This window comes from Pseudomonas sp. CC11G (assembly GCF_056174845.1).
This window is the reverse complement of the sequence record NZ_JBWBZC010000003.1, coordinates 170,606-228,276: the sequence shown is the minus strand read 5'-3', so window position 1 is coordinate 228,276 and position 57,671 is coordinate 170,606. Positions and strand designations below refer to the sequence as shown.

The 57,671-nt window shown below is 62.4% G+C and carries 32 protein-coding genes (2 of these 32 running past the window's edge); 18 read left to right on the top strand and 14 right to left on the bottom strand.

All coding sequences use genetic code 11. The annotated features are described in order from the left end of the window. The 5 genes from AC0V2S_RS05645 to gcvH all read left to right on the top strand — a co-directional run. Positions 1-644: the 3' portion of a 2-octaprenyl-3-methyl-6-methoxy-1,4-benzoquinol hydroxylase gene (locus AC0V2S_RS05645; RefSeq protein WP_475508993.1), read on the top strand. The gene continues 577 nt to the left of window position 1, outside the view; 644 of the gene's 1,221 nt are visible here — the last part of the coding sequence; its start codon lies beyond the left edge, outside the window; the stop codon is at positions 642-644. 126 nt (positions 645-770) lie between these two features. Continuing rightward, complete coding sequence (locus AC0V2S_RS05640; RefSeq protein ID WP_475508992.1) at positions 771-1,730, top strand: extracellular solute-binding protein; 960 nt, start codon at positions 771-773, stop codon at positions 1,728-1,730. 103 nt (positions 1,731-1,833) lie between these two features. Further along, on the top strand, positions 1,834-3,447 hold the full coding sequence (locus tag AC0V2S_RS05635; protein ID WP_475508875.1) for an ABC transporter permease: 1,614 nt from the start codon (positions 1,834-1,836) through the stop codon (positions 3,445-3,447). Between the two features lie 179 nt (positions 3,448-3,626). Continuing rightward, complete coding sequence (gene gcvT, locus AC0V2S_RS05630) at positions 3,627-4,709, top strand: glycine cleavage system aminomethyltransferase GcvT (protein WP_475508874.1); 1,083 nt, start codon at positions 3,627-3,629, stop codon at positions 4,707-4,709. Positions 4,710-4,806: 97 nt separating this feature from the next. Beyond that, positions 4,807-5,196: a glycine cleavage system protein GcvH gene (gcvH, locus tag AC0V2S_RS05625; RefSeq protein WP_475508873.1), complete on the top strand. Its 390-nt coding sequence runs from the start codon at positions 4,807-4,809 to the stop codon at positions 5,194-5,196. Positions 5,197-5,370: 174 nt separating this feature from the next. Here gcvH and AC0V2S_RS05620 read toward each other — a convergent pair whose 3' ends face one another. The 6 genes from AC0V2S_RS05620 to AC0V2S_RS05595 form a co-directional block, all read right to left on the bottom strand. After that, positions 5,371-5,595: a hypothetical protein gene (locus tag AC0V2S_RS05620; RefSeq protein WP_475508872.1), complete on the bottom strand. Its 225-nt coding sequence runs from the start codon at positions 5,593-5,595 to the stop codon at positions 5,371-5,373. A 92-nt stretch (positions 5,596-5,687) separates the two neighbouring features. Next, on the bottom strand, positions 5,688-6,005 hold the full coding sequence (locus AC0V2S_RS05615; protein ID WP_475508871.1) for a DUF2388 domain-containing protein: 318 nt from the start codon (positions 6,003-6,005) through the stop codon (positions 5,688-5,690). Positions 6,006-6,093: 88 nt separating this feature from the next. After that, on the bottom strand, positions 6,094-6,543 hold the full coding sequence (locus AC0V2S_RS05610) for an NfeD family protein (RefSeq protein WP_475508869.1): 450 nt from the start codon (positions 6,541-6,543) through the stop codon (positions 6,094-6,096). Between the two features lie 13 nt (positions 6,544-6,556). Further along, complete coding sequence (locus AC0V2S_RS05605; RefSeq protein WP_475508868.1) at positions 6,557-7,480, bottom strand: SPFH domain-containing protein; 924 nt, start codon at positions 7,478-7,480, stop codon at positions 6,557-6,559. A 53-nt stretch (positions 7,481-7,533) separates the two neighbouring features. After that, complete coding sequence (gene tfpB, locus AC0V2S_RS05600; RefSeq protein ID WP_475508867.1) at positions 7,534-9,318, bottom strand: type IV pilus assembly ATPase TfpB; 1,785 nt, start codon at positions 9,316-9,318, stop codon at positions 7,534-7,536. Between the two features lie 286 nt (positions 9,319-9,604). Then, entirely contained in the window at positions 9,605-10,975 is a 1,371-nt protein-coding gene (locus AC0V2S_RS05595; RefSeq protein WP_475508866.1) for a CYTH domain-containing protein, read from the bottom strand. 253 nt (positions 10,976-11,228) lie between these two features. Between AC0V2S_RS05595 and argE the strand changes: the two genes are divergently transcribed. Further along, on the top strand, positions 11,229-12,386 hold the full coding sequence (gene argE / locus AC0V2S_RS05590; protein ID WP_475508865.1) for an acetylornithine deacetylase: 1,158 nt from the start codon (positions 11,229-11,231) through the stop codon (positions 12,384-12,386). A 117-nt stretch (positions 12,387-12,503) separates the two neighbouring features. After that, positions 12,504-13,802 carry an amino-acid N-acetyltransferase gene (gene argA / locus AC0V2S_RS05585; RefSeq protein WP_475508864.1) on the top strand — a complete coding sequence of 433 codons (1,299 nt, stop codon included), beginning with the start codon at positions 12,504-12,506 and terminating at the stop codon, positions 13,800-13,802. A 99-nt stretch (positions 13,803-13,901) separates the two neighbouring features. On the opposite strand, the gene rmf is transcribed toward argA, so the two are convergent. From rmf to AC0V2S_RS05565, 4 genes are all read right to left on the bottom strand, one after another. Continuing rightward, positions 13,902-14,114: a ribosome modulation factor gene (rmf, locus tag AC0V2S_RS05580; RefSeq protein ID WP_475508863.1), complete on the bottom strand. Its 213-nt coding sequence runs from the start codon at positions 14,112-14,114 to the stop codon at positions 13,902-13,904. 109 nt (positions 14,115-14,223) lie between these two features. After that, positions 14,224-15,807: a glutamate--cysteine ligase gene (gene gshA / locus AC0V2S_RS05575; RefSeq protein WP_475508862.1), complete on the bottom strand. Its 1,584-nt coding sequence runs from the start codon at positions 15,805-15,807 to the stop codon at positions 14,224-14,226. A gap of 160 nt (positions 15,808-15,967) precedes the next feature. Then, complete coding sequence (locus tag AC0V2S_RS05570; protein ID WP_475508861.1) at positions 15,968-16,354, bottom strand: PaaI family thioesterase; 387 nt, start codon at positions 16,352-16,354, stop codon at positions 15,968-15,970. 3 nt (positions 16,355-16,357) lie between these two features. Beyond that, positions 16,358-18,670, bottom strand: a complete 2,313-nt coding sequence (locus AC0V2S_RS05565; protein ID WP_475508860.1) for a Tex family protein — start codon at positions 18,668-18,670, stop codon at positions 16,358-16,360. Positions 18,671-18,832: 162 nt separating this feature from the next. Between AC0V2S_RS05565 and ompR the strand changes: the two genes are divergently transcribed. From ompR to AC0V2S_RS05550, 3 genes are all read left to right on the top strand, one after another. Next, positions 18,833-19,564 carry an osmolarity response regulator transcription factor OmpR gene (gene ompR, locus AC0V2S_RS05560; RefSeq protein WP_271193862.1) on the top strand — a complete coding sequence of 244 codons (732 nt, stop codon included), beginning with the start codon at positions 18,833-18,835 and terminating at the stop codon, positions 19,562-19,564. Between the two features lie 186 nt (positions 19,565-19,750). Next, positions 19,751-21,064, top strand: a complete 1,314-nt coding sequence (locus AC0V2S_RS05555; protein ID WP_475508859.1) for an ATP-binding protein — start codon at positions 19,751-19,753, stop codon at positions 21,062-21,064. 185 nt (positions 21,065-21,249) lie between these two features. After that, positions 21,250-25,014 carry a bifunctional diguanylate cyclase/phosphodiesterase gene (locus AC0V2S_RS05550; protein ID WP_475508858.1) on the top strand — a complete coding sequence of 1,255 codons (3,765 nt, stop codon included), beginning with the start codon at positions 21,250-21,252 and terminating at the stop codon, positions 25,012-25,014. A gap of 319 nt (positions 25,015-25,333) precedes the next feature. Here AC0V2S_RS05550 and AC0V2S_RS05545 read toward each other — a convergent pair whose 3' ends face one another. Beyond that, entirely contained in the window at positions 25,334-25,816 is a 483-nt protein-coding gene (locus AC0V2S_RS05545) for a hypothetical protein (RefSeq protein ID WP_475508857.1), read from the bottom strand. A gap of 210 nt (positions 25,817-26,026) precedes the next feature. On the opposite strand from AC0V2S_RS05545, the gene AC0V2S_RS05540 reads away from it, so the two are divergent. The 5 genes from AC0V2S_RS05540 to AC0V2S_RS05520 all read left to right on the top strand — a co-directional run bounded on the left by AC0V2S_RS05540 (position 26,027) and on the right by AC0V2S_RS05520 (position 51,845). Next, on the top strand, positions 26,027-29,452 hold the full coding sequence (locus AC0V2S_RS05540; protein WP_475508855.1) for an ATP-binding protein: 3,426 nt from the start codon (positions 26,027-26,029) through the stop codon (positions 29,450-29,452). Positions 29,453-30,377: 925 nt separating this feature from the next. Next, complete coding sequence (locus AC0V2S_RS05535) at positions 30,378-31,085, top strand: response regulator transcription factor (RefSeq protein WP_475508854.1); 708 nt, start codon at positions 30,378-30,380, stop codon at positions 31,083-31,085. Positions 31,086-31,267: 182 nt separating this feature from the next. Beyond that, on the top strand, positions 31,268-49,435 hold the full coding sequence (locus tag AC0V2S_RS05530) for a leukotoxin LktA family filamentous adhesin (protein WP_475508853.1): 18,168 nt from the start codon (positions 31,268-31,270) through the stop codon (positions 49,433-49,435). Next, positions 49,423-51,081, top strand: coding sequence for a ShlB/FhaC/HecB family hemolysin secretion/activation protein (locus AC0V2S_RS05525; protein ID WP_475508852.1), 1,659 nt, complete (start codon positions 49,423-49,425; stop codon positions 51,079-51,081). The genes AC0V2S_RS05530 and AC0V2S_RS05525 overlap by 13 nt, the downstream gene beginning before the upstream one ends. Positions 51,082-51,104: 23 nt before the next feature. Then, entirely contained in the window at positions 51,105-51,845 is a 741-nt protein-coding gene (locus tag AC0V2S_RS05520) for a SapC family protein (protein WP_475508851.1), read from the top strand. Between the two features lie 116 nt (positions 51,846-51,961). Here the strand turns inward: AC0V2S_RS05520 and gpmI are convergent, their stop codons facing one another. Further along, positions 51,962-53,497, bottom strand: a complete 1,536-nt coding sequence (gene gpmI, locus AC0V2S_RS05515; RefSeq protein WP_475508850.1) for a 2,3-bisphosphoglycerate-independent phosphoglycerate mutase — start codon at positions 53,495-53,497, stop codon at positions 51,962-51,964. Positions 53,498-53,706: 209 nt separating this feature from the next. Here gpmI and AC0V2S_RS05510 point away from each other — a divergent pair, with 209 nt between their 5' ends. The 3 genes from AC0V2S_RS05510 to secB are packed head-to-tail and all read left to right on the top strand — an operon-like array spanning position 53,707 to position 54,917. Beyond that, positions 53,707-54,120 carry a rhodanese-like domain-containing protein gene (locus tag AC0V2S_RS05510; RefSeq protein ID WP_475508849.1) on the top strand — a complete coding sequence of 138 codons (414 nt, stop codon included), beginning with the start codon at positions 53,707-53,709 and terminating at the stop codon, positions 54,118-54,120. Position 54,121: 1 nt separating this feature from the next. After that, entirely contained in the window at positions 54,122-54,376 is a 255-nt protein-coding gene (gene grxC / locus AC0V2S_RS05505) for a glutaredoxin 3 (RefSeq protein WP_475508848.1), read from the top strand. A gap of 52 nt (positions 54,377-54,428) precedes the next feature. After that, entirely contained in the window at positions 54,429-54,917 is a 489-nt protein-coding gene (gene secB, locus AC0V2S_RS05500; protein ID WP_475508847.1) for a protein-export chaperone SecB, read from the top strand. Positions 54,918-54,978: 61 nt separating this feature from the next. On the opposite strand, the gene AC0V2S_RS05495 is transcribed toward secB, so the two are convergent. Together AC0V2S_RS05495 and AC0V2S_RS05490 are read right to left on the bottom strand one after the other, a co-directional pair. Then, complete coding sequence (locus tag AC0V2S_RS05495) at positions 54,979-57,048, bottom strand: EAL domain-containing protein (RefSeq protein ID WP_475508846.1); 2,070 nt, start codon at positions 57,046-57,048, stop codon at positions 54,979-54,981. Positions 57,049-57,112: 64 nt separating this feature from the next. Further along, positions 57,113-57,671, bottom strand: the final stretch of a protein-coding gene (locus AC0V2S_RS05490) for a molecular chaperone (protein ID WP_475508845.1). 1,256 nt of this gene lie beyond the right edge of the window; the window shows 559 of its 1,815 coding nt (coding positions 1,257-1,815); its start codon lies beyond the right edge, outside the window; the stop codon is at positions 57,113-57,115.

Genomic DNA, 57,671 nt, shown 5'->3' with positions numbered 1-57,671 from the left:
GCTGCAGCAAGCCGCACCAACTGACCGCCTGGCAGCGCTTTACCGACGATGGCCCGCTGGCGTTCCTGCCGCTGGCCCGTGATGGCGATGGCCAGGACTGGTGCTCGATTGTCTGGTCCACCACGCCCACTCAAGCCGAACGCCTGATGGCCCTGGACGACGCCGAGTTCTGCCGTGAACTGGGCAAGGCCTTCGAGTGGCGTTTGGGGGACGTGCTGGAGGCCGATCCGCGTCTGTGTATTCCGCTGCGCCAACGCCACGCCAAGCGTTATGTCGAACCGGGGCTGGCCCTGATCGGCGACGCCGCGCACACCATTCACCCGTTGGCAGGGCAAGGTGTAAACCTCGGCTTTCTCGACGCCGCCGTGCTCGCCGAAGTGCTGCTGCATGCCGTTGAGCGTGGCGAAAATATTGCCGATGAGCGCGTGCTTAGCCGATTCGAACGCAGGCGCATGCCGCACAACCTGGCGATGATGGCGGCGATGGAAGGCTTTCAGCGTCTGTTCCAGGCCGATCCGTTGCCGGTGCGGTGGTTGCGCAATAGCGGGCTGAATCTGGTGGATGGGTTGGCGGAAGGGAAGGCCCTGTTCGTGCGGCAGGCGCTGGGGTTGTCTGGCGATTTGCCGGCATTGGCCAAGGCCTGACGCAACATTCCGTCACACCTCGATTGCCGCTGGCCAAGTGAGGTTCACTATCATTTGCGGCCTTCTGGCTTTTACGAGGACCTGCCCGTGCAGATTCGCCGCACACTCCTTTCTCTCTTTGTGCTGATGGGCGCAACCACTGTGCAGGCCGCCGATGAGGTGGTGGTGTATTCCTCGCGCATCGACGAGCTGATCAAGCCGGTGTTCGACGCCTACACCGCCAAGACCGGCGTAAAGGTCAAGTTCATCACCGACAAGGAAGCGCCGCTGATGCAGCGCATCAAGGCTGAAGGCACCAATGCCACCGCCGACCTGCTGCTGACCGTAGACGCCGGCAACCTCTGGCAAGCCGAGAACATGGGCATTCTGCAGCCCTTCGACTCACCCGTGATCGACGCCAATATCCCCAGCCAATACCGTTCTTCCACAGACAGTTGGACCGGCCTGTCGCTGCGCGCGCGCACCATTGCCTATTCCACCGACCGGGTGAAACCGGAGGAGCTGTCGACCTACGAAGCATTGGCCGGCAAGGAGTGGGAAGGGCGCCTGTGCCTGCGTACGGCGAAGAAGGTCTACAACCAGTCGCTGACCGCTACGCTGATCGAAACCCACGGCGCCGAGAAAACGGAAGAAATCCTCAAGGGCTGGGTTAACAACCTGTCCACCGATGTGTTCTCCGACGATATCGCTGTGTTGCAGGCCATTAATGCCGGGCAATGCGATGTGGGCATCGTCAACACCTACTACTACGGTCGGTTGCACAAGCAGGAGCCGAGTCTGGCGGTGAAGTTGTTCTGGCCGAACCAGGCTGACCGTGGCGTGCATGTAAACCTGTCGGGTATCGGCCTGACCAAACATGCACCGCACCCGGAGGCCGCCAAGGCTCTGGTGGAGTGGATGACCGGGCCGGATGCGCAGGCGATTTTCTCCGGGGTGAATCAGGAGTACCCGGCGAATCCGAGCGTGAAGCCTTCGGAGGAAGTGGCGAGTTGGGGGACGTTTAAGGCCGACACCATTTCGGTCGAGGTTGCAGGGAAGCGCCAGGCCGAAGCGATTAAATTGATGGATAGAGCGGGTTGGTATTGATGTAGGTTGGGTTGAGCCGGAGGCGAAGCCCAACATTTGCCGCTCTACCGAAACGTTGGGCTTCGCTACGCTCAACCCAACCTACCTCCTGAACGGATAATCCGTGGTTCACCAACGTCGCTGGTATTTCCTCTCCTTTGCCATCGCCGCGCTGGTGCTGCTTCCGCTCACGGTGCTGGCGCTGTCCTGGCAAACCATCGACCACGAGATCTGGGCCCATCTGTGGGATACCCAGATGCCGCGCCTGCTTGGCAACACCCTGACCCTGCTGATCGGCGTCGGCCTCGGCGTCACCCTGTTGGGCGTCAGCCTGGCCTGGCTCACCAGCCTGTGTGAATTCCCCGGCCGTCGCTGGCTGGACTGGGCGCTGATGCTGCCGTTCGCCATTCCCGCCTATGTATTGGCCTTCGTGTTTGTCGGCTTGCTGGACTTCGCCGGCCCTGTGCAAAGCCTGCTGCGGGAATGGTTCGGCATGGGCCTGCGTCTGCCCCGCGTTCGCTCCACCGGCGGGGTGATCATCGTGCTGGTGCTGGTCTTCTACCCCTACGTCTACCTGCTCGCGCGCAGTGCGTTTCTGGCGCAGGGCAAGGGCTTGATGGAAGCGGCGCGCATTCTTGGGCAATCGCCCTGGCAAGCCTTCTGGCGCGTGGCGATGCCGATGGCGCGCCCGGCAATCGGTGCCGGGGTGGCCTTGGCCCTGATGGAAACCCTGGCCGATTTTGGCGCCGTGTCGGTGTTCAATTTCGACACCTTCACCACCGCCATCTACAAAACCTGGTACGGCTTCTACAGCCTCTCCAGCGCCACCCAACTGGCCAGCCTGTTGCTGTTGGCGGTGATGCTGGTGCTGTACGGCGAGCGCCGCGCCCGCGGTGCTACCCGGCCGACCAGCGAGCGGCCGCGCGGTCAGGCGCTGTACAACCTGCACGGCTGGAAAGCCCTGGCGGCCAGTAGCTGGTGCGGTCTGGTGTTCGCCTGCGCGTTTCTCGTGCCCCTGCTGCAACTGGTGGTGTGGTGCTGGCAGCGCGGACGGTTTGATCTGGACGAGCGCTATGTCGGCCTGATCCTGCACACGCTGTACCTCGGCGTTATCGCTGCCGTCGTCACCGTCGCGGTGGCGTTGGTGTTGGTATTTGCCCGCCGGCTGGTGCCGACCCGGCGGATTCGCAGCGCCGTCAGCCTGGCCAACCTCGGGTATGCGTTGCCGGGCTCGGTGCTTGCGGTGTCGATCATGCTGGTGTTCAGCTACCTCGACCGCGAGCTGGTGGTGCCGCTCTCGCAGTGGCTGGGCGGCGCTGGTAAGCCGTTGTTGCTTGGCAGTTTGCTGGCGCTGGTGCTGGCTTACCTGATCCGCTTTATCACCGTGGCCTACGGCCCGCTGGAAGGCGCCCTGGCGCGAATCCGTCCGTCGTTGCCGGAAGCCTCACGCAGCCTCGGCGTGGCCGGTTATGGCCTGTTCTTCCGTGTGTACCTTCCGCTGTTGGTGCCGGGCGCGTTGAGCGCCGGTTTGCTGGTGTTCGTCGATGTGCTCAAGGAAATGCCCGCCACGTTGCTGATGCGCCCGTTCGGCTGGGACACCCTGGCCGTGCGCATTTTCGAGATGACCAGTGAGGGCGAGTGGGCCCGCGCTGCGCTGCCAGCCCTGACCCTGGTGCTGGTAGGCCTGCTGCCAGTAGTCGGCCTGATCCGACGCTCGGCACGCCGTTACGGGCGCTGACCAAGTGGTCGGTAAGGCGTGTGTGCAGGCGCCAGTCTTGCGGCTACAATGCGCGCCATTCGGTGTAGGACGTCATCCAGACCGGTGTATTGAAACCTCGTGCAAGTGCCCGATATTCCTGGGCGCAGCCGGGCTTCAAGCACTGCCCGCACCTTCGCCAAGCCCGGAAGGAGAAACCCATGGGACAGCGCACGCCCCTCTATGATCAGCACCTTGCATTGGGTGCCAAGATGGTCGATTTCGGCGGTTGGGACATGCCCTTGCATTACGGCTCGCAAGTTGAGGAGCACCATCAGGTGCGCCGCGATTGCGGGGTGTTCGATGTGTCGCACATGACCGTCGTCGACGTCAGCGGGCCCCAGGCCAAGGCCTACCTGCAGCACCTGCTGGCCAACGACATCGAGCGCCTGCAAGAGCTGGGCAAAGCGCTGTACAGCGGCATGCTCAATGCCGAGGGTGGGGTGATCGACGACCTGATCGTCTACCTCACCGCCGAGGGTTACCGCGTGGTGGTCAACGCCGCCACCCGTGACAAAGACCTGGCCTGGATGCAGGCGCAAACCGCCGGCTTCGACGTGCAGCTCAACGAGCGCAGCGAACTGGCGATGCTGGCCATTCAAGGCCCCCATGCGCGGGCCAAAACCGCCGAGCTGGTATCGGCCAGCCGCGCCGCGCTGATTACCGACCTCAAACCTTTCCAGGGCTTCGCCGACGGCGACTGGTTTATTGCCCGCACCGGCTACACCGGTGAAGACGGCCTGGAAATCGTGCTGCCCCGTGATGAGGCCTCACATTTCTTCAATGAGCTGGTGGGCGCCGGTATCGCCCCCATCGGCCTTGGTGCGCGTGACACCCTGCGCCTGGAAGCCGGCATGAACCTGTACGGCCAGGACATGGATGAAAGCGTTTCCCCACTGGCCGCCAATATGGCCTGGACCATCGCCTGGGAACCCGCTGCCCGCAGCTTCGTTGGCCGTAACGCCCTGGAAGCACAACGCAGTGCCGGGGCCCAACCGAAACTGGTCGGCCTGGTGCTGGAAGAGCGCGGCGTGCTGCGCGCCCATCAGGTGGTGCGCGTGGAAGGCATTGGCGAAGGTGAAATCACCAGCGGCAGCTTTTCACCTACGCTGGGTAAATCCATCGCCTTGGCGCGTGTTCCTGCCAACACCGGGGAACGGGCCGAGGTAGAAATTCGAGGCAAGTGGTATCCGGTGCGGGTAGTACGGCCTAATTTTGTGCGACACGGCAAAGCATTGATCTGATCGGCCGGGCGGCGTCACGGAAAAACCGGGCCGCCCGCCACAACCTGCTAAATTTTCCAGGCGGACATTCCGCCTCCCCGACTCCGAGGACCAAGACATGAGCAATATCCCCAGCGAACTGCGTTACGCCGCCAGCCACGAATGGGCCCGCCTTGAAGCCGATGGCAGCGTGACCGTGGGCATTTCCGACCACGCGCAGGAAGCGCTGGGCGATGTGGTATTTGTTGAGTTGCCGGAAGTCGGCAAACAACTGGCCGCCGGGCAGGAAGCCGGCGTGGTTGAATCGGTAAAAGCTGCTTCCGATATCTACTCGCCGGTGAGCGGTGTGGTGACGGCGATTAACGATGCGCTGGCCGATGCGCCGGAAAGCGTGAACGGCGACCCGTATGGCAGCTGGTTCTACAAGCTGCAGCCGAGTGATGTGAGTGAGTTGGATAAGTTGTTGGATGCGGGCGCTTATCAAGCCGTGGCTGACGCCGACGCATAACATAGTCAAAGGCTCTGCACCCCTCTCCCGCTTGCGGGAGAGGGGTCGGGGGTGAGGGTAGGGGCAAACGAAGTTCTGCTGAAGTGGCCAGCGAAGATCTAAAGATCTACAGCAACAGCCCCTCTCCCGCCCTTCGGGCACCCTCTCCCGCAAGCGGGCGAGGGGATACTTGCCTTACTCGGGCTTCAGCTGCAACTTCGGCAACAACCCCAATAGCAGCACGTTGAAAATAATCAGCAAACCGCTGCCAAACGCGCTCAGCAGTTGCCACACCGTGCTCGGCAATAGCCCGAGCAAATCCATGCCCACCAGCGACAGCAACCGATCGGTGAACCACACGGCGTTCACCGCGATCATCAGGATGAGCACGACTTTCAGGGTAGGGATGGGATTGCCCATGGCAACGGTCCTTGTCGATGGAGAGAAAGGGCGATGCTCGCACATCGCCCTTTACGGTAACCGGAAGCGGTCGGCAATCCTGCCAGCCAGGCTTACTGAGCGGGAGCGGGCTCGGCGGTCAGAATCGCTTGTGCCAGCTGGTCATCGGAGGCTTGCAGATCGGGGTGTTCGGCGCGCACTTTCTGCAGCGCGGCTTCCAGATACGGGCCACGGATGGCGCCGTTACTGGCGATAAAGCTGCCGGCATCTTCCTGGGCATTCACGATTACTTTGTGGTCGTGACGCGAGGTGAGATAGAACGAACCGGTGGTGGCGCCAGACGACAACACGTTGCGCCAGAAATCGTCGGCCGAGGCCGAGGCAACCGGGATAATGACCAACAAGGACGCAATAACGAGTTTACGATGCATGGTGTTTCTCCTGCGTGGCTCGCGCAAAGGGCGTGAAAGTAGGACTTCAAGCCCAGCGCCCGAGTTCAAGTTGCTTTGCAGGAGAGCCTTAAGCGCAGGCTTTGATTTTTAGCACCACGCCGTCCTGACCCACCACCTCCACCGGCGTACCAGCGGGCATATCCGGACCGCTGACCAGCCACAGGCTGTCGCCGGCCTTGATCTTGCCGCGCCCACCGACAATGGCTTCATGCAGGGCAAAGGTGCGCCCCAGAAACTCCTGGCCGCGCTGATTCAGCCCAGGCTGCTGCGAGGTTTTGCCGGCCGTGCGCAGGCGCTGCCACCAGAGCACGGCGGTCAGTACCGAGAGCACGGCGAACAGCAGAAACTGCCACGGCCACGGCAATGCAGGAAACAGGTAACTAAGCACGCCCACCGCGGCGGCGGCCATGCCGGTCCACAGCAGATAACCGCCGGCGCCGAACACTTCCAGAATCAGCAGCAGGGTGCCGAGGGCCAACCAGTCCCAGAAGGACAGGTGTTGCAGAAAATCCATCATCGGTAACGCGTCCTTACGCTTTCTTGTTGGTGTCGAACGTGGCTTTGACGATCTCGCCAATCCCGCCGACCGCGCCGATCACCTGGCTGGCTTCCAGCGGCATTAGAATCACTTTGCTGTTGTTGGCCGAGGCCAGTTTGCCCAGTGCGTCGATGTATTTCTGCGCCACGAAATAGTTGATCGCCTGCACGTTACCGCTGGCGATGGCTTCCGATACCACCTGGGTCGCGCGGGCTTCAGCTTCGGCCTGACGCTCACGGGCTTCGGACTCCAGAAACGCCGCTTGCCGTTCACCTTCGGCTTCGAGAATCTGCGCCTGCTTCTTGCCTTCGGCAGTCAGAATGGCGGCCGCACGCAGGCCCTCGGCTTCGAGGATTTGCGCACGTTTTACCCGCTCGGCTTTCATCTGCCCGGACATGGCCGCCATCAGGTCGGCGGGTGGGCTGATGTCCTTGATTTCGATCCGGGTGATCTTGATGCCCCACGGCGCGGTGGCTTCATCGACGGTGCGCAGCAGGCGCTCGTTGATCACATCGCGTTGGCCAAGCATGGCGTCCAGCTCCATGGAGCCGAGCACGGTACGGATATTGGTTTGCAGCAGGTTGCGGATGGCGTGTTCGAGGTTGTTTACCTCATAGGCCGCCTGAGCGGTGTTCACCACCTGGAAGAAGCACACGGCGTCGATCTGCACGGTGGCGTTGTCCGAGGTAATGACTTCCTGCGGCGGAATATCCAACACGTTTTCCATCACGTTGATGCGCCGGCCGATGCGGTCCATCACCGGCACGATGATGTTCAGGCCTGGGCGCAAAGTGTTGGTGTAGCGGCCAAAGCGCTCCACGGTCCACTCGAAGCCTTGCGGCACGACCTTGAAGCCCATAAAGAGAATGGCGACCGCGAGGCCGACGAAGAGAAACAGCACACTGCCGATTTGCATAACGGATCCTTGTTGTGGGGTGTTCAGGTGAAGCGTTTGGTTGGAGCGAAACCTTACTTCTGTTCACTCTGCGGTGTCACCCGCAGCACTTCCTCAATCGTGGTGAGACCGGCCGCAACCTTCTGCGCGCCGGACAGCCGCAGGCTGCGCATACCTTCCTTGAACGCCTGGCGGCGCAGGGACAGCAGGTCGGTGTCGGCGCTGATATAGGGCTTCAGGCTGTCGCTGAGCTGCATGATTTCATACACCCCGGCGCGACCACGGTAACCCGTGTCGCGGCATTCCAGACAGCCCACGGCCTTGTGCGCGCCGGTAGGCAGCGGGGCGCTCCAGGGGCGGGTCAGCGACTGCCAGTCTTCTTCGGTAATCTCAACCGGCTCTTTGCAGTGCGGGCACAGGGTGCGCACTAACCGCTGGGCCATTACCCCGAGCAAGGTGGCCTTGAGCAGGTAGTACGGTACGCCCAGTTCCAGCAGACGGGTGATGGCGCTGGGGGCGTCGTTGGTGTGCAGGGTGGAGAGCACCAGGTGGCCGGTGAGCGCCGCCTGAATCGCCATCTCGGCGGTTTCCAGGTCGCGGATCTCGCCGACCATGATGATGTCCGGGTCTTGCCGCATCAGGGCGCGCACGCCACTGGCGAAGTTCAGGTCGATGTTGTGCTGCACCTGCATTTGGTTGAAGGCCGGCTCGATCATCTCGATGGGGTCTTCGATCGTGCACAGGTTGACCTCGGAGGTCGCCAGCTTTTTCAGCGAGGTGTACAGCGTGGTGGTCTTGCCCGAACCGGTAGGGCCGGTCACCAGAATGATGCCGTTGGGTTGGCTGGTCATTTCCAGCCAGCGCTTCAAGTCATCCGGCGAAAAACCCAGCTGGTCGAAGTTTTTCAGCAGCACTTCCGGGTCGAAAATCCGCATCACCATCTTTTCGCCAAAGGCGGTGGGCAGGGTGGACAAGCGCAGCTCCACTTCGCCGCCATCCGGGGTTTTGGTTTTTACCCGGCCGTCCTGCGGTTTGCGTTTTTCCGCCACGTTCATCCGCCCCAGGGTTTTCAGGCGGCTGACAATCGCCATGGTTACCTGCGGCGGGAATTGGTAGACGTTGTGCAACACGCCGTCGATGCGAAAGCGCACCGTGCCCTGTTCGCGACGCGGCTCGATATGGATATCGCTGGCGCGCTGCTGGTAGGCGTACTGGAACAGCCAGTCGACGATATTGACGATGTGCGAGTCGTTGGCGTCCGGCTCCTGGTCGCTGGCGCCGAGGTTCAGCAATTGCTCGAAGTTGCCGATGCTGGTGCTCTTGGTGTCCACCGCCGAAGCGCCGCTAACCGATTTGGCCAGGCGGAAGAACTCCACGGTAAAGCGCTGGATATCCGCCGGGTTGGCCACCACGCGTTTGATCGGGCGCTTGAGCACGTGGGTGAGGTTGGCTTCCCAGCTGCTGACAAATGGCTGGGCGCTGGCGATGGTCACCGCTTCGTTGTCTGCCGCCACGGCGAGAATCTTGTGGCGTTGGGCGAAGGCGTAGGACATCAGCGGGGTGACGGCGGCGACGTTGATTTTCAGCGGGTCGATGCGCAAGTACGGCTGACCGGCCAGGTTGGCCAACCAGATGGTCAGGGTTTCCAGGTCGAGTTTCTTGCCGGGGCGGCTGAGGTCATCCACCTGCTGCGCGGCGATAAATTCCAGCGGATGCTGTTGGATGTTGCTGGAGCTGCGGCGGATCGCCATCAGTTGTTCAGCGGTGTCCTGTGCCACACGGCCTTGGCTGACCAACTCGCGCAACAGGTCATTGAGATCCAGCGTGCGATCTTGGCCCTGGGTAGCGAAGGCAGACATGCGAACTCCTGATTAACGCGGTATTGCGAGACGAATTGAACGCTGCGCGGTTGGCGGCAGAGGTTCAAGAATAGTCGCAAGCATGCCCGATTGCGTGGTTCGGCGCCAAACCGAGTCGACAGCTTTGCACCCGAACAAACTCAACTGCTCTGCACCCCTCGCCCGCTTGCGGGAGAGGGGCCGGGGGAGAGGGCCGGTGCCAACGAAGATCTACGCCGAGAGCCCCTCTCCCGCCCTTCGGGCACCCTCTCCCGCAAGCGGGCGAGGGGAAATGCCCGCGACCGAGTTAGCCGCGCAGAAGAGTTTTCCACGCCTTGGTCGTCAACACCGTCTGCGCCTGCTGACTGCGGGCATCCAGGCAATCATCTTCAATCGCCCGGTGCGCCAGATCGCGCAGTTTGTTCAGCTCGCCATACAGGCGGTCCACTTCCGGCACCTCCACCAGCACCTGACGGGCCAAGCGCAGCCACACCTGAATGCGCTCGATGCGCGGCAGTTGCTCGGCCAGATCTTCCGGTTGCTGCTGGTAGCGGCCCAGTTGCAGGCTGCGGGCTTCTTCGGCCAGCAGGGTCGGCAGCCAGTTGCCCAGCGGCGCGGCGCCTTGGCGGTTGCCGCGATTGTTGCGCTCGGTGGTCCAGGCGTTGGTCAGCAACCACAGCGAGGTATTGAGCGAGAACTGGCCCCAACGGGTGCCTTGCAGCTCTTCCTGAAACAACGCCGGCGCCGCTTGGCGGGCTTCGTCATCGGTTAGACCCGCGACTACCCGTGGGCGCCAGTCGTTCAGAAGGGCGTCGAGGCGTTCGCGCAGATCATGGCTGCTGGCACGCGGCGCCGCCTGGCCCAGGCTGCTAAGCAGGGCACGCAGGTCGACCAGCTGTTCCAGCCATTCCACCAGCAACCGCCAGTGGCCATTGAAACGGTATTGCTCGGCCAGGCGCTGGCTGCTGCCGAGCAGGTTCCAGGCCAGGGCGCTGAAGGCCGAGTCGAGCGGCTGCTCAACGGTCAGCTCCGGGTGCGGCAGGCTCAGGGAGTAGCTATTGGCATCGAACAGACGGTAACCGCGTTCGGCCTTGCTGATATCGCACGGCATCAGCGACAGGTCGGCGGCCAGTTCGGCAGCCAGTTCCAGCAGCGCTTGTGGCTCGCCCTGGCGCAGTTCCAGTTCCAGCTCGCAGATCTCTTCTTCCTGGCCGCCGGCGACGACTTTGCCCAGGTCCAGCGCCGCTTCTACCACCACTTTAGCCTTGCCACGGCCCCAGGCGATTTCAGCCCGTTCGCGCACGAAGTCGGTGGTGAAGATCACTTGCAGGGTTTTCTTGTCCAACTCCGCAAGGGATGCCGGCCAGCACGTGTCGTCGAGCTTTTTCAGATCGAGTTTGGTCTTGGCCACGTCCCAGTCGTACTCATTGCGCTCGGAGAGCCCGGCCACGCTTTGCCCGCGGGTTTTCAGAGTCTGGATAAATTGATCGCCGTCGCGGCGGATGCGCAGGGCGATACGCGCCTTGGCCAGGTCGCGCTCGGGGGTGTCGAAGTATTGGTTGAGCAGTTCGCGCTGCTCCCAGCCCGCCTTGTTGCGCTTTTTCAGCAGCGGGTGGTCGCGCAGGGCAGTGAGGGTTTCGCGGCTGACGCGGAGTTTGATTTCGGTTTCTTTCTGCATGGCCGGGGAATCCAAACGCTGTTAACTAAGGCGGTGAAGTGTACAGGCCCGTTGCACTTGCGTCCTGCGGCAACGCCAACCCCCCCCCGCCGTCATTCCAGCGCAGGCTGGAATCCAGAATGGCCCATCAAGCGCGACCTCCTGAACCAGCCTGGGTCCCAGCCTGCGCTGGGACGACGGTGCAGGTGGCCGCTTACGGTTTATTCCTGCACAACGATGCATCTATGATGGGCTTCGCCCGTGGAGACCTGGCATGCCATTACCCAGTTTAAAAGAGCAATTCGCCGCGCTCATCGCTGCGCCGTCGGTGAGCTGTACGCAGCCGAGCCTCGACCTGTCGAACAAGGCGGTGATCGATTTGCTCAGCACCTGGTTGGGCGACCTCGGGTTTACCTGCGACATCCAGCAAGTGGCCCCCGGCAAATTCAATCTGCTCGCCAGCTTTGGCACAGGCCCCGGCGGCCTGGTGTTGGCCGGACACAGCGACACCGTGCCGTATGACGACGCCCTGTGGAAAACCGACCCGCTGAAACTCACCGAAGTGGACGGCACCTGGGTTGGCCTCGGCGTTTGCGACATGAAGAGCTTTTTCGCGTTGGTGATCGAAGCGGTATTGCCGCTGCTGGCGCACCCGTTCAAACAGCCGCTGCTGGTGCTGGCCACCTGCGACGAAGAAAGCTCCATGGCCGGCGCCCGTGCCCTGGCCGCCGCCGGCAAACCGCTGGGCCGCGCCGCCGTGATTGGCGAGCCCACCGGCCTGCGGCCGATTCGCCTGCACAAAGGCGTGATGATGGAGCGCATCGATATTCTCGGCCGCAGCGGCCATTCCTCCGACCCAAGCCTGGGCCACAGCGCCCTGGAAGCCATGCACTCGACCATGGCCGAGCTGATGCAGCTGCGCCAGAAATGGCAGCGCCTGTACCGCAACGAGCAGTTCAGCGTGCCGCAGCCGACCATGAACTTCGGCTGCATCCACGGCGGCGACAACCCCAACCGTATCTGCGGGCAATGCTCGTTGGAATTCGACTTGCGGCCCTTGCCGGGAATGGACGCCGAGCAGCTGCGCGCCGCCATCCGCGAAAAGCTCAAGCCGATTGCCGAGCGCCATGAAGTGAAGATCGACTACGCGCCGCTGTTCCCCCATGTGCCGGCGTTTGAGCAGGCCGCCGACGCCGAATTGGTGCGCGTGGCCGAGCGCCTGACCGGCCATCGCGCCGAGGCAGTGGCATTCGGCACCGAAGCGCCTTATCTTCAGCAGCTCGGTTGCGAAACCATCGTGCTCGGCCCCGGCGATATCAGCTGCGCGCATCAGCCCGGCGAATTCCTGGAACTGTCACGTTTGCAACCCACAGTGAAGGTGCTGCGTGAATTGATTCAGCACTATTGCCTCACCCCATCGACATCTCAATGAGCGCTTACCCAATGACAAGGAGCACCCGCGTGTTACAGCCCCAATTGCGACGATAAAGCTGATTTTTCGCTGTACCTGCACAGGCTTTCTCATCACGAATAAAAGGCTCTTCGCGCTATGCCCGAATACGTCAATTGGCTTCGCCATGCTTCGCCCTATATCAACGCCCACCGGGACTGCACCTTCGTGGTCATGCTGCCCGGCGACGGCGTTGCGCACCCCAACTTCGGCAATATCATTCACGACCTGGTGCTGCTCCACAGTCTGGGCGTGCGCCTGGTGCTGGTGCACGGTTCGCGTCCGCAGATTGAAGCGCGCCTGGCCGCCCGTGGCCTGACCCCGCACTACCACCGCGATATGCGCATTACCGACGGCCCGACCCTGGAATGCGTGATCGACGCCGTGGGCCAGCTGCGAATCGCCATTGAAGCTCGGCTGTCGATGGACATGGCGGCCTCGCCGATGCAGGGCTCGCGCCTGCGGGTGGCCGGCGGCAATTTTGTTACCGCGCGGCCGATTGGCGTGGTCGAGGGCGTGGACTACCACCACACCGGCGAAGTGCGCCGGGTCGACCGCAAAGGCATTGGCCGGTTGCTGGACGAGCGCTCCATCGTGCTGCTTTCGCCGCTGGGTTATTCGCCGACTGGGGAAATCTTCAACCTCGCCTGCGAAGACGTTGCCATGCGCGCGGCCATCGACCTGGGCGCCGACAAACTCATTCTGTTCGGCAACGAACAAGGCCTGATGGACGACGCCGGCAAGCTGGTGCGCGAACTGCGTCCGCAGCAAGTGCCCAACCATTTGCAGCGCCTGGGCAACAGCTACCAGGCCGAGCTCCTCGATGCGGCGGCGCAAGCTTGCCGGGGCGGAGTGAAACGCGCGCATATCGTCAGCTATAGCGAAGACGGCTCCTTGCTCACCGAACTGTTTACCCGCGACGGCGGCGGCACGCTGGTGGACCAGGAGCAGTTCGAGCAGCTGCGTGAAGCCACCATTGAGGATGTGGGTGGTTTGATCGACCTGATCAGTCCGCTGGAAGAGCAGGGCATTCTGGTGCGTCGCTCACGCGAAGTGCTGGAGCGCGAGATCGAGCAATTCACCATCGTTGAGCGCGACGGCCTGATCATCGCCTGCGCGGCGCTGTACCAGATTGCCGACTCCGACAGCGGTGAGCTGGCGTGCCTGGCGGTGAACCCGGAGTACCGCCATGGCGGTCGGGGTGATGAGCTGCTGGAACGCATCGAAGAGCGGGCGAAGGCGCAGGGGTTGAAGACGTTGTTTGTACTCACGACCCGTACGGCGCACTGGTTCAGAGAGCGGGGGTTTGAGCCGAGTGGCGTGGAACGGCTGCCGGCGGCCAGGGCTTCGCTGTACAACTATCAGCGTAATTCGCAGATCTTCGAGAAACAGTTGTAAGCCCGAAAAGCATCGAGGCTGAAGCCTCTCCCACACAGGAACTCAGTCACCCTGTGGGAGAGGCTTCAGCCTCGAGTTTTTGATCTTTGGGTAAGAGGATCAGGCGGTCTTCTGCGCCAACAACTGATACTGCTCTTCCCCATCATCCCAACCCGCTTCCCAGGCAGCCGCGAGCACATCGGCGGCGTGGGGTTGGTTGCTGATGGGGCTGCCGGTCAAACCTGCCATGTAGCCTTGTTGGTAAGCCTTGTTGAGGCTTTCCAGGCTCCATTGCGGGTCGTCTTCCTTGGGGATGGCCTCTGGGGGCGCCATGGGCAAGCTCGCGTGGGGTAACTGGGCTAATGCTAGCCCTGTGCGGCCGAGAGCGACCGACCGTCGGTCCCGGCTTTTACCCCGCTGGCTTTTTTTGTGACGGTGTCGACTAAACCGCCAACGCCAGAATACTGGCCTGGTACGCGGCGACAAACGTGTCGAAATCACCGCTCTGTTCAGCCTCGGTCGCCGCCTGGTCGGCCAGCGATTGCTGCACCGATTCTTCAAATTGCGCGCTTTGCTCGGCACTCAATGGCGTGCTGCGGAAGTACTCGGCGTGCGCCTGGCTTTGCTGCAACGAGAACTCGGTAAAGGTCTGCTTGTTGGTCCGCAACGCGGCCAGCACTTGCGCCGATGGCGTCAGTGCAGTGTCGGCCACTTTGGCGCGTTGAGCGGCCAGGGCCTTTACGTGTTCGTCGCCACCGTGGCTCTCATCGAGCAGCGCGCTGAGCTTGCCGATGCTGTCGAGCAACTCGTTGGCCCATTCCTGCAGGCCGATGGCCACACCATGGCGCTGCAGCTGCAAGTCCGGTTTACGGCCTTCTTTCACCACGGTGAGGAAGTTGTAGGTGCAGCTATGGCATTCGTTGCTGCTCAAATCTGGGCTTTCCTGCAGGGCGCAGAACAGCACGAAGGCGTCGATAAAGCGCGCGCTCTGCAGATCGATGCCCATCGGCAGGAACGGGTTGATGTCCAGGCAACGCACTTCCACGTATTGCACGCCACGGGCCATCAGCGCCTGAATCGGCCGCTCGCCGCTGTAGGTCACGCGCTTGGGGCGGATGTTCGAGTAGTACTCGTTTTCGATCTGCAGGATGTTGGTGTTCAGCTGCTGCCACTCACCATCTTTCTTGGTGCCTGCTTCGGCATAGGCCGGGTAGGGCGTCGACACCGCGCAACGCAGGCTGTCGGTGTAGCTGGCCAGGTCGTCGTAGCACGGCGTCAGGCCGGCCTGGGCGCTGCTTTGGTAACCCAGATCACTCATGCGCAGGCTGGTGGCGTACGGCAGGTACAGCGTGTGTTCGTCGAGTTGCTGCAGCTTGTGCGGGCGGCCGCGCAGAAAGCCGGCGTCCAGGGCTGGCGAGGCACCGAACAGGTACATCAGCAGCCAGCTGTAGCGGCGGAAGTTACGGATCAGGGCGATATAGCGCTCGGACTGATAGTCACGCGGGCTCTGGGTATCGTCTTCGGCCACTTGCAACAACGGCCATACCGCTTCGGGCAAGGAGAAGTTGTAGTGGATGCCCGCGATGCACTGCATGGTCTTGCCATACCGCAGGGCCAGGCCTTTGCGGTACACGTACTTGAGGCGGCCGATATTCGAATTGCCGTAGCGGGCGATCGGAATCACCTCTTCTTCGGGCAACGGGCAGGGCATCGACGGGCTCCACAGGTATTCGTTGTCGAGTTTGCTGTAGGCAAAACGATGGATCTGTTCGAGGTCCGCCAGGGTCGCCGCCGGGTCCGGTTCGGCCGGGGTGATGAACTCCAGCAGCGACTCGGAATAGTCGGTGGTGATCTGCGGGTGGGTCAACGCGGATCCCAAGGCGATGGGGTGCGGTGTCAGGGCGAGTTGGCCCTGGTTATCGACACGCAGGCATTCGCGCTCGATCCCGTGCAGGCACTGGGTAAGCAAATTCAGGTGGGCGGGCTTGCTGAGCAGTGCCAAACGGCGGGATAGGAGGTCGCTCAATTTTGTGTTCCTTCGCGTCAGTCGGCCCTATATGGGGGTGAGATCAACGGTCTGCAAGGGCAATTGAAAACAACTGGCGTGGTCGCCTGGTTTACTCGGTGTGCGACAGATTAACCGCAGCGCAAGCGGAACTCACGCTGTCGTTATCGTCGGTAGGCGGTTACAGGCAGGCAAACGTCGCTTGCGCCTTGGCCACCAATTTGTCGGCCTGATGCACCTCGGCTTCGATTACCTGCGTGCGCCGTCCGGCATGCACTACCCAGGCGCGGCAGACGATATCGCCATCGTCCACCGGGCGGATGTAGTTGATCTTGCTCTCCAGCGTCACCGTGCCCGGGCCGCCCACCACGCTGTGGCTGGCCTGGCCCATGGCCGTGTCGATCAGAGAGAACAACGCGCCGCCGTGCAGCTTGCCGTGCAGGTTGCGCAGGCCGTCGTGCATGGTCAGGCGAATGATCGCCTCACCGCCGTCGGCCTTGAGAATATGCAGCCCCAGCAAGCGGGCGAATGCGCTTTTCGTACCGATTTCGTCCGCTGGCTGAGTCATGGCTTACTTCCGCAGTTGTTTGGCGTTGGCGAACAGCGAGGCCATGGCGTTGTTGCTTGGCGCAGGCGTTGTCGTTGGCTGAGCTTGCGGACGTGGCTTGCCGCCACCTTTGTTGCCGCCGCCGCGTGGGCCTTCGATTTTCTCGCCCGGCGTGTCGCTCATGCGCATGGACAGGGCGATGCGGTTACGCGGAATGTCGACTTCCATCACCTTGACCTTCACCACGTCGCCGGCCTTCACCGCTTCACGCGGGTCTTTGACGAACTTCTCCGACAGCGCCGAGATATGCACCAGACCGTCCTGGTGCACGCCGATATCGACGAACGCACCGAAGTTGGTGACGTTGGTCACCACGCCTTCGAGGACCATGCCCAGCTGCAGGTCCTGCAGGGTTTCCACGCCGTCCTGGAACTCGGCGGTCTTGAACTCCGGACGTGGGTCGCGGCCCGGTTTTTCCAGCTCGGCGAGGATGTCGCTCACGGTTACCAGGCCGAAGGTTTCATCGGTGAATTTCTTCGGGTCCAGGCGCTTGAGAAAGCCCGCATCGCCAATCAGCGAACGCAGATCGCGGCCGGTGTCGGCGGCAATGCGTTCTACCAATGGGTAGGTTTCCGGGTGCACGGCGGAGGCGTCCAACGGGTTGTCGCCATTCATCACGCGCAAGAAACCGGCGGCTTGCTCAAAGGTTTTGTCGCCCAGGCGCGGCACTTTTTTCAGCGCGTCGCGGGTTTTGAAGGCGCCGTGCGTATCGCGGTGGTTAACGATGTTCTGCGCCAGCGTGGTGTTGAGGCCGGAGATGCGCGCCAGCAACGGCACCGAGGCGGTGTTTACGTCCACGCCCACGGCGTTTACGCAGTCTTCCACCACGGCATCCAGGCTGCGCGCCAGTTTCAGTTGCGACACGTCGTGCTGATATTGGCCAACGCCGATGGATTTCGGGTCGATCTTCACCAGTTCGGCCAGCGGGTCTTGCAGACGGCGGGCGATGGACACGGCGCCACGAATCGATACGTCCAGCTCGGGGAATTCCTTGGCGGCCAGTTCGGACGCGGAATACACCGAGGCGCCGGCTTCGCTGACCATGATTTTGGTCATCTTCAGATCAGGCAGTTTTTTGATCAGCTCGGCGGCCAGCTTGTCGCTCTCGCGGCTGGCGGTGCCGTTGCCGATGGAGATTAGGTCTACGCGGTGCTTGATGCACAGTGCGCCGAGGATGGCCAAGGTCTGGTCCCACTGCTTTTGCGGCACGTGCGGGTACACGGTGGCGTATTCCAGCAGCTTGCCGGTGGCATCGACCACGGCGATCTTGCAGCCGGTGCGCAGGCCCGGGTCCAGGCCCAGGGTGGCGCGCGGGCCGGCCGGGGCGGCCAGCAGCAGGTCGTGCAGGTTGAGGGCGAATACGTTGATCGCCTCGGTTTCGGCGCCGTCGCGCAACTCGCCCAGCAGGTCGGTTTCCAGGTGGGTGTAGAGCTTCACTTTCCAGGTCCAGCGCACTACTTCGCCGAGCCATTTATCGGCCGGGCGGTTTTCGTTCTTCACGCCGAAGTGCTCGCCGATCATGCCTTCGCACGGGTGCAGGCTGCCCGGGGCTTCGTCGCCGACTTTCAGCGATGAGCTGAGAATGCCTTCGTTGCGGCCACGGAAAATTGCCAGGGCGCGGTGCGACGGCATGCTTTTCAGCGGCTCGTCGTGCTCGAAGTAGTCGCGGAATTTGGCGCCTTCTTCTTCCTTGCCGGCCACCACACGGGCACTGAGGATGGAGTCGTGCTTGAGGAAGTTGCGCAGCTTATCCAGCAGCTTGGCGTCTTCGGCAAAACGCTCCATGAGGATGTACTTGGCGCCTTCGAGCACGGCCTTGACGTCGGCAAAGCCTTTTTCGGCATCGATAAAACGCGCGGCTTCGGTTTCCGGGGTCAGGTTGGGGTCGTTGAACAGGCCGTCGGCCAATTCGCCGATACCGGCTTCCAGGGCGATCTGGCCTTTGGTGCGGCGCTTCTGCTTATAGGGCAGGTACAAATCTTCGAGGCGGGTTTTGGTGTCGGCGAGGTTGATCTCGCGGGTGAGCTCGGGGGTGAGCTTGCCTTGCTCTTCGATGCTGGCGAGGATGCTGGCGCGGCGGTCGTCCAGCTCGCGCAGGTAGCGCAGGCGCTCTTCCAGGTTACGCAGCTGAGTGTCATCCAGGCTGCCGGTGACTTCTTTACGGTAGCGGGCGATAAAGGGAACGGTGGAGCCTTCATCCAGCAAAGCGACGGCAGCGGCGACTTGCTGCGGGCGAACACCCAATTCCTGGGCAATACGGTTGTTGATGCTATCCATTAATAAAAACCCACTTAAATAAGACGAAGCTGACACAAAAAGTTGAAGGCCGGCATTATACGCAGGCGGTTTTATGAGGTCGGGGAAAAATCTGCTAACGAATGCCGCACACGCCGTCTCTGGTGTCTGCGCCATAATGCGCGACGATTTAGAGGAGCACTTATGAGCAATACGGCCCCGCTGGAAGGCGAAAAAATCCTGATCGTCGATGACGATCCCGGTCTGCGACGCCTGCTTGAACGTTTTCTGGAAGAGCAAGGCTACCGCGTTCGGGCGGTGGAAAACGTCGAGCAGATGGACCGTCTGCTGTCGCGCGAACTCTTTCAACTGTTGGTGCTGGACCTGATGCTACCAGGCGAAGACGGCCTGTCGGCGTGCAAGCGTCTGCGCGAAGCCAACAACCAGATGCCCATCATCATGCTCACCGCCAAAGGCGATGAGAGCAGCCGCATCCAGGGCCTGGAGCAGGGCGCTGACGATTACCTGGCCAAGCCGTTCAACCCGCGCGAACTGCTGGCGCGCATCAAAGCCGTGCTGCGCCGTCAGACCGTTTCCGTACCGGGCGCACCGGGCAGCGAAGACGAAACCGTGAGCTTTGGCGACTACGAGCTGTTCCTCGCTACTCGCGAACTCAAGCGTGGCGAAGAAGTGCACATGCTCACCACCGGCGAGTTCGCCGTGCTCAAGGCGCTGGTGCAACACGCCCGCGAGCCGCTGACCCGCGACAAGCTGATGAACCTGGCCCGTGGCCGCGAGTGGGACGCCCTGGAGCGCTCCATCGACGTGCAGATTTCCCGGCTGCGCCGGCTGATCGAGCCGGACCCGTCCAAGCCGCGGTATATCCAGACCGTGTGGGGCGTGGGGTATGTGTTTGTGCCGGATGGTAATAAGTAACGCCGCATGGTGAGAAAACCCCCGTCGTCCTCGCGAAGGCGGGGACCCAAGTGCGGTGATAGTGGAGCGAGCGACGTTCCCTACGAAAATCTGGATTCCCGCCTGCGCGGGAATGACGGTGTTGGGATTGAACTCTAGGTTCGTTCCTCTCGCTCGCTCCTTTATCCTCGGATCGCCTTACACCCCATGAAAACCCCCGTCTGGTTCCCGCAAAGCTTCTTCGCCCGCACCCTCTGGCTGGTGCTGGTGGTCGTGCTGTTCTCCAAAGCCCTGACCCTGGTTTATCTGATGATGAACGAGGATGTGCTGGTCGACCGCCAATACAGCCACGGCGCCGCGTTGACCTTGCGGGCCTACTGGGCGACCGAAGAAGACAAACGCCCGGTCATCGAAAAAGCCGCCGGCTTGCGCTGGACCTCCGATGCCGAAGAGCCGCCCGGCGAGCAACACTGGCCCTACACCGGCATCTTCCAGCGGCAGATGCGCATGGAGCTGGGGCCCGACACCGAAGTGCGTTTGCGCATTCATCAACCCTCCGCCCTTTGGGTCCGCGCGCCGGCGCTCGGTGATGGCTGGGTAGAAGTGCCGCTGTATCCGCACCCACTGCGCGGGCAGAAAATCTGGGGCGTGCTCGGTTGGTTCCTCGCTATTGGCGTGCTCTCCACCGCCGCCGCGTGGATCTTCGTGCGCCAGCTCAACCAACCGCTGAAACGCCTGGTTTCGGCCACCCGCCAACTCGGCCAGGGCCGCAGCGTGCGTCTGCCAATCAGCGATACGCCAAGCGAAATGACCGAGGTCTACAGCGCTTTCAACCAGATGGCCGACGGCCTCGAACAGGCCGCCCGCGAGCGTGAACTGATGCTGGCCGGCGTCTCCCATGACCTGCGCACACCGCTCACCCGCTTGCGCCTGGGGCTGGAATTGCTCAACAGCGACACCGAGCTGGTCGAAGACATGGTGCGCGATATCGAAGACATGGACGCCATCCTCGACCAGTTCCTGGCCTTTATCCGCGATGGCCGCGACGAGCGCCTGGAGGAAGTGGACCTGGCCGATCTGGTGGCCGATGCCGTAGCGCCGTTCAACCACGACAAGGAAAACGTGCGCCTATGTCTGGAGCCAGTGCCGCCATTCCCGCTGCGCCGGGTGTCGATGAAGCGCCTGCTCAACAACCTGATCGAAAACGCCCTGCACCACGGCGGCAATGCGGTGGAAGTGGCGGCTTATGTGTCCGGCGACAGCAACGCGCCTTACGTAGTGCTGAGCGTGCTCGACCGCGGCAACGGCATTAATCCGGCCGAGCTGGACGACATCTTCAATCCCTTTATCCGCGGCGACCGCGCTCGCGGCGGCAAGGGTACTGGCCTGGGCCTGGCCATCGTCAAGCGCATTGCCGCGCAGCATGGCGGTAGTGTGGAACTGCGCAATCGCTCGGGTGGCGGGTTGGAAGCGCGGGTTTGTCTGCCGCTGGGGCTGCTGTTGCCGCGCGACGCGGTGTAACGCGGGCATCTTCGTTTGCAGGAATCGAGGCTGAAGCCTCTCCCACAGGGATCACCGACTCGTGTGGGAGAGGCTTCAGCCTCGATTTTTGTGATCTTCTGGGGCCTCGCAGATACTGGCGAAACAGCAGCACGGACTCCCTGACGCTGTTCTATGCTATGCCAGCGTCTTGCCCCGAGGTCCGCATGCCCGCTGTTTTCTCACATCCTCCGAAGTGGACGTGGTGGCTTCCGCTGCCCCTGTTACACCTGGCGACCTGGTGTTCGTTGTCCACTCAATTCACTGAGGGGATGGCGCTCTGGTACCTGCCGTTCGCCCTCGGGTTGGTCTTCACCTATTGGTGGGGGCCGCGGGTGCTGCTGGCCATTTACCTGAACGCCAGCCTTAGCGCGCCCCTGTGGGGGCTGGACTGGCAATGGGGTCCGCTGTTCGGGCTGCCGGAAACCCTGGCCACCGCCGGCGGCTGGCTGTTGTTGCGGCGCCGCCAGTTCGACTTCGCTTTGCCCGACCTCAGCCACCTCATCCGTTACCTTCTCTTGGGCGTACTGGTGCCGGTCTCGCTGCTCGCCTTGCTGGTGCAAGGCAGCCTGTTTATCTCTGGCCATCCGCCCAAAGGCGACTGGGCGTTGGACAGCCTGATCATGTGGCTGGCCGACAGCTTCAGCACCCTGGTAATCGCCACCCCATTGCTCAGCTATATGACCGTGTACCTGCGCCGGCGCGGCTGGGTGAAACCTGTCGACGACAACGCCATGGTGCTCGCCGAGCCGCTGCGCCGCTTGCCGCCGTGGTGGCTTTTGGCGGCACTGCTCATCGGCCTGCCGCTGCTGCTCAACTATCTGCCCCCTCAATTGACCCTGCCCATTCTTGGCGTGGTGATGCTCAGCCTGGCCATGCTCTGGGGCTACCCCGGCGCCTTGTGCGGCGCGGTGCTCAGCAGCCTGGTGATTCTCCTATTGCCGCTGCTGGGCAGTAGCCCGAGCGCCAACCTGCCACGCGGTGCGCCGCTGACCGAGCTGCACCTCAGCGTGCTGTTGTTGATGGTCTCCACCCTGCTGATCGGCCGCAGCCTCAGCGACCTGCGCCTGGCCCTGGGCCGCAGCGCGCATATGCAGCAACAACTGGCGCTGGCCAACCTGGCCCTGGAGGCCAGCCCTCTGGGCATCACCATCGCGGATGCGCGGCAGGCCGAGTTGCCGATGATTTACTGCAACCCGATGTTCGAACGCCTGAGTGGCTATGAACGCAGCGAAGCGCTGGGCCGCCATGCGCTGTTTCTGCAGCGCGACGACCACAACCAAGCCGATATGCACCGTCTGCGCGCCGCCCTGCAGCGCGGCGAGGCCGCGCAGGTCGTCGTGCGTAACTACCGCAAGAACGGCACGCCGTTCTGGAACGAGATCACCCTGTCGCCCCTGCGCGATGACCACGGCATCAGCCACTTCATCGCCCTGCAAAACGACGTCACCTCCCGCGAGCAACTGGCCTCGGAAGTCGCGGCGCGCCGCGAAGAGCTACTGCGCCAGACCCACCTGTTGTCGCAAACCGAAGCCATTGCCGATATCGGCGGCTGGGTGCTGGAAGTGCCCGGCCTGGATATGTTCTGGAGCGAAGGCTGCTTTCGCCTCTATGAACTGGACCCCACCGGCGCCACGCCGGACTTCGACCAGGCTGTCAGCTACCTCGACAAGGAAGGCCAGGCCACCGCGCGGCGCACGCTCACCGAAACCATGAGCGACGGCCGCCCCTTCGATGTGGAAGTACGCTTGCTGACCGCGCGGGGCAACTCGCGCTTTTTGCGGGTACTGGGCCTTGCCGAAATGGACGACGGGCGCGTCATTCGGGTCTACGGCGCCATCCAGGATATTTCCGCGCGCAAGCTGGCCGAACAGCAACTGCGCGACCGTGATGAATGGCTGCGGCTGTTCTTCGAAGCGCCGCTGATTGGCATGGCCATGATCAGTCCGCAAGGCATGTGGATGGAGGTCAACAGCAAGCTCTGTCAAATCCTTGGGCGCGGCCGCGACTACCTGCGCAACACCGGCTGGGCGCATATCACCCACGCCGACGACCTGCTCACCGAGCAGCCGCTTTTCGAAAGCGTGGCCCTGGGCGAGCGCGAAGACTACGAGCTGGACAAACGCTTTCTGCGCGAAGACGGCAGCGTGATCTACACCCGCCTGAGCCTGCGCGCCGTGCGTGATCCGCAAGGGCGCCTGGAAGCCTGCCTGGCGCTGATCGAAGACATCACCGCCCGCTACGAAGCCGAAGCGCGCTACCGCACCCTGGTCGAACATGCCCCGGAAGCCATCCTGCTGTTCACCGCAGACGGCGGCCTGGTAGACGTCAACGAAAACGCCGAGCGCCTGTTCAAACTCAGCCGTGAAGAACTGATCGGCCGCCGCCCGGTAGACCTCAGCCCCACGCGCCAAGCCGACGGCCGCACCTCGGCACAGGCCGGCGGGGCCTACACCAGCGGCGCGATGGAAGGCGCTACGCCGGTGTTCGAATGGCTGCACCGCGACAGCGCCGGCCGCCAGCTGCCGTGCGAAGTGCGCCTGGTGCGAATGCCCGGCGAGCAAAAGCTGATACGCGCCAGCGTCACCGACATTTCCGAGCGCCAGCGTTACCAGCGGGAAATCGAACGCCTGGCCTACAGCGACGAACTCACCGGGCTCCCCAACCGCCGGCTGCTGCTCGATCGCCTGCAACACGCCATGACCCGCGAAGTGCGCGACAGCTCATTCGGCGCCTTGCTGTTTATCGACCTCGACCATTTCAAAACCGTTAACGACAGCCTCGGCCACCCGGTGGGTGACGCCTTGCTTCGCGAAGTGACCACCCGCCTGGCCGGCTGCCTGCGCGCCGAAGACACCCTGGCGCGTCTGGGTGGCGACGAGTTCGTGGTGCTGCTGGAAAGCATCGGCGACAACCCGGAAGTGGCCGGCGAACATGCCGCCGATGTCGGCGAAAAACTGCTGCAAAGCCTGCTCGGCAGCTACCACATCGACGGTCATGAACTGTCCATCAGCGCCAGTATCGGCATCGCCCTGCACCCGGTGGGCGAGCAGGGCGCCGCCGATGTGCTCAAGCAGGCCGACACCGCCATGTACCGCGCCAAACGCGGCGGCCGCAATGCGCTGCACTTCTTTGCCCCGGCGATGCAGGCGGCCATCGACCAACGCCTGCAACTACAAGGCGAACTGCGTCAGGCCATTGCCCGCAATCAACTGCACCTGGCCTTCCAGCCGCAGCTGGACTTGCTCACCGGCCAGGTAGTTGGCGCCGAAGTGCTGCTGCGCTGGACCCACCCCGAACGTGGCGAAATTCCACCGGCGCAATTTATTCCGCTGGCCGAAGAGACCGGGCTGATCCTCGATATCGGCGCCTGGGTGCTCGACGAAGCCTGCGCCGCCCTGGCCCGTTGGCACTGGCGTTGGCCGGAGCTGGTGCTGGCGGTCAACCTCAGCCCGCATGAACTGCGCCAGTTTGATGTGGTGCAACGGGTGGCCGATTGTCTTAACCGTTACAACCTGCCGGCCAGTGTGCTGGAACTGGAAATCACCGAGGGTGTGCTGCTCGAAGATGTTGATCAGTGCATTGCTGCGATGCAGGCACTGAAGGCGTTGGGAGTGCGGTTTGCCATTGATGATTTTGGTACGGGGTATTCGTCGCTGACGTATCTGAAGCGCTTGCCCTTGGATCGGTTGAAGGTGGATCGCAGCTTCGTCAATGACCTGCCGGAGGATGCCAGCGGCATGATGCTGGTGGAGACCATTCTGATGATTGCCCGCAATCTGGGGTTGGAGTGCGTGGCTGAGGGCATCGAGACGCCGGCGCAGTACGACAGTTTGCGGGGGTTGGATTGTGCGTTGGGGCAGGGGTTTTATTTTAGTCCGCCGTTGAGTGAGACGAGGTTTCTGGGGTGGTTGCAGGATAGGGTTTTGTAGGGCGGGTATCCGAGTTGTGGGCTGGTAGTGGTGGTCTTCTTTATCGCGTGTGCTGGGCGTTTTGTTTCGCGCCTTACGCGAGCCACTTTCGGCGTTGCCGGACATCTGCCGAAGCGACCCTCTGGTTGACCATCCCACCATGGTCCGATAGATTTGGCCCGTCGACACGGACCGGAACCCGCAAGGGAGTGTCGATTTCGGAGGTTTTAACCTCTCCCAGCCAGTGTGCGGGATAAGCGGTAAAACGCTAAAGAACAGGCCGATATAGAGATTCAACAGAGACCCTGGTGCGAAAGCACCGGGGTTTTTTGTTTTATGGCTAAACCGTTTCGCCAGCGTTGCGGCGCTCAAGGACGTAGCGGACGTTGTAAACCCTACCTCGCGGTAAAGAACTTCGGCCCCATGTGGCTACGTCGTAGGCTGATACAACGCGAAGCTTGAGCCGGTTGGTTGTTTGGCTGGGCTTACTGATCGAGAAGAAGATGGCGTAGTCGTGCACGTCAAGGCAGAAGAAACGCTGGTTGTTATCCGAGTAGAACGCTGCGACCTTGCCGTCGTAGAAGCGCTTTCTAATGTAGGGCTCCAGCTGTTTGCTGCACTCATAGCGGTCGGGGCAGAAGTATCGTTTTTCACCTCTGTGCCAAAGCAGTTGCCCGTGGCCCTTGTCATCGGTGAAGCAGTGAAAACCGAACTCAAAGTGAACGGTGACGATCTGGCCGGCCACATCGAAGTCCATTTCGAACGGCTGGAGGTGCGCCATGCACTTCGAGGTGCCGTTGATATCCAGGTCCTGCCACTTCATTCCGCCTACTGCCTAACCGCAACGAAGATGGCAGATTATGGGAGCAGGCCATTGCGTCAATGGCCTCTTAAAATCATGCAATCGTACTGCGGCAACATGCGTGCGCTTTCGGCCCTGTTTCGGGTAGTCGATTCGTTCAAGTGGTTTGAATCCCCCCAAACTTTTGCGTAGCGTGCACCCCTCCCATCCCCCTCGCTGCGAGCCCCCTCCGTGACAGCCCTGCGCCTACTGCTGTTATCGCTGTTACTGGCGTGCTCCGCCCACGCCTGGGCGGGCTATCCAGGGTCGGTGGATTTGCGTGACTGGTCACCCGACGCCGAACCCATGCGCATCACCCACGGCCAGTGGCTGCTCACCTGGCGCGATGGCGCACGCGCGCCGCAACGGGTGACCTTGCCGTTCACCTGGCACGAGGGCACACCCAAGTGGTGGGGCGAGGTGGGGTTCGGGCGGGTGGAGTTCAGCACCCAGCTGTTGCTACCGGTGAGCAACGAACCGCTGGCCTTGTATATCGATGCACTGAAGTCGGCCGGCCGAGTGTGGGTAGACGGCGAACTGGTCGCCACCGTCGGCCGCGTTGGCGAAGCCGATGTCGAAGAGCCGCGCATCCGCCCGTTGCTCATTCCCTTGCCGATTGGCGCGGACAGCGTGCTGGTGCGCATCGAAGTGTCGAACCATTTCCACCGCGAGGGCGGCATCGATATGCCGATCCTGGTGGGCGCGCGCAATTACCTCGAGCACCGCGCCGCCATCTCCCAGGGCGTGCAGCTGTTCACCCTCGGCGGCTGCATTCTGATGGCGTTTTATCTGTTACTGCTGGGCAGCTGGAACAGCCAGCAGATGCTCAGCGGGCCCTTCAGTTTGATGCTGGCCCTGGCCTCACTCAGCGCGGCAGCCAACAGCGGGTTGATGGATAACCTGGAGCTGCCCACCAGTCTGATTTATCACATCAAGTACATCTGCCAGATTCTCTACCCGCCCATTTATGCCTTGCTGCTCAGGCGGCTGTTCCCGGAGGAATCCAGCCTGCTGGTGGCCCGTGTGCTGTTGGTCGTGGGGCTGGCGGTAACCGCGCTGGTACTGCTCACGCCACCTGCGTTATTCACCGCCACCCGCGAGCCAGCGGCCATTCTGGTGGTGGGCTCGTGCGTCTACTTTCTCAGCAATATCATCCACGCCGTGCTGCGCCACCGCGATGGCGCGCAGAGCATTCTGCTGGGCATGTTGTTGGTCACGGCGGCGGTCTGCAACGACGTGCTGCTCTACACCGAAGGCATGGTCACGGTCAGTGTGTTTCCGCTGGGCGTGCTGGGTTTGCTGCTGTCCCACGGCGTGGTGCTGGGCCAGCGCATGTTGGCGGCGTTGCGGCATAACGTGGAATTGTCCGATCACCTGCAACGCCTGAACACATCGCTGGAGCAGCGGGTGGAACAGCGTACCGCCGTGCTGCGGCAGAACCGCGACTTGCTCGATCGCACCCTCGAACATATGGACGCCGCCCTGCTGTCGGTGGACGGTCAGGGCAATATTCTGGCGATCAACCAGCGGTTTCGCCGGCTGTTTGGCGTCTCGGGCGAAGCCGTTACCCGTGGGCAATTGATGGCCCGTTTGCAGCAGGCCGAGCTGGCCCTGGACCCCTGCGAGTGCGCCGTGCTGCTCCCCGCCATCGGCCAGGAGCTGCGCGCCCGTGAAGACCTGCCGCTGGCCAATCGGCTGATCATCGACGTGCGTCGGCGCTCGTTGGCAGACGGCGGCTGGGTGTCGACGTTCGAGGATGTCACCAGCCAGCGCCTGGCCGAACTGGGCGTGCAGGGCGGTGATATCGGGCACTGGAAATTCGACGTGCGCAAGCGTCAGCTCGAAGGTTCCGAGCGCTGCTGGAGCATGCTCGGTTACCACAGCGAAGAGATCGGCACGCCGAGTTTTCTCAGCCTCAGCCACCCGCAGGAAACCCGCCGTCTGTTCGCCGAATTGCTCCGCGCCCGGCGTGGCAATGGCGAACTGCAATGCACCCTGCGTCTGCTGCATGGCAGCGGTGATTGGCTGTGGGTGTCGCTGCGTGGGCGCTGCATTCTCGACCGTGAGCAGCGGCCGTTGTATTGGCTGGGCGTGATCGAAGATATCGACCGCGAAGTCTGCGCCCAGCTTGCGCTCGAGCAAGCCCGCGACCAGGCCGTGCGTGATGCCCGGCAAAACGAAGAACTGCTGGCCACCCTCAGCCATGAACTGCGCACACCGCTGGTGGCGATTCAGGGCCATATCGCGCTGCTGCTCGACCAGCACGAACTGCAACTGGCCATGCGCCGACGGCTCGACACGGTACAAAACGCCTCGCGCAGCCTCACCGATGTACTCGACGGTTTGCTGGCCCTGGCCCGCAGCGAAACCGCCAAGCTGCCGCTGCGTGTGCCCTTCGACCTCGCCGCGCTGGTGCGCGAATGCGTGGAGGTCATGCGCCTGCAAGCGGGCGCCAAACAGCTGGACCTCAGCCTGCATATGGACCTGGGCGAACGCTGTTGGGTGGAAGGCAGCCCGGTCGGTGTGCGGCAGGTGCTTTACAACCTGCTGGGTAACGCCATCAAGTTCACCAACAGCGGCGGCATCAATGTGCGGGTGCAGGCCGATGCCCAGGGCGAGGGTTTTATTCTGGTTGTCACCGACACCGGCATGGGCATTCCGGACGATTTGCAGTCCCAGGTATTTACCGCCTTCACCCGTTTGGACCAGCACAGCCACCAGCCCGGCGTGGGTCTGGGGCTGTATATCGTGCGGCGGCTGGTGCAACTGCTGGGCGGTGAAATCAGTTTGCAAAGCAGCGTCGGTGTGGGCTCGTGCTTCCGCCTCGCGTTGCCGTGGCCGCCGTTGTTGCGCCACCAGCCGGAGCTGAATCTGGAAGTGCCGCTGGACGGTCTCTATGTGCTGCTGGTGGAAGACGTGCCGGTCAGCCGCGAAGTAACCCGCGAGCTGCTGCTCAGTTGGGGCTGCCTGGTGGACACCGCGGTGGACGGCGAGGGCGCTATCGCCAGTTGCCAGGAACACGACTACGACCTGGTGCTGATGGACATGCGCCTGCCGGATATGGACGGGCTGGACGCCAGCCGCAGCATCCGCGAACAGCAGGGGGACGTCGGCCCGTTAATGGTGGCGCTTACTGCCAACGCCACCGATCTGGACCGCCAGGCGTGTTTGCAGGCCGGGCTCGATGGCGTGTTGGCCAAGCCGCTGCAGCGTCGGCATTTGCAGGCGTTGTTGAGTGGCGAGGATATGTTTGCGCCGTCGTCTGCCGAGTTGGCTGCAGGTGATGGTCGGGCCATGGCAGCGCCGCGCTTCGAGCAACTGCGCCAGTGGCTGGGGGCTGATTTGTTTGATCGGTTGTTGCCGTCGTTTTTGGCCTCGCTGGAGGAAGTGCGCGAGGGCGTGCAGGAGTTATTGCTGGCGCCGGACAGTGATCCGGGCAACAGCCGGCGTGGGGCGTTGTTGCATCGGTTGCAGGGCAGTGCGGCGAACTTTGGGTTGCATAGTCTGGCTAGTCAGAGCCTGGCGGCGCAGCGGGGGGAGATTCAGTTGGAGACGCTGCGCGAGGTGCTGGATGAGCATTTGCGGGTGTTGAGGTTGGAGTTGACGAGGGAGGATTAGTTGGTGTTCGTTACCGCGTGTGCTGGGCGTTTTATTTCGCGCCTTATGCGCGAGTTTCTTTTGTCAGTCGACACAAAAGAAACCAAAAAGTCTCGCCCCCACCTTGGCCTTGCGCTTCGCTCCAGGTTCCCTCCCTCCGTCGCCGTTCCAGGGGTCGGCAAAACGCGGCCATCCATGGCCCGTCTTTGCCTTTCGCGGCTCCTGCCGCTCAACCCCTTCCACGACGACTCCGCTCGGCCTGCGCTCAAGGGGCGGCCAGATCAAGATCAAAAACCAGATCAAAAACCAGATCAAGTGCCCCTCACCCCAACCCTCTCCCGCAAGCGGGAGAGGGGGCCGTTTTTCGTAGGAGCGACCTTGGTCGCGAACCCTGGAAAAGGTGTTCGCGAATTGTGTTTGCAAGGTTCGCCAGCAAGCTGGCTCCTACGAAAAGCAAAACCAAACGTCACCCCTCGCCCGCTTGCGGGAGAGGGGCAGGGGGTGAGGGGCCTTCGATCTACCGCTTTTGATTTACCCGCCCCCTTAGCGCCAGGCCGAGTGGAGTCGTTGCGTAAGGGGTCGTAGCGGCCGGGAGCCGCGGAGAGGGATGGGGCCATGGATGGCCCTCAGCCCGGCCCCTGGAGCAGCGACGGAGCGAGGGAAGTCGGAGCGCAGCGGAGACCCAAGGTGGGGGCAAGCCGTTTTTGGTTACTTTTTAGGGCGACTGCTAAAAAGTGACTCGCGCGTAAGGCGCGAAACAAGAACGCTCAGCACGCGCGGTAATGAAAAAATCTCGGTACGCCAGAAGATCGCTGCACATGCGTCAACGAAGGATACCCACGATTTAAACGCCGCCCCGATAAGAGCCCCTAGCGTTCTCTACGCCACAAAGGCCACAATCCGGCGCCATAAAAAAACCATAACTACAAGCAGAGACCACTCAGCAATGGAAAAACTTCTAGTCGTCGAAGATGCACCAGAAATCCGCGAGATGGTCTCGCTGTATCTGGTCAACGCCGGCTATGAGGTGCTCAGCACCCCGTCGGGTCTGGAATGCATGCGCCTGTTCGAGCGCCACCAGCCCGCCGCCGTGATCCTCGATATTGGCCTGCCGGATATCGACGGCCTTACCGTCGCCGCCCAGCTGCGCAGCAAAAGCCCGCAGATCGGCATCATTCTGGTGACCGTGCGCGACGACGATTTCGACCGCGTGGCGGGCCTGGAAACCGGCGCCGATTGCTACATCACCAAGCCGGTCAACCTGCGCGTTCTGCTCGCTCAAATCCGCAGCCTGCTGCGCCGCCGCCAGGGCGACAAGCCGAGTCAGGAGTTGCTGCTGGGGCCTTACAAAGTGGATTTGCTGCGTCGCCGTATCAGCGATGAAGAGGGTTCCGATGTGGCCCTTACTGCCGGCGAATTTGCGCTGCTGATCGGCCTGATCGAGCGTCGTGGCAAGCCGGTCAATCGGCATGATCTGCTCGCCTGTCTGCGCCATGGCCTGGACACCGAAGACTCCGGCGACCTGCGCACGGTCGACACCCTGGTGGCCCGCTTGCGGCGAAAACTGGAGCTCAATTCCAACCGCCCGCAACTGATTCAGACCGTCTACGGGCGGGGTTACAAGCTGGCGTCCGAAACAGAGATGTCAAACTGATGGCGCCTGCCGTCTGACAGCTGTCAACGGTTGTTCACAACCATGAACGACCACGAGTAGTTCACAATTGACGTGCCGACCGACAATGCCTGTTGTGGAAAGTTCCCGACAGCGAGGTCGTCATGGTTAAGCGTAATTCCCCCCAGCTCCCTGCAGCTCATTCAGTAGCCGCCACAGCGGGATTGCGCTTCCAACCCAACCGCATCACGGCAGCGCTGCTCGCCAGCCTTGGGGTTTTGCCTTCCTGGGCCGTGGCCGACGCCAACACCATCACCGTGCACCAGAGCGGTGGGTCGCCAGACACGCTGACCAGCATCACGGCGGCCGGCGGTACCGTGACCAACATCACCACCGCGACCCAACACGGCAATACCGGGTTCAACTCGTTTGGCCAGTTCGTGGTGGGCAAGGACAACACGGTCAATTTGGTGCTGCCAACCGGGGCGAGCAACCTGGTTAACCTGGTGCACGATGCCCGGGCCGAAATCAATGGCACGCTCAATAGCGTGATGGACGGCAAGCTGGGCGGCAACGTGATCTTCGCCGACCCCCACGGCCTGGTCGTGGGCGCCAGCGGTGTGGTCAACGTCGGGAGCCTGACCGTCTCCACCCCGAGCACGGCGCAAATGCAGACCCTGCTCAATACCGCCAAGAATGGTTCCGCTACCGACGGCGACGCCACGGCCGCCAGCTTGATGGCCGGTGCGTTCAACGGTGGCACCGGCGAGGTGAAAATCCAGGGGCAGGTCAACACCATCGGCTCGATCAACCTGTTTGCAGCCTCGGCGGTAGTTGCCTCTGGCGCCACACTGAAGGGCGGCGTGTCGGCGGCGGATATGGTGTTCGCCAGCACGGTAAACCTGAGCCATTTGTCGATCGGCACCGACGTCAGTCGTGTCAACGGCTCGGTCAAAATCCTCGGTAAAAACGGCGTGGAGGTGAGCGGCGAGCTGGCCGCGCTGATGGCCGACAACAGCGGCGGCAGCGTGCAGATCGCCAGCGCCGACCATGTCAATTTCAACGACAAGGCCCTGGTCAACACCAGCGGCACGGCCGGCAATAACGCCGGCAACGTGATCGTCGAAGCGCCGCATATCAACATGGCCAGCGGCAGCAAAATCAGCACCACGGCCAGCGGCGCCGGCAAGGCAGGGAACATTACCCTGCAAGCCCTGAGCGATATCAGCTGCACCTTCTGCGGTGATGACAACACCACCGCCGCCGATCTGGATGACCTGCCCACCACGCCCAAGGCGATTTTCGCCGGCAGCGCGGGTAGCGCCACCATCGCCCTTGCCAACGGCTCCACCCTGGATGCCAGCCACGCCACCGATGGCACCAAGGCCGGCGCCGTTACCGTGCAGGCCCTGGCCACCGACCAGCAGCTGGCCGGCTGGACCAGCGCGAATGCCAGCATCACCATCGATGGCTTGATCAAAGGCCGCGATATCGTCATCGATGCGCAGAGCAAGGCCATCATCAAACCGCTGTGGGCCAGCAGCCTGCTAAGCCTGGATAACCTGACCGCCTTCGGCACGCTGTACGACTCGCTGAACGCCTACAACCGCGACGACTTCAAGTCGATGCTGGCCGACGATCCGGGCAATTTCAGTGAGCTGTTGGCGCTGCAGGATTTCATCGGCCTGCAAGTGGTCAGCTCCGACGCCAAGGTCACCATCGGCGCCACCGCCGATTTGAAAGCCAGCAATAACCTCAGCCTCACCGCCAGCAGCACTCGGCACATCGACAGCAACATCAACGGCAAAATTGAAGGCATCAACAGCCTGATTCCGTTTGGCTTGGGCGCCACCTACGGCAGCCTCAGTGGCACCACTTCGGTGGAAGTGGCCAGCGGCGCAAAACTCACCGCCGGCAAAAACCTGCTGCTCGAAGCCACCAGCGACAACGTGCTGGACCTGGACACCAAAGCCGTCAACAGCCACGACGCCGGCGGTAGTCCGCTGACCACCATGGGCTTTGCCTTTGGCATGGCCCACAGCGATATCGACACCCACGTAACCGTTAACCGCGGCGCGGTGGTCAATGTCACCGGCGATATCACCGCCCGTTCGGTGGCCGAACAAACCCTGATCAACAACGTGTCGTTCGAGGCCATCGGCCTGGGCGCCAGCGGCGGCCCGGCTATCGCCCTGGCCGATTACAACAGCAGCACCAAGACTCAGTTCAATGCGGCGCTGACCAAGGGCGGCAACCTTAACGTCAGTGCGCTGGACCTTATCTACGAGCAGTCGAATAAATCCGAGGTCAAGGTTGGCAAGGGCTCGCTGAACTTCCTGTTCTCCAAGTTCAGCGACCCGTCCATCAGCTTTATCACGCCGAAAATTACCGACCTGCTGGGCATTGCCCTGGACGATGCGCAGCCCAACAAAGTCAACAAACTGCGCTTTGGCTCGGCGGTCACCCTGACCCAAGCCAACCACACGGCTGAAGCCTTGTTGGGTGCCAGCGGCGGCACTGCCCTGAGCATCGACGTGAGCGGCGATGTGTCGGTGCAGGCCCTGCAATACCAAGCCAGCCTGCGTAACAGCGCCTCCAGCACGATCAACTCCAACGTCAAAGAAAAAGACACCACCGAAAAGTCGGTCAGCGTGGCGCTGGTGTACAGCGAGCTAAACCAGAACACCCGCGCCCTGATCGGCGACAACGTCACGGTCAAGGCCAGCCATATCGGCGTTGGCGCCAAGAACGAACTGCCGATCAACGACAAGGCCGGGTTGGCCTTCACCGGCTTTGACGAGTGGAGCTCCTTGGGCGACGTGTACAGCGGCCTCAAAGACCTGGTGCTGACATTGGCCAGCCCTGGCGACTTGCCCAGCCAGTACGCCAACTCCACCGGTGAGGCCGACAAGCTGAGCCTGGCCGGCGCCGTGTCGGTGATGAAGAACGACATCAATGCCGCCGCCTGGGTCGGCGACAACAGCAGCCTGACCACCAGCGGTACCGGCGCCTGGACCAGCGAGCTGTGGCGCGACCTGGCCAGCGACGGCACGCTGTTGAAAACCTGGACGCTGCAAACCGATAACTGGAGCAACCGTGCGTTGGCCAGCGGCACCAACAACTGGGCCGCGCCGGTCAGCCTGTTGGCGGAAAACCGCGTGGAGCGCCTGGCGGTTGCCGGCAACTTCGGCATCGCCCTGTTCGGTTCCAAGTCGGAGAAAGGCACGGCGGTGGGCGCCGGCCTGAACATCATGCTGCACGACAGTTCGGCCGTTGCCGGTATCGGCGCGGGCACCCAGGTCACTACCCAGGCGCTATCGGTAGCGGCCAAGGAAAAGGACCTGATCATTGGCATCAGTCCGTCCGCCGGCAAGGGCCCAAGTGCTGCGGGCAATGGCTCGCTGGTGCTGGCGCTGCTGGATGAAACCGTCAACGCCTCGATCAACAATGGCGCCACCGTTAAAGCCGATCGGGTGGATGTGGATGCCAAGCACAGCCTGGGGCTGTGGAGTGCCTCGGGTGCCTTGGGCTTCTCGGAAGACACCGGTGTAGGCATTGGCATCGCGGTCAATCAGGTGGACACCGATATACAGGCGCTGATCGGCGACAACCGCCAGTGGCGTGCCCTGACCGGGGCCGGTGCGTTGGGCGTGAAGTCGACCTGGACCGTCGATGAGCTGGATATGCAAGCGCTGTCCGGTGGCCAGAGTGGCGCGTTCTCGCTGGCCGGCGGCGTGGCCCGCACCGACAAGGAAAAGCAGGACTCCGCCACCGCCAATCAGGATGCCGCGGGCGGTGCCACCAGCAAGGCCGAGACTCTGTTGGGCAATCTCAAGGTCGGCGTGCTCAATGTGTGGGCCGAGGCCAAGGCCAAATGGAATTCGGTAAAAAACATCCTCGACGATGATCCGACGCGCACCGGTGATATTCCGGAATCGGCCCTGGCCGCCGCCGGTTCGGCCAGCGTTAACGTGTCGCGGCAGAACACCAAGGCGCGCCTCGCCGATATCGTCCTCGACCCACGCGACCCGACGGCAAAAGGCACCAAGGTCAACGTGCTGGCCTTGAACCAGACCCATCAGTTCGCTGGCTCAGGTGCCGGTGCGCTGACCCTGGCCAAAAACGGCAATCAGTCGCAGACCAGCTCCGCGTTGTCTGGCGCGATTGCCGCCAACATGCTCGCCAACGTCACCACTGCAGAGGTGGCCAACGCCACCCTGAATAACAACGACCTGCTCAAGGTGTATGCCGCCACCGATGGCGACCTGATCGCCATGGGCCTGGGCCTGGCCGTGGCCACCTCGGGTTCGGTGTCCAACGATTCGAAAGCGATTTCCGGCTCGTACGCGCAGTTTAAAAACACCACCCACGCGCAAGTGGTGAACAGCACCATCACCGGCCGCACCAGCGCGCCAAGCACCATTCAAGTGTTGGCCTATGACCGTTCCCGCTCGCTGATTGGCGGCGGCGCATTTGCCGGGGCCAAGGGTGCCGGCGGCAGCGCCTATGGTGCCTCGGTGACCATCGCGTTGCTGGCCAACACCATTAGCGCTGAATGGCTGGGCAGCAGCGCCAGCAAGTTCGCCACCCTTGATGTCGGCGCCTACAGCGCCACACAAACGCTGCTGGCGGCGCTGGGCGTTGCCGGCACTTCGGGCGAAGCGGGCGCGGCATCGATTTTTGCCGGTTACCTGGACAACCAGGTCACCGCGCGCGTCGATGGCTACACGCCAAGCGGCGGCAGCCTGAAAAAATCCAGCCTCACCGGCGGCGCGGTGAATGTGCAGGCACGCAGCGTGTCTGACCTCACAGACCTGGACAGCAAGTTCGACAGCAACGCCGCCGGCACCCTGGCCGGCGCCGACCTGGGCTACGAAGACAGCCTGTCGAGCATTGATGCCAGCGCCACCACCACCGACGGCAAAGATGCCGATAACGACGGCAAGTACGATGGCGCCACCACGTCGCTGTTCGACGGCCATGTGTCGGGCGAAGCGGTATTGGGCATCGCCGGCTCCGTGGCGATTGGCAGCAAAAGTGCCGGCGGCGCGGCGTTCGGCATGATCTACGCCGGTAGCGATTACCTGGCGAGCATGGGCAACGTCACCACTGACCTGTCCGGCGCACTGAAAGTTGAAGCCTTCAACGCCACCGAAGTGGTGGCCGCTGCGGTGGGTTTTGCTGGTTCCGGCAAAGAGAGCTCGCTGGGTTCCGGCACTGCCGTAATTGATCGTGGCACCGTAACCGCGCAGATCCTCGGCACCGCCGGCGCCCCGCTGACCATCAAAGCCAAGACCCTTGATCTGTCGGCGCAAAAAGCCGGTGGTTACTACTCCCTAGCCGGCGCCATCGCCTTTGGCGGTAAAGGTGCGATTGGCGGTGCAGTCGCCATCACCGATATCGAACAAACCGTGTTGGCGCAGCTGGCCTATGTGACCGCCACCCTGGACGGCACCGCCAACATCATTGGCGCGCAGCAAAGCCAGATTCGCAGCGTGGCCGTGGCTGGCGCGGCCGGTTCCGGCGGCACCGCGATCACCGGTTCGGTGAGCTACAACCGCATTGCCGGCGCCACCCAGGCGTTGCTCAGTCAGAGCAATTTCACCGGCAAGGCCCTCAATCTGTATTCCACCCAGCCAGGCCTGAGCAACAGCATCTGGGCGGCGGCGGGCAATGTGTCGCTGTCCGATAGCGGCGCAGCTGTTGGCGCTGCCTTTGCCACCAACCTGCTGACCGGCACACGCAGCGCGACGTTGAAAGACAGCACCGTGAACCTGACCGGTGACCTCAACGTGCAGAGCGGCCTGGACGGCGAAATCTACGGCATCGCCGTCGGTGGCGCCGGGGCCAGCAGCCTGGGGGTGAATATCTCCTCGGTGAACAACGTGATCCAGGGTAAGGATTACGTGGCCATCGAAAACAGCACCGTCACCCAAACCGGCGGTGCCGACCTTAACGTGCAGGCCAGCACCACCGATGGCCTGACCATCGGCTCGCTGGCCGGCGCGGTGACCTACGGCGGCACCGGCTCCTTTGGCGCCGCCTCGGCGGTCAACATCATCAATGCCGACCGCACCGCGCAGATCACCGACTCCACCGTCACCGGTTTCGACCAGGCCACGGTGCGTACTGCGGCCGATCAGGAAATCAACACCATTGCCGTAACAGCCGGTGGCGGCGGCGATGTCGCCGTCAACGGCGCGGTGACCACCAGCGTGCTCAAAGGCACCGAGCGGGCCACCATCGTCGGCAGCACCATTGGCGCCAACTCGCTCGACGTCACCGTCGAAGGCGACCGCACCATCAATGCCCTGGCAGCCACGGTCACCGGTAGCGGTGGTTTGTCGGTGGGCGCAGCCGATGCCAACAGCCTGATCACCGTCACCCGCGAAGCGCGTATCGGCACCAGCACCCTGAACCTGGCCGATGTGTTGAACGTGCAAGCCAAGGGCTCCATGGCCGTGCGTTCGGCGGCGGTCGGTGTGGGCGGCGCAGCCAATGCGGCGGTCGGCGCGTCGGTAGCCGTCAACGTGTTGGACGGCAAAGACCTGGCCACCCTCACCGGCGTTACGTTGACCGGTGCCGACACCGTCAACGTGCTGGTGGAAGAGGGCACTGCCACCGTCAAAACCCTCGCCGGTAACGTGCAGGGCGCGGGCAGCGGCGCGGGCGCAGGTGCTGTGGCCGTTACGCAAATCACCCAGCAACGCCAAGCGCTGATCGAAAACAGCAGCCTGGCCCTGGATACCAACGCCTCCTTCAAGAACATCAAAGTGTCGGCGCTGACCAGCGCGCAAATCGACACCTTGGCCTTGAGCGGCGCGGGCGCAGGCACCGGCGCGGCGGTGTTCTCCAACACCACCAATATCATTGGCGCAGTCACCACGGCAGCCATCGATACCAGTACCGGCAACGCTGATAATATTTTGATCAGCGCCAAAGACACCTCCACCATCAACTCCCTGGCCGGGGGCGCTGTAGGCGCGGGCTCGGTGGCTGTCGGTGTGGCCGCAGCGGTCAACCGCATCACCAACCAGATTGAAGCGCGCCTCTCGGGCAACAAAGACCTGAGCGCCTGGACCGTCAAACAACTGCTGGTGACGGCCGGTTCCGAGGCGAGCATTAACGCCGCGTCGATCTCCGCCGGTTTCTCCGGCACCGCTGCCGTGTCGGCCGGTGTGGCGAGCAACCTGATCAAAACCTCGACCAAAGCGCTGATCAAAGACGGCGCCTTGGTTAAAGCCCAGGAAGACGTGGGCGTACTGGCCAACAACCGCGACATCATCCGCTCCGGCGCGATGGTGGTAGCGGGCAGCGGCAACGCCGCCGTAGCGGGCCTGGTCACCGTCAACCAGATGGAAAGCACCACCGAAGCTGGCATTTCCGGCACAGCGACTCAGGTCGATGCGTTGGGCGGCGGCACCAATGGGCTGTCGGTGGATAACGGCATTCTGACCAATGCCCCGGACGTAAACAGCTGGTCCGACGCGCAGCAATTCAACCCGGTACTGGACCTGAAAACCGGCCTGGAAACTGTGCATGGCCTGGCCGTACGCGCCGGCTCGTTGCAGCAGCTCGGCCAGCTGAGCCTGAGCACCGCCGTATCCCTGGTGCCGATTGCCAGCGCCGCCGTTTCCGGGCTGAGCAACACCAGCCTGGTCAGCGGTTCGACCAGCGCCTATATCGACGGCGCCAAGATCAACCAAGCCAGCGACAACGCCAGCAGCGCCAACGCCGCGCAGCAAGTCAGCGTGGCTGCTTCCAGCCATAGCTTTACCTTTGGCGGCGTATTCAGTGGCGCCGTGTCGCTGGGTGCGGCAGCAGTCGCCGCCGCCATCGACACCGTGATCATGGACCGCAGCACCACCGCGCGTCTGAGCGGTGCCACGGTCAACAGCCGTGGCCAAACCATGGTGCGCGCCAACTCCACGCAAGCGGCCAGCGATATCGTCACCACCCTTGGCGGCGGCATTGTCGGTGTGGCCGGCAGCGGCGGTGTGCTGATTCTCAAGGGCAGCACCCAGGCGCTGGTAAACGCCGGCAGCACACTCAACGTCGGTTCGCTGAAACTTAATTCGACTGCGCTCAATCGCCTGTCGCCGAATGCCGGCACGTTGTCCGGCGGCGCCGTGGGCGTCGGCGCTAGCGTCGGTTACGCCAGCAACCAGAGCCTGGTGCGCGCCTGGATCGGCGACCAAGCCACGCCGACCACCCGCACCAAGATCGCCAGCAGCGGCCAGATCGATGTGGATGCCAGCACCAACACCGGCGTGCGCGCCAACGCCATCAGTGGCTCGGGTGCCGGCGTCGCGGTGGCCGGTTCCACCACAGTGGTCATGCTGGAAAACACCACTGAAGCAGGCGTGGGCTATGCCGATATCGGCACCAGCAGCACCTATGCCGGTGGCCTGAGCATTACCGCCAAAGACCGCCTCGACGCTTTGCTCACTGGCGGCTCGGTTGCCATTGGCGGTTCCTCCGCCGGCGCTGCCGCCAGCGTGTTGGTGGCCAACAGCGCCACCCGTGCGCAGATGCTCAACAGCACTGCTTATCTCGCCAATGCGCTGACCATCGACGCCCAGCGCGAAGTGGATGCGCGCCTGACCACCGTGACCGGCAGCCTGTCGGCCGGCACGTCGTTGGGCGGCAGCATCGGCTTGCTGTTGCTCGGTTCCGGCGTGTTGACCCAGGAAGGCAGCAACCCGCTGGACGAGCTGGATAACGGCGGCAACGGCACCCTGAGCCAGAGCGACAAGCTGAGCTCGCGCGGCAACGCCAACCTCGATTACCAGGCGGTGAATCTGCCGGTCGATGGCAGCCGCGCCACCCTGGTCACCACCAGCAACAGCAGCGACACCGCACGCTTGACCACGGCCACCACCAACGTGGCAGTGAAGTCGCGCCTGCAGAACACCAATTACAAACAGGAAACCGTGGCGCGCATCAGCGCCAGCACGGTGGTCGCCCAGGGCGACAGCAAAGTCACCGCCAGCGACAAACTCTACTCCAGCAACCTGGCCGGCAGCGTAGTGGCCGGCGGTAGCGCGGCGTTCGGTGCCGGTATCGCCTACACCCTATCCAACGCGCGGGTGATCGCTGAAGTAGTGGGCGGCAGCCTCACCACCGGCAGCCTGACCCTCAGCGCCTTGGCGCAGAGCCTGAACAGCTCGCCAGCGGTCAACGTCAAGGCCGTGACCGGCGCCGGTGGCCTGGGCATTGGCCTGGGTGCGGCGGTCGGCGTGGCGGTAGTGAATAACCTGGTCAACGCCAACCTCGCCGGCACCATCGCCAGCACCCGCGAGTTGAAGGCCTCGGCCAGCGACAAGCAGGGTCTTGACGTACAAGCCCTCGGCGTCGCTGCCGGCGGCCTGGGCGGCGCTGGCTTGGTGCTCGGTGTAGCCGCGCACAACAGCACGGTGACCACCGATGTGGCCGCCAGCTCGACCCTGAGCGGCAGCGATGTGTCGCTTTCCAGCAGCTCGCAAGCGCCGGTCACCCTCAAGGCTCAGGGCGCCGCTGGCGGTTTGTTGGTGGGCGTCAACGCTGCCGTGGTCAAGGCCTCGGATATCAGCAGCGCCACCGTCAACGTGGGCAGCAACGCCAAACTGACGGCTACCAACAACCTCAGCCTGACGGCCGAAGCCACGCCACAATTGAACGCCGAAACCCTTAGCGTGGCCCTCGGCGGTGTGGTGTCGGCAGGGGCTTCGGTGATCGATGCACTGGCCAAAGCCAGCAGCAAAGTGGTGTTGGCCAGCGGCACTCAGCTGCAAGGGAAAAGCGCCACCCTCAGCAGTCAGATCACCCAGAACGGCAGCAACCACACCGTCAATGTGCACGGCCTGGGCGTTAGCGGTGGCTTGGGCGTCTCCGCCAACGCGGTGGTTGCCACCGCCCGCAACGAAAGCACCAGCCTGGTTCAGAGCGATGCCAGCAGCCAGTTCATCGGTTTGAGCGGCGGCAACTGGACCTTCAGCGCCGGCCGCGACGTCAGCCAGCGTGCTGCTGCCGAAGGCTATGCCGCCGGCTACTACGCGGTCGGCGCCACGGTAGCCAATGCCAGCGCCAGCGGTTCTACCCAAGCACTGGTGAATGGTCGTTTCAGCGGCAATATGGGCACCCTGACGGTCAGCGCTACCGGGGTGGTGGATAACCTCGCTACCGCCGTCTCTGGCCAGGGTGGCTTGATCAGTGGCGCCGCCGCGGTGGCCACCACCAGCGACAGCAGCACCACCAAAGCCAGCCTGTATGCCCGCGGTAAAGACGACACGGTCGCCAACCGCGATTCGCTGTTCCAGAAAGTGCTCCTCAGTGCCCTGCACCAGAGCAACTTCAACGCCTTCGTCGACAGCATCAATGCGTCGCTGGTTGGCGCCAGCGGTGCCCATGCCGGCAACAGCCTGAACCTGACCACCAGCACCGAGTTGGTGGGTGGTTCGCGTATCAATGCCTATGCCTATGAGCAAAGCGCCAAGGCGCTGGTGACCAAAGCGCAAAGCAGCGACTACAACGTCAAATCCGGTTCCGGTGGCGTGGTCGATGCCGCCGCTGGTCAGAGCATTTCCACCATCGCCCTGGATACCCAGAGCCTGATCGGCGCGGCGTCTTACCTGCACCTGATCGGCGATTTCCGGGTGCCGGTGAATATGCTGATCAGCGCCTACAACAAGGTCACCGCTTACGACAAAGTGCGCCTGGACAGCGGCGGCGCCATCGCCATTGCCCTGGCCAAGTCGCAGGTCGATGTGACCAAGGCCAACGCCAAGGTCAGCGTCGGCGCCAATGCCGACATGATGAGCATCGGCGATATCGTGTTGAGCGGCAGCGGCGACTACCTGATCGACACCGCCGTCACCGCCAAGACCTGGGGCCTGGCCGGTGCGGCGCAGGGCAACAGCCTGGCGCGGGTCAACGCCAATTACGATGTGGTGCTGGGCAGCAATTCCACCCTGTTGGGCTACGGCGACATTCGCCTGTACGCCGGGCAAACCGTCAGCGGCTCGGCCAACCAGGCCACCCTGACCGCCCGCACCGACCTGTGGAACAACACCGCCTTCCCGGTTTCCACCAAACCGAATGCCGATGCCACCTACACCCGTAACAGCAACATCAACGTGGCGACCGGCAGCCAGGTCAACAGCGTTGGCGATGTGTTTGCGTATGCCGACAAAGGCTGGGGCAATCTGCTCGGCAAAGGCGTGGCCAAAGACCTCTACACCGAGGCGCTGAGCGCGCTCGGCTTGTCGGTAGAGATCGAATCGGGCAGCGCCACCAACACCTCGCTGGGTGTGGTGCGTGTGGATGGCGCGTTGAACTCCGGTTACTACAACAAGCGTTCGGTGGTGATCGAAGGCCTGGACTACAAGCTCAATGGTGTTAGCAAAACCCTGGCCCAACTGGCCGCGATGACCCTGAGTGACAGTGACTCGATCACCATCACGCCGAAGGTCACCACCAGCGACACCAATATCACCTACCACATGGAGACCGGCACCTACTCGCAGTACATCACCGTACGCCTGGATCAGTTGGCCAAACAGTTGGCGGACTACGGTTTGTCGCCTGTGGAACGCACCGCCATGACGGCCGAGCAGACCATTCTGCGCAAGGCCCTAGATGCGCTGTATACCGAGATGGGCGGTGACACCAGCACCGGCGCCACGGTCGCCAAGGACCAGGACATCAATATCTTTGTCCTCGACCCGATCCTGGCAAAACCGGGCAATGTGCTGGTGACCGGCGATGCCCTGATTGGTAACGGCACGCTCAACGCCCCAGGCGATGCGCAGATCACCGTGACCAACAACAGCTCGGCATTCCTGCGCATTCTCGGCCTCGAAGTGCCGTTCCGCGAAGGCGGCCAGTTGCTGTTCAACGATGCGTCGATGAGCACGGTCTCGGCGATCAACACGGCCAACTCCAGCGCCTACAAGAACCAGGCGGGCTTCTCCAAGGTGACGGTGTCGGCGACCTCGCCGGACCCGGTGATTTCGGTGGTCAACAACTACAACCCGTCCACCGGTGTGACCGGTGCGGACGGCCTGCGCGCACCGGCGCCCGATATCTATGTCGATGGGCGCATCTTCAACCAGCGCGGTCTGGTCAGCGTCGAAGCCAAGTACGGCAGCATCTACGCCAACTACGATATCCGCGGCAAAACCCTGGCAATCACTGCCGGCCGCGACTTCGTGCTGAACTCGGCGAACCCGTTCTTCCACGTGGGTGGCGACCCGGCCACCAACTACGTCACCGCTGCCGACGGCAAGATGACCCTAACCGCGCCAGCGGTGGGCTCGGGCACCGTGGTCGGTAACAACGTGGTGATCACCGCGCAGTACCTGAACATCAATGGCCTGATCCAGAGCGGCGTGCCGGTGTGGACCGTGACCATCGATAACAGCACCGCGCTGACCAACACCATCACGGCGGGGCAGGCGGCCTATGACGCCAAGACAGGCCCGTCGTTCGTGGTGCTGAAAAGCCGCAACGTGCGCACCGGCGAGTTGGGTTACGGCTACGACTTCAGCACCAAGAGCATCGTGCTCGACTCGGTGGAAGTGGCTGGCGGTTACATGGAGCTCACCGGCTACATCATGAGCACCGGCAACGGCCAGTTGAACGTGCTCGACGGCTACAGCCAGGTGCAGATCAAGAACAACACCGGCTATCAGATCGGCCTCAGCCAGATCGACCTCGGCGCTGGCACCGAAGGCACCTTGCGCCTCAACGACGTGCGCCGCGACAGCAGCGGCAACCAGTACGTCTGGTCGTCGATCTACACCCGCGACCTCAACGCCGCCAGCGGCCTGTACAACATCATGCTGCGCCAGGGCTTGAGCACCGAAGTGCTGACCAAGGCCAACGTGCGCATCACCGATGGCCGCACCACCACCTACACCCCGGTCAACGATCGCACCTACACCTGGCTGACCGGCCAGGACAGTACCGAGACCACGATCAGCAAGTATTACAAGGACAGCTTCTGGGGCGCCTTCAAGGTAGGCGAGGGCACGCTGTATGGCCCACCGATCGTGAAAACCTCGGCCGAGCGCCCGATTGATGGCGCCGAGTACATGGGCAGCGATGGTTCGGTGGCCTCTGGCGAAGTGAAAAAAACCACCGAGAAATTCGACGACGGTTCGGACCCGCGTACCTCTACCAACAGCTGGACCACGTGCGAGAAGAAATTCATCTGGTGCCAGGTCAAACGCAGTTGGATGGAGACCACGGTCGCCCAAGGCAAGACCATCATCAACCGCTTTACCGTGGCCGCCGATAACCCGATCAATATCCAGTTCACCGGTTCCGACACCGGCCTGATCAACGTCAATTCGCAAGGCAACGTCGTGCTGCTGGGTTCGCTGTTCAACCAGAACGGCAACACCACCATCCAAACCAACGGCGCGCTGATTCAAAGCGCCGCCGGCGCTGTGGTGCAGGCCAAGAACCTGACCATCGACGCCAACACCGGCATCGGTAGCGCGGCCCAGGCCGTGGTGGTGCAGGTGAGTGGTTTGTTGTCGGCCAAGTCGGTGAAAGGCGACGTGGTGTTCAGCGGCCGTAACGGCGGCTTGAACATCAGCCGCATGGACGCCCTCGCTGGCAACCTGAGCATCAAGGCCCAGGGCGATATCACCACCTCGGGCGGCGCGGTATTGCGCGGCCATGGCGTGACCCTGATTTCCACCCACGGTTCGGTGGGCAGCAGTGGCGCGCTGGTAAATATCGATACCAATACCGACAACGGCGCCATCACCGGCTCGCCGGCGAGCTTCAACGCCAGTTCGGTAGGCGGTGTGTTCGTCAATGAAACCAGCGGCGATCTGCTGGTGGACCAGGTGATTACCGGCGGCGATGTGCACCTCAAGGTGGCCAACGGCGACATCCTCGACGGCAACACGTCGCTGTCCTATGACGAGCGTGATCTGACCAAGCTGCGCGCGCTGTGGGCCGACATGGGCCTGACCGGTGCCGAAGCGGATGCCGCTCTGGTGGCGCAGAAAACGCAACTGATCAAAGCCGGCCAAGCCAGCTACGAGCGCTACTGGAACCTGCGCAACGGCCAGGTGTTCGACCTCGACCAGGTGGCGTTCAGCAGCGACCAGGTGGCGCAGATGCAAGGCCTGGGCTTGAACGCCACGCAGATCGCCGCCGAGCAGACGCGGGTGAACGCGGACTACCTGGCGCTGCACGACCAGTTTGGCGGCGCGGTCTACGACAGCAACTTCCACTACAGCTTGTCCGCCACCGAAACCGCAGCCTTGGACAAGACCGCCAAGTGGAGCGAAGACCAGCTGCGTTATTCGCTGTCTTCGGCCCTGGTCAACCGTGGCACCGACACCCAGGTGAAGGTGGAGAAATTCAACATCCAGGGCGCCAACGTCACCCTCGAAGCCAACCGGGTCGGCAAGGTATTGGCCAACGATGTGCTGGTGGACCTCAACGTTGGCGTCGCCAACCTGAGCCAGGCGCAACTGGCGGCTCTGGGCGGTGCGGAACTCGACGATGTGTATGTCGATGACCCCAGCCAGCCGAACAAGCTGCGCATCGTGCAGCGCGACGACATCAACGTCAGTGCCAGCGGCACCATAAGCGTCACCGCCGCGCACGACGTGTACCTGGGCGGTACTCAGGACTTCAATATCTACAACGTGCAGGGCGACACCGTCCGCATCAAGACCGATGGCAACATCGAAAGCGCCCGTGGCAGCGCTGTGGTAATCACCGGTAGCGACGTGGTACTGGAATCCTCGGGCGGCAATATCGGCGGCAAGGGCAGCCTGAATATCAATGTCAGCGGCGACCTGACCGCCCGTGCGGCCAAGGCCATCAACCTGACCCAAGCCGGCAACCTGAGCATCCAGCGCCTGACCACCGGCACCGGCGCACTGACCCTGAATGTCGGCGGCAATCTGACGGGCGCCGGTCTGTCTGGCGAGCACCTGCTGGCCGGTGGCGATATCAATCTGAAGGTTGGCGGCAATGCCGGTTCAGCCAGCCAGCGCATCCAGCTCAACAGCCAGACCGACAAGATCGATCTGGACGTGGATGGCAACGCCTATGTCGGCGGCCTGCAAGGCGCCAACCCGCAGCCGGGCGGCCTGAATATCCGCACCGCCAGCGTCGATGGCCTGCTGGATATCGGCCAGGCCAATAACGTGGTGCAGAGCGGCAACTGGACCCTCGGCTCCTTGCTGATGGACCTGGGCAACAGCTGGACCATGGGCACTGGCAATAGCGTGACTGCGGTTTCCAGTCTGCAAGCCAGCCTGGGCGGTAATGCCAACCTCGGCGCGCTGACCGTCACCGCTGCGAGCGGCAACCTTGGCCTCACCGGCAAAACCCTGCAAAGCAACGCCGACGGCGTGCTGTGGCAGGCCAACGCGGTAAGCCTGACCAGCAACGGCACACCCACCGCCAGCGGCGATATCGGCGCGGCCAGTCGTTACCTGCGGGTGCAGGGCAAAGACGTCACTGTCAGCGCCAGCGGCCAACTGTTCCTCGAACTGGCGGCCGGCGTTACCAGCGGAAGCCTGGTCAGCCATGGCAACCTCACCCTGCAAAGCCTCGGCGATCTGACCCTGGCCAAGGTGCAAAGCCAAACCGGCGCCGTGCAATTGCGTGGCCTTGGCGTGCTGAAGATTGGTGAGCTGTTGGCCTACAACAACATCGACGTCAACGGCAGCGGCTTTAGCCTGGCAACCACCACTGTCGGCAGCGACCACGGCAATCTGCTGATGGATATCGGCGGGGCATTCAGCGCCGACACGGTCAGCGCCGTCGACGGCCTGTGGAGCCTGAAAGCAGCCAGCGCCGACATCGGTGCGGCGACGGTGGGCACCACCGGTGTGGGCCATAACGTGGGCATGACGCTGACCGGCGACCTGTCCCTGGACAGCCTTACCAGCAATGGCACCTGGACCCTCAACGCGGTCAACGCCAGCATTGGCAACGCCATTATCAAAGGCCAGGTGGACACCACCCTGCGCGGTGATCTGCAAAAGCTCGACCTGCTTGAAGGTCAGGCGGCTTGGAACCTCAAGGCGGTAAACGCCACTATCGACACCGCGAACATCACCGATACCGCCGACCTGAACGTGCACGACGACCTGAAACTGGCGTCGTTGACCAGCGGTAATAACGCCACGCTGTTCATTGGCAGCGGTTCGGATATCGGTGCGCTGCACGTGACTGGCGACCTCAACCTGAACGTGGACGGCGTACTTGATCTGGACTCGGCGACCAGCACCGGTAAAACCGTGCTGCATCACCGTGGCTTGGCCGGCACGGCGCTGCGTTATGGCGATCTGGATGTGGGCGGCACCCTCGATGTCAACGGTTTGGGTAACTGGACCGGTCACAACGCTACCGCCGTTGGCGATGTCACGTACGAGGTGGGCAGTGCCGATCTGCATGCGTTGACCAGCACCACCGGCAAGCTGTCGCTAAAAGCCGTGGGCCTGTTTGCCGCCGATGCGCTGGACAGCGATGCCAGCCTTATCGACCTGCAGGCCGGTTCGGCCGACCTCGGTGTGGTCAATGCCTTTACCACCCTGACCAGCTTGACCAATGGCGACCTGACGATCGCCAAGGGCTACAGCAATGGTGATATGAAGCTCACCACCAAGCCGGGCTCGCTGGGCACTATCCGCTTTGGCGTGTTGGCTGACCCGCTCGATCCGACCGTGCTCGATGCCAATAACTGGCACCTGAAAACGGCCGAGAACCTCTACGTTGAAACCGATGGCGATGTGTTTGGCGGCAACGCCGAAGCCAACAAGCAACTGGTGATCAAAGGTCGCAATCTGTTCTTCGGCCGCGTGCAGAGCCTGGATGAAGATGTGTTCCTGCAAAGCACCGGCGATATGAATGCGGGCCAAGGCAACATCACCGGCTTGAAGGTGGAAGCGAAGAACGATGTCGGCATCATCGCCAGTGGTGATTTGTCGATGCCGGAGGTGAAGTTCGGTGGCCGGTACTCGCTGGAGGCCGGTCGCGATCTGACGGTAGGCGTTGGCGGTAACCTTAACCTCAAAGGCGATGCGAAAGCCGGGCGTGATCTGAGCTTTATCATCGGCGGCTCGGTGGACCTCAACAGCGTTACCGCAGGGCGGCATATCAGCATCACCTCGGGCCAAGGTATCAACATCAGCAACAGCGTCACGGCGGGCGGTGCGATCAACATGTCCGCTGCACATGGCGATATCACGGTTGGCCAGGGCATCGTGTCCACCGGCCTGCCATTCGGCACCGAAGTGTTGACCGGCAATGTCGTGCTGAACGCCTCGGGCAATATCACCACACCGTTGATTGCGGCCGGCAAAGGCCATATCAGTGCGGTGGCGGGCAACGAGATGCGCGTCAACGACCTGGCCTCCAGCAGCTTTATCGACCTGCTGGCCCGTGGCCTGATCGAAGTGAAAGGCACCAGCAGCAGCGTCGGCAACCAGACCTGGCGCTCGACCGATGACAGCATCTTCTTCGACCGCCTGGTAGCCGGCGGCCAAGTGCTGCTCGACAGCCTGACCAATACCCAGGGCCGCGAACTGGCTTCGGACGGAGACGCCCGTATCAACGCCGGCTGGCGCAATGGCGTGGCAACCACGGCCAGCATTCTGCTGACCAAGGCCACTGCGCCAAACCTGAGCCTATTCTCCGGCGATTTAATTCGCGTAGCCGATGCCAACATCGGCAACAGCGTGGATCTGCACGGTGCCGATATCGAGCTGTACGGTCGCCACACCGGCGCAGGGCAACTCAATCTGTGGGTAGAAGGTTCGGGGGCGACCAACGCCAACCGTTTTGTCACCAAGCTGACCGCGGCCGATATCGTGTCGCAGCACCTGCATGCGGTGGACAGCACCATCACCACCAGTGGCGACAAAGTCGATTTGCGCGATGCCTCGGGCGTGGACTTCCTCAAGCTCTACACCTCGGCCGCCGCCGTGCTGATGGACAACCTGACGCCGCTGTACCAACCGGACGCCGACGTGCAGCTGTATGAGCTGGATAAAGCCTTCCAGTTGAAACAAGTGGCCAACACCACGACCACCGACGCCTACGTGCTGCACCGCAAGTACACGCACCTGGTGCTGTTGACCAACTTCAGCGAGACCCACGCCGCCACGCCGGCAGAAACCGGTGTGGTCACCCAGCGCACCACCGCGGCCAGCTTCAGTGAAGGGCAGATGTCCCGTGGTTTGGCGCTGCAACGCCTGGCGTCGATTCTGAATAACTTCCAGGCCGGCAAAGCGCCGGAAACCGCCTGGAAGCCGAACTGGAGCCAGATGCGTATGGACACGCGCATGAACATGAATGACAGCCAGCAACCGCAATACAGCGTCGTGCCCGGCCAAGACGATATGGACGGAGCGGCCAAGTGGGATCTGTAAACAAGCGGTTCAGCAACAGCGGTTTGGCAGTGGCGTTAATGGTAAGTGCAGCGGTGGTCCAGGCGGCCACCTTGCCCAGCGGCGTGCCGGCCGGGATTCCCGGGCAGATCGACCCGACCCTGCAGCGTCAGCAGATCGAGCGTATTCAGCAGCAGCGCACCGACGAAGAGCGCGCCAACCGCACCCAGGTGCCGGCGCTGCGCGGTGAGATGCCGGATAACCAGGTGCTGCCCGAACAAGGTGAGCAATTCCAGCTCAGCGGCATCAGCTTCAACGTCTCGATGTTTTTGCCCAAGGACAAGCTGGAAGAAATCGCCCGCCAGTACGTCGGCAAGCCGGTCAGCTTTGCCGACCTCAATGCCCTGCTGCGCGAGGTGAACGCCCTGTACGAAAGCCAGGGCCAGCTCACCGCACGGGCCATCATCCCGCCGCAGGACCTGGAAAACGGCGTGCTGAAAGTGGTGCTGGTGGAAGCCAAGGTCGACGAGGTGAAGTGGCAGGACCGCAAAAATGTCGACGAAGATTTTTATCAGGACCGTCTGAGCGTCAGCAAAGGCGAAACCCTCGACAGCACCGCGCTGATGACCTCGATTCAACGCTTCAATGCCACCACGCCGGGCCCGCAAGTGAGCGCCGCGTTAGCGCCGGGGCAAACCTTCGGCACCACGAGGGTGGACCTGCAAGCATTCGAGCCGGACCCGTGGCAGTGGTCGTTGTTCGTCAACAACTACGGCACCGAAAGCACCGGTCGCGAGCAGTACGGCGGCACGCTCAACTGGTTCTCGCCGACCGGCGTGGCCGATGCCTTGAGCGCCGTGGTGGTGGCTACCGACGGCTCGCAGTACGGCAGCTTGCGCTACAGCCGGCCGGTGAACCGCTACAACGGCGTGGTGTATGTGGAGGCGGGGGCCAACACCCTGCAAATCCAGACCGGCCCGCTGGCCGCGCTGGATATCGAAGGCGACTCGCAAACCTACGGCGTGGGCTACGACCACCCTTACTGGGTGGACGAGCATTGGCAGTGGCTCGGTGGCGTGGGCTACAACCACCAGGAATCGGAAACCACCATCGAAGGGCTGACGCTCAGCGAAACCAGCGCTGACGAAATGCTGCTCAAAGCCCAGGTGGAATACCGCGATTCGCCTTGGTACGTGCGCTACGAACAGCGCCTGCGCCAAGCCAATACCGACAACCAGACCACCGGCGATAGCGGCAGCTACCAGTTGTTGAACGGCAGCGCCTACGTAAGCCGCAATGTGGGTCAGGAATTTCTGATAGTGGGCCGCTTCGGTTGGCAGTACGCCAGTGATACTGAGACCCTGCCGTCCACTTTGCTATACCAGTTTGGTGGTATCAGCAGTGTGCGCGGTTACGAACCGGGGGTGATCGCCTCGCCGCAAGGCATGACGCTCAACCTGGAGAGTTACTGGAACCTCAGCGAACGTTGGCAGCCATTTGTGTTTTTTGACTATGGCCGCGCTATGGAACTGGGCACCGCTGACGTCGACCTGCAAAGCGTCGGCGCCGGGCTCAACTTTAACTGGGGCAAGCATTTGAGTATCAGCCTGATCGCAGCCAATACCCTCAAGGATGTGGTGGCAGACCAGGACAGCGGCCAAGTTATGGCCCAGATCGTTATTCGTTAAGCCGAATTTTCAGGAGTTTCTACATGACCACCTTGTTGCTTTACAAAGAAATCAAAGCGCTGAACCGCGACGAGCACAAAACCCTCAAGCTCGCCGGCCTCAACAACAGCGAATTCGCGGCCAGCACCCACCTGGTGCCCCTGGCCGGTCTGGAATTTTTCCAGGCAGCCCGTCACTACCCGATCGTGTTTATCGGCGAAGGCGAAAGCGCCATGCCGATCGCCTTGCTGGGCCTGAAAGAAGGCCACAACGGCTACGTCGGCGCTAACCAGCAATGGGCCGAGAACACCTACATTCCTGCCTTCGTGCGTCGCTACCCGTTTGTGCTGGCACAAGACGGCGCGGAAAACTTCACCGTGTGCTTCGACTCCGCCTACGCAGGCTGGAACGAAACCGAAGGCCGTGAACTGTTCACCGAAGAAGGCCAGAACAGCGAATTTCTCGAAGAGATGATTCAGTTCCTGCAGAACTTCACCGCCGAAATGGAACGCACCCGCCGCTTCGTCGCCAAACTCAACGAGCTGGAACTGCTGGCACCCCGCAGCCTGAAACTGACCCACACCAGCGGCGAATCGTTTGTGCTGAGCGACTTTTTGGCCATCGACGAAGAGAAATTCCTCGCCCTGGCCGACGAGCACGTGCTGGACCTGCACCGCTCGGGCTTCCTCGGCTGGATCTACGCGCACCTGACCTCGTTGGGTAACGCCAACCAGTTGTTTGCGCATTACCTGGCGAAGAAGGCTGGGGAAGAGACCAAGCATTGATTGATGCTTGAGGCATAAAAAAACCGGGCGCATGGCCCGGTTTTTTTATGCACGGTTTGATCAGTCCAGACCGGTAGGTTGGGTTGAGCCGAAGGCGAAGCCCAACATTGGCCCGATCAATCCAGAATAACGATGCTCTCGCCCGTCATTTCTTCCGGCTTAGGCAACCCCATCAACGCCAGCATGGTCGGTGCCACATCGGCCAACACGCCGCCGTCACGAATCTTCAGTGCGCGTTTGCCGACGTAGATAAACGGCACGGGCTCGCAGGTGTGCGCGGTGTGGGCTTGGCCGGTACTTTCGTCTTCCATTTGTTCCACGTTGCCGTGGTCGGCGGTGATCAGCGCTTCGCCGCCGACCTTGTCCAGCGCGGCGACGATACGGCCCACGCATTCGTCCAGGCATTCAACGGCTTTTACCGCGGCCGAGAACACGCCGGTGTGGCCGACCATATCGCCGTTGGCGTAATTGACGACGATGACGTCGTAGCGCTGTTGCTCGATGGCTTCGACGATACGGTCGGTGACGATCGGCGCGTTCATTTCCGGCTGCAGGTCGTACGTGGCGACTTTCGGCGACGGAATCAGAATGCGTTCTTCGCCTTCGAACGGATCTTCACGGCCGCCCGAGAAGAAGAAGGTGACGTGGGCGTATTTCTCGGTTTCGGCAATGCGCAGCTGGGTTTTGCCGTTTTTCGCCAGGTATTCGCCGAGCACGTTGTTCAAGCTGCTGGCGGCGAAGGCGATGGGCGCTTTGATGCTGGCAGCGTACTGGGTGAGCATCACGAAGTCGGCGAGCTTGGGGGCACGAGCGCGGGCGAAGTCGGCGAAGTCGGGTTCGACGAAGGCACGGGTCAGTTCACGGGCGCGGTCGGCGCGGAAGTTCATGAAAATAACGGCGTCGCCGTCTTCGACCTTGGCGGGGGCGCCAATGCGGGTGGCTTTGACGAATTCGTCGCTCTCGCCACGGGCGTAGGCGGCTTCGAGGGCGGCCTGGGCGGTGTCGGCTGCGAACTCGGCTTTGCTGTCGACGATCAGGCTGTAGGCCTGCTCAACGCGGTCCCAGCGGTTGTCGCGGTCCATGGCGAAGTAGCGGCCGATGATGGTCGCCGTGCGGCCTTTGCCGAGTTTGGCGAAGGTGTCGTCCAGCAGTTGCAAGGATGGCTGGGCGCTTTTCGGCGGGGTGTCGCGGCCGTCGAGGAAGGCGTGCAAGTAGATGTTTTCGGCGCCCCGTTGCGCGGCCAGTTCGGCCATGGCGACCAGGTGGTCCTGGTGGCTGTGCACGCCGCCGTCGGACAGCAGGCCGAGGGTGTGCACGGCCTTGCCGGCGCTTACGGCTTTATCGACGGCAGTCACGATGGCCGGATTGCTGAAGAACTCGCCGTCGCGGATGGCTTTGGTCACCCGGGTGAAGTCCTGATACACCACGCGGCCGGCGCCGAGGTTCATGTGGCCGACTTCGGAGTTGCCCATCTGCCCGTCGGGCAGGCCCACGTCCATGCCGCTGCCGGAGATCAGCCCGTTGGGCTGAGTGGCGCGCAGGTGGTCGTAGACAGGGGTGTTGGCGGCAAAGATGGCGTTGGATTCGGGGCTGTCACTGTGACCGAAGCCATCGAGGATGATTAGCACCAGTGGTTTTGGCGTGGCAGTCATTATCCGGCTCGCTTTTGGCAATGGGAGATCGAGGTTTTACCTGCAGAAAACGCGGCGAAGGAATGTTCACCCGCGTATTAGTTTTCCTACAGGCATAAAAGGTTCGGCATTTTAAAGCGAAGTTAGGTCTGCGTCACCGCTGGACGGGGTTTGGCCGCCCTTGGGGGCTGTGTATACTGGCCGACATTTTGCCGTTCTGGAACTTATTGATGCTCGCTCACCTGATTGAATTTGCTACTAACCACTATGTGCTCAGCGGTATTTTCGCAGTGCTGCTGGCAGCGCTGATCTTCACCGAGTTGAGCAAAGGTGGCGCCAGCCTCAGCACCCGCGAGCTGGTGGCTCTGGTCAACCGCGACGAGGGCATCGTGCTCGACGTGCGCTCGCACAAAGACTTCGCCACCGGGCATATCGTCGGTGCGCTGAACATTCCCCACGACAAGGTGATCGAGCGCGTTGCCGAGCTGGAAAAATTCAAGGCCAAAACCATCATCGTGGTCGACGCCCTGGGCCAGCATGCCGGTAGCATCAGCCGCGAACTGAAGAAACTCGGCTTTAACGCCGCCAAGCTGTCTGGTGGGATTTCCAGCTGGCGCGGCGAAAACCTGCCAGTGGTGAAGTGATATGCCTGCCGTAGTCGTTTATTCCAGCGCCTGGTGCCCGTACTGCATTCGCGCCAAACAATTGCTCACCAACAAAGGTGTGGCGTTCGAGGAAATCAGCGTCGACGGCAAGCCCGATGTCCGCGCTGAAATGACCCGCAAAGCTCGTGCTACGTCGGTGCCGCAAATCTGGATCGGCACTACCCACGTGGGCGGCTGCGATGACCTGTATGCCCTGGAGCGCGCCGGCAAGTTGGACGCGCTGCTCAAGGCCTAGGTTTTTAACCCTTACTAGCTTGTAAGCATTTATCGATAAGAAGGTTTTGCACATGACTGATCAAGTGACCAACGAAGGCGCTGCTCAAGGCGCTGAAAACCCACAATTCTCCCTGCAACGTATCTACGTGCGCGACCTGTCGTTCGAAGCACCGAAAAGCCCGGAAATCTTCCGTCAGGAATGGGCGCCAAGCGTTGCCATGGACCTCAATACCCGTCAGAAAGCCCTGGAAGGCGACTTCCATGAAGTGGTTCTGACCCTGTCGGTTACCGTTAAAACCGGCGAAGAAACCGCCTTTATCGCTGAAGTTCAGCAAGCCGGTATCTTCCTGATCAAGGGCCTGGACGCGGCGTCCATGAGCCACACCCTCGGCGCGTTCTGCCCGAACATTCTGTTCCCGTATGCCCGCGAAACCTTGGACAGCCTGGTTGTGCGTGGCTCGTTCCCGGCATTGATGCTGGCTCCGGTGAACTTCGATGCGCTGTACGCTCAGGAGCTGGCGCGTATCCAGTCCGAAGGCGCGGGTGCTGCTCAGCACTAAGTGTTGCGGCAAACAAAAAAGGCGCCCCGCGGGGCGCCTTTTTTGTGGGTAACCGGTGGGCTTATTCGTCGCCCGCCGCGAAGTCGTAGTCCATCGACTGGCTCGGCCCCTGCAGGTAGTAACCCTGAATGTAGTTCACCCCGGCCTGCCACAAGGTGGCAAGTACGCTGGCGCTTTCCACGAAGGGCACGATGGTCAACTTGGCTTGCGCGTGCAGGCTGCTGAGCAGGGTTTTCAGCGCTTCCTGGGCGTCGGCGGTGCTGAGGTCCTGGGAGAACGACCCATCGACCTTTACGAAGTCGACGCTCAGGTGTTTGAGCGTGTTGAACGGGTTCAGCGCACAGCCGAACTGGCTCAGGGCCACTTTGCAGTGCAACTCCGCCAGGCCCTGGGTCAGCGCTTTGGCCTGTTTCAGGTAAGTGGTGGCATCCGGCTCGCTGAGCTGGAAGGCCAGCGCATCGGAAGGCAGGCGCGCGGCTTTGAGGGCCACGCTCAACCACGGCAGCAGCGTCTGGTCTTGCACACTGGCTTGCGACAGGTGCACGAACAAAACGGTGTTGTGGCCTTTGGAGCGGTGGTCGGCGAGCAGTTTGATCGAGTTTAGGATTACCCAGCGATCGATCTTCTCGGCCATCCCGGCTTCGCGCGCGGCTTCGAGGAACTCACCCGGCGGCACTTCCACACCTTGCGGGCTCAGCAGGCGTAGCAGCACTTCGTAGTGCTCGCTGCTGTCGCCGCGCAGGCTGATGATCGGCTGGAACAGCAGGCGGAAGCTGTTGTTCTCCAAGGCCTGCTGAACCATGGCGACGATGCTGCCGCGGTTGGCGGCGGCGGCCAGTTCTTGTGCCGGGTTGTACAGCTTGATGCCATTGCCATCGCCCAGTTCGTCTGCGCAACGGTGCGCGCGGTCGACCACTTCCTGAGCGTTGGGAGTTTTTTCATTGAGCCCGGCCACGCCAATGGACAGGCTGGTCTGCACGGTGCGGCCGCTGACGTCGAACATATGGCCTTCGACTTTCTTCAACAGAGCCTTGAGCTCGCCCTCGGCTTGCTCCGGCGTTTTGCCCGGTTGCAGCGCGGCGAATACGTCGTCACCAAAACGTGCCAGCTGCGCGTCGTCACCGAAGTGCTGACGCAGCAGGTTGGCCAGGTCGGTAAGCAGCAGGTCGATGCCCGCCAGACCGGTTTCGGCCAGCAAGTTACTGTAGCGGTCGAGGCGGATATAGCTAAGGGTGGCGGGCTGCCCGGCGTTTACCGCGCGGTCGGCGGCGCCGTCCATCAATTCCAGGAAGTGGCTGCGGTTGAACAGGCCGGTGACCAAGTCCTGGCTGCTGATTTCCCGCAGCTTTTCTTCCAGCTCGGCGTTGCCGGTTTCCGCGCGAATCACCACCTGAATGCAGGGTTCGCTGTCGTAGGTGGCGGGCGAGAAACTCATGCGCGCCGGGAACGTCTGACCGTTGGCCTTGATGCCGCTGCAGGTCAGCTCGGCGCTGCCTTCGGCACTCTGGTAGTTCTTCAGGAAGTCTTTGAAGTTGGCGTGATCGCACCCGGCGATCAGGTCAATCATCGGCATGCCTTCGAGCTCGTCGCCGTCTTCGTAATCAAACAGCTTGAGGTACGCGCGGTTGGCATAGATATGCATGCCGTCGTGCACGTAGGTGATGGCATCGACCGAGCTGTCGAGCAGCAACTGACAGCGCTTTTCCGCTTCACGCAGGGCAATTTCGGCAGTACGCCGGCCGCGGCGTTCTTCGAGGTTGGCCAGCTCGCGGTTGGCGACCAGAATCAGGCGCTCGTCTTCGCCTTGCGGCAAGGCGTCCTGGGCACCGAGCGCAAGGGCTTCGGTGATGGCGTCGGGGTCGTTGTCGGCGGTCAGCTGAATCAGCGGAATATCTTTGGCCTGGCGGCGAATCGCATTGATCGCTTCGCTGGGGTCGAGGTTTTCACTGCTCGGCGCGGCAATCAGCAAATCCCAGCTTTGCTGCAGGGCATTGGCCAGGTCGTCGCTGGAGGTCAGCCGATGTACGCGCGTGGCGCGGCCGGCGTTGCGGAACAGGCTGACGAGACGCTCGGCCTCGTTCTGCGAGTCCTCGAGAATCAGCAGCCGGATGGTTTTTTTCTCAATGGCCATGGCGTGTGCTTAGACTGCGCCGAACGGGCGCGAAAAGGCGACAAAAGGGGGTATGCGGGGCAACTTACAGTGACTTCCAGAGTGAGTCAAAGTCTTCCTCGCCGCTCGCGCTCTGGGCTTTCTGGGGTGTGACCGGTTTCCCTTGTTCGGTGGCTGCCTGCTCTACAACGCGGTACTCGAACTGGTTGAAACTGCCGGTGCTGGTTTGCTTGCGACTGAGTACGGCGCGACGTTCTTCGCCGTTCAGATTGATCTGTACTTTGTTGCCTTCCTGGAAAGGCAGGCGCGCGGTAATCAACGTGGCCGGACGGGAAATGGCACTGATTTCCGGCAGCAGCAGGGCGCGTAGGTATTGGCTGCCCTGCTCGGCCTTGCGCAGCAGTTGCAGGCCGCACGGTTGGGCGTGCGGGGCAATCAGTTCGATGCCCATTTGCGTGCCGCCACCGCGTACCTGGCGAATCCAGCGCACCAGGGCCACGCTCCAGCTTTGCTCGGGAGAATCTTGCACGCCGAGCAATTCGCCGGCTTGCAGGGTGCTTGGCACTTCCTTCGGCCAGCTCAGGCAATAACCGCCTGGGCTGTGGTTGACGATGGCGAGCTCGAAGGTGGGGTAGCTGCTTTCC

Coding starts and splice junctions, on each gene's coding strand:
- AC0V2S_RS05640 (WP_475508992.1), top strand. CDS start 771: ATGGGCGCAACCACTGTGCAGGCCGCCGATGAGGTGGTGGTGTATTCC.
- gcvT (WP_475508874.1), top strand. CDS start 3,627: ATGGGACAGCGCACGCCCCTCTATGATCAGCACCTTGCATTGGGTGCC.
- gcvH (WP_475508873.1), top strand. CDS start 4,807: ATGAGCAATATCCCCAGCGAACTGCGTTACGCCGCCAGCCACGAATGG.
- AC0V2S_RS05620 (WP_475508872.1), bottom strand. CDS start 5,595: ATGGGCAATCCCATCCCTACCCTGAAAGTCGTGCTCATCCTGATGATC.
- AC0V2S_RS05615 (WP_475508871.1), bottom strand. CDS start 6,005: ATGCATCGTAAACTCGTTATTGCGTCCTTGTTGGTCATTATCCCGGTT.
- AC0V2S_RS05610 (WP_475508869.1), bottom strand. CDS start 6,543: ATGATGGATTTTCTGCAACACCTGTCCTTCTGGGACTGGTTGGCCCTC.
- AC0V2S_RS05605 (WP_475508868.1), bottom strand. CDS start 7,480: ATGCAAATCGGCAGTGTGCTGTTTCTCTTCGTCGGCCTCGCGGTCGCC.
- tfpB (WP_475508867.1), bottom strand. CDS start 9,318: ATGTCTGCCTTCGCTACCCAGGGCCAAGATCGCACGCTGGATCTCAAT.
- AC0V2S_RS05595 (WP_475508866.1), bottom strand. CDS start 10,975: ATGCAGAAAGAAACCGAAATCAAACTCCGCGTCAGCCGCGAAACCCTC.
- argE (WP_475508865.1), top strand. CDS start 11,229: ATGCCATTACCCAGTTTAAAAGAGCAATTCGCCGCGCTCATCGCTGCG.
- argA (WP_475508864.1), top strand. CDS start 12,504: ATGCCCGAATACGTCAATTGGCTTCGCCATGCTTCGCCCTATATCAAC.
- rmf (WP_475508863.1), bottom strand. CDS start 14,114: ATGGCGCCCCCAGAGGCCATCCCCAAGGAAGACGACCCGCAATGGAGC.
- AC0V2S_RS05570 (WP_475508861.1), bottom strand. CDS start 16,354: ATGACTCAGCCAGCGGACGAAATCGGTACGAAAAGCGCATTCGCCCGC.
- AC0V2S_RS05565 (WP_475508860.1), bottom strand. CDS start 18,670: ATGGATAGCATCAACAACCGTATTGCCCAGGAATTGGGTGTTCGCCCG.
- ompR (WP_271193862.1), top strand. CDS start 18,833: ATGAGCAATACGGCCCCGCTGGAAGGCGAAAAAATCCTGATCGTCGAT.
- AC0V2S_RS05555 (WP_475508859.1), top strand. CDS start 19,751: ATGAAAACCCCCGTCTGGTTCCCGCAAAGCTTCTTCGCCCGCACCCTC.
- AC0V2S_RS05550 (WP_475508858.1), top strand. CDS start 21,250: ATGCCCGCTGTTTTCTCACATCCTCCGAAGTGGACGTGGTGGCTTCCG.
- AC0V2S_RS05545 (WP_475508857.1), bottom strand. CDS start 25,816: ATGAAGTGGCAGGACCTGGATATCAACGGCACCTCGAAGTGCATGGCG.
- AC0V2S_RS05535 (WP_475508854.1), top strand. CDS start 30,378: ATGGAAAAACTTCTAGTCGTCGAAGATGCACCAGAAATCCGCGAGATG.
- AC0V2S_RS05520 (WP_475508851.1), top strand. CDS start 51,105: ATGACCACCTTGTTGCTTTACAAAGAAATCAAAGCGCTGAACCGCGAC.
- gpmI (WP_475508850.1), bottom strand. CDS start 53,497: ATGACTGCCACGCCAAAACCACTGGTGCTAATCATCCTCGATGGCTTC.
- AC0V2S_RS05510 (WP_475508849.1), top strand. CDS start 53,707: ATGCTCGCTCACCTGATTGAATTTGCTACTAACCACTATGTGCTCAGC.
- grxC (WP_475508848.1), top strand. CDS start 54,122: ATGCCTGCCGTAGTCGTTTATTCCAGCGCCTGGTGCCCGTACTGCATT.
- secB (WP_475508847.1), top strand. CDS start 54,429: ATGACTGATCAAGTGACCAACGAAGGCGCTGCTCAAGGCGCTGAAAAC.
- AC0V2S_RS05495 (WP_475508846.1), bottom strand. CDS start 57,048: ATGGCCATTGAGAAAAAAACCATCCGGCTGCTGATTCTCGAGGACTCG.